Genomic DNA, 57,671 nt, shown 5'->3' with positions numbered 1-57,671 from the left:
GTCCCGGCACGCCTGGTCCGACGCGGGCTGGGGCGGCCGGGACGTGCGCGGCGCCGTGGTCTACGAGCTGCACGTCGGCACCTACACGCCCGAGGGCACGCTCGACGCGGCGGCCGCGCGCCTGGACCACCTGGCCGCGCTGGGCGTCGAGGTCGTCGAGCTGCTGCCCGTCGCCCCGTTCAACGGCGTGCACGGCTGGGGCTACGACGGCGTCGGGCTCTACGGGGTGCACGAGCCGTACGGCGGCCCCGCGGCCCTGCAGCGGTTCGTCGACGCGGCGCACGCGGCCGGGCTCGCGGTGTGCCTCGACGTCGTCCACAACCACCTGGGGCCGTCCGGCAACTACCTGGGCGAGTTCGGCCCCTACTTCACCGAGGCGCACCACACCCCGTGGGGCGCGGCGATCAACCTCGACGGCGACGGCGCCGAGCAGGTGCGCCGGTGGATCGTCGACTCGGCGCTGCGCTGGCTGCGCGACTTCCACGTGGACGCGCTGCGGCTCGACGCCGTGCACGCCCTGGTGGACGACTCGCCCCGGCACGTGCTGGCGCAGCTCGCCGACGAGGTGGCCGCGCTGTCCGCCGAGGTCGGCCGCCCCCTGTCCCTCATCGCCGAGGTGGACCTCAACGACCCCGTGAGCGTCACCCCGACCGCCGAGGGCGGCTGGGGCATGACCGCGCAGTGGGCGGACGACGTGCACCACGCGCTGCACGCCCTGCTCACCGGCGAGCGGCACGGGTACTACGTCGACTTCGGCGCGCCGGAGACCCTGCGCAAGGCGCTGCGCGACGTGTTCGTGCACGACGGCGGGTACTCGACGTTCCGCGGACGCGACTGGGGCCGGCCCGTGCCGCCGGAGGTCGACGGGCACCGGTTCGTCGTGTTCGGCTCGGACCACGACCAGGTGGGCAACCGCGCGCTCGGCGACCGGCCGACGGCGGCTCTGGACGACGGCGCGCTCGCCGCGTCGGCCGCGCTGGTGCTGCTGTCCCCGTACACGCCGATGCTGTTCATGGGCGAGGAGTGGGGCGCCCGCACCCCGTGGATGTACGTCACCGACCACCCCGAGCCGGAGCTCGCGCAGGCCGTGCGGGAGGGCCGGGCCCGGGAGTTCGGCGGGCACGGCTGGGCGGCGATGTACGGCGAGGACGAGGCGACGTTCCGGGTGCCGGACCCGCAGGACCCCGCGACCCACGCGGCCAGCCGGCTGGACTGGGACGAGCCCGGCCTGCCCGGCCACGTCCGGATGCTCGACTGGTACCGGCGGCTGGTCGCGCTGCGCCGGGAGGTCCCGGACCTGGCGTCCGGGGACCGGGCCGGCACCGACCTCACGTGGGCGCCGGACGCGGAGCCGGTGGACGGTGCGTGGGCGGACTGGCTGGTGCTGCACCGCGGCGAGGCCCGGGTGGTGGTGAACCTCGCCGACGCGGAGCGGGTCATCCCCCTGGCGACGACCCGCACGGACCTCACGGTCCGCGCGGCGTGGACGACGGCCCGCGTCCTGCCCGCCGGCCCGGACGGCGCCCCGCCCTCGGCGGTCCTCGGCGCCCGCTCGGTGGCGGTCCTGGCCTGAGCCGGGGGCCGGCTACGCGCGGGCCGCGGCCTCCTCGCGGCCGCGCTCCGCGAGGGCGCCCAGGCGGGACAGGGCGCGGAAGTACTTCTTGCGGTAGCCGCCGGCGAGCATCTGCTCCGTGAACAGCGCGGACTCCCCCGCGCCGCCGAGCAGCACCGGCACGTCCCGGTCGTACAGCCGGTCCACGAGCACCACGAGCCGCAGCGCGACGTCCTGGTCCGGCACCGGCCCGACCCCGGTGAGGCCCACGAGGTCCACGCCGTCCAGCAGCGCCCCGTACCGGGAGGGGTGCACGCTCGCCAGGTGCCGCAGCAGCCCCGCGAAGTCGTCGAGCGTCGCGCCCGGCACCCCGGAGACGGCGGCGCGCACCGCGTCGTCGTCCAGGCCGGGGGCGTCGGTCACGGTGGCCCGCTGCCGGTAGTCCTGGCCGTCGATGCGCAGCACCTCGAACCGGCCCGCGAGGTCCTGGATCTCGCGCAGGAAGTCGTCGGCGGCGAACCGCCCCTCGCCCAGCGACTCGGGCAGGGTGTTCGACGTCGCCGCCAGGGCCACGCCGCGGTCGGTGAGCTCGCGCAGCAGCCGGGACATCAGCACGGTGTCGCCGGGGTCGTCGAGCTCGAACTCGTCGATGCAGACCAGGCGCCGCCCGGCGAGAGCGTCCACGGTCGGCCGGAACCCGAGCGCCCCCACGAGGTTCGTGTACTCCACGAACGTCCCGTACGCGGACGCCTCGGGTCCGACCGCGCGGGCGAGCGACGCGAGCAGGTGGGTCTTGCCCACGCCGAACCCGCCGTCCAGGTACACGGCCGGCACCGTCGGGGCCTTGCGCCGGAACCAGCGCCGCCCGCCGCCGCCGGAGGTCAGCTCGCCGGCGACCGCGCGCAGCCGGTCCAGCGCCGCCTGCTGGCTCGGGTACCGGGGGTCGGGCCGGTAGGTGTCGAACGACTCCCCGGCGAAGTGCCGCGGCGGGACGCGCTCGGCCAGCAGCCGGTCGGGGGCCACCTCGGGGCGGCGCTCGGCCAGGCTCGCGGTGGTGGGGGTGGCGGTGCTCACGGCGGGACAGCCTAGGCCGGGCGGCGCGCGGCGGCGAGGCCGGGCCCGCGCGCCGCGCGGCTACCCTGGCGGCCATGCCCCGCGACCTGCCGCCCCTGGACGTGCTCCTGCCTCTCGACCAGGCCGGGGCCACGCTGCTCCCCGCGGACTGCGAGCCCGCGCTGCACGACCTGTACGCGCACCCGGCGGCCCGCCCGGGCCGCAGCAGCGCGGTCCGGGCGAACATGATCGCCACCCTCGACGGCGCCGCGCAGGGCCCGGACGGCCGGTCGCGCAGCATCAACGGCCCCGCCGACTGGCGGGTGTTCCGCGTCATGCGGGCCGTCGCGGACGTCGTGCTGGTCGGCGCGGGCACCGCGCGGGCGGAGGGGTACACCCCGTTGACGGTGCCCGCCGACCTGCGCGCGGCCCGCGCGGCCCGGGGCCAGGACCCCGCGCTCGCGCTGGCCCTGGTGTCCGCGTCGGGCGACCTGCCCCCGGGCCTGCGCGGCACCGACCGGCCGCCCTACGTCGTCACGACGGAGGCCTGCCCGCGGCTCGCGGAGCTGCGCGCCGAGCTCGGTGCCGACCGGGTGCTGGTCACGGGTGCGGACACCGTCGACCTGGGCGCCGCCCTCGTGGCCCTCGCGGAGCGCGGCCTGGCCCGGGTGCTGGCCGAGGGCGGACCGCGCCTGCTCACCGACCTGGTCCGCGCGGACCTCGTGGACGAGCTCTGCCTCACCACCAGCCCGCTGCTGGTCGCGGGGCCCGCGCTGCGCGCCGTGCAGGGTCCCGAGTGGCTGGACCCGCTGCCCGTCCGCCCGGCGCACCTGCTGCACCACGACGGCATGCTGCTCGGGCGCTGGACCCTCGGTCGCGGCTAGTCTCGACCGCGTGACAGACACCATCCTCGTCCTCACGGAGGACACCCTGGCCTCGGCGGACGTCGCCCACATCCTCTCGCTGCACGACGGCGAGACGCTGGCGTACCGCGTCCTCATCCCGGCCGACACGGAGCGCAACGTCCTCGTCTCCCTGGTCGACCAGCTCAGCCTCGGCGAGCTGCGCGACGCCCTCGACACCGTGCTCGGCCGCGAGCCGAAGCCGACCGAGGCCGTCGCCGACGCCGCCGAGCAGCTCGCCGACTCCCTCGCGGCGTTCGAGGCCGCGGGCGTCAGCGCCACCGGGGTCGTCGTGGACGACGACCCGCTGCCGGCGCTGCGCAAGGCCGTCGCGTCCGAGGGCGCGCGGGAGGTCGTCGTCGTGACCTACCCGCACGCCCTCGAGGACACGTTCCACCGCGACTGGGCGTCCCGGGCGCGCGAGGACCTGCAGGTGCCGGTGCTGCACCTCTACTCGGGGACGTCCGAGCTGGGCTGAGCCCGGCGCGGACCGCCGGGGTCAGAACCCCGTGCTCGTCGGCTCCGGGTAGTACCGCCGGAACTTGCGGACCTGGTTCAGCGCCGCCGCGAACGCGTACCAGCGGCGGCGCGGACCGGCGTCGCGGGCGTACCGCAGCGGGTGCGCCACGCGCCCGGCGCGGATCAGCGCCCGCACCCGCCCGGCCAGCGCGGGGTCGAGCACGTACTTCAGCAGCAGCCGGTGCGGCAGGATCGAGTAGAGCACCTCGGTGTCGACCACCACGGGGGTCACCCGGTGACCGAGCACCCGGTCCTCGACGAGGAACCGCGCGACGTTCGCCCCGGCCGCCGTGACGTAGTAGTTGTTCCGGCCGATGCGCGGGTTCACCTCGAAGAACCGGAAGGACCCGTCGCGCGGGTCCACCTTGACGTCGAAGTTCGCGAACCCGACGTAGCCGACGCCGCGCAGGAACGCCGCCGCCTGGTCGAGCATCTCCTGCTCCCGGGTCACGACCATCGCGGCCGGGTTACCCAGGCCGGACGGCGTGTGCTCCTCGAGCAGCACGTGCGCCGAGCAGAGCAGCGTGATCTCCCCGTGGGAGTCCACGTACGCCGTGATCGACCGCATCTGGGTGTCGTCGCCCGGGATCAGCTCCTGGACGACGAACCGGCCGCGGAAGCCCGCCGCGCGCAGCGACTCCCAGAGCGCCGCGAGCTCGGCCGGGGTGCCGATCTCGAAGACCTTCTTCTTCCCCGCGAACTCCACCTCCTGGTAGTCCGCGCTGCTGGCCGCCTTGGCGATCAGCGGGTACGCCACGTCCACGCCAGCGGGCGCCCACGCGGGGTCGCCGGCGAGGGCGAAGTCCTGCACGATCGTCCGCGGCACGGCGAGGCCGAGGTCCGTGGCGATCTCCGCGAACGTCGCCTTGTCCGACAGCCGGTCCAGCAGGTCCTCGGACAGGAACGGCACCACGTAGTGCGGCTCGAGCTCCGCGCGGTGCTGCACGACGACGCGCACCAGCCAGTCGGAGTTCGCCAGCAGCACCAGGCGGCGGCCGGGGTGCTCGCGGGCCACCCGGAGCAGGGCGTCCACGAGCTGCCGCGGGTCGTGCCCGTCGGGGACGAGCACGTTGTCCAGGATCGCCGAGTCGGCGACCGGCCCGAGGGCGGCGCCGCTCACGACGACCGAGCGGACGCCGTACTCCTCGTGGAAGGCCCGGGCGAGCGCGTACACGCCGATGTCGGCGCCGAGGACGACCGGCTGCAGGCCCTCGGGCGCCGTGGCCGCCGCGGTCACGCGGGCTGCTCGGTGCGGTCGCCGGACCAGTCGGTGTGGAACGTGCCGTCCTTGTCCGTGCGGCGGTAGGTGTGCGCGCCGAAGAAGTCGCGCTGGGCCTGGATCAGCGCGGCGGGCAGCCGCTCGGCGCGGACCCCGTCGTAGTAGGCCAGCGAGGACGAGAACGCCGGGACCGGCACGCCGGCCAGCGCCGCCTGCGCGACGACCCGGCGCCACGCCGCGACCCCGTTCGCGACCGCGCCGGTGAAGTACTCGTCGGCCAGCAGCAGCGGCAGGTCGGCGTCGCGCTCGTACGCCTCGGTGATGCGGTTGAGGAACCGGGCGCGGATGATGCAGCCGCCGCGCCAGATGCGGGCCATGGCGCCGCGGTCGATGTCCCAGTCGTTCTCGGCCGAGGCCGCCGCGATCTGGTCGAAGCCCTGCGAGTACGCGACGACCTTGGACGCGTACAGCGCGAGCCGCACGTCCTCGACGAACGCGTCGCGGTCCGCGACCTCGAACGCCCCGGCGTGCGCGGGCAGCGTGCCGACGGCCGCGGCGCGCTGCGGCACCGAGCCGGACAGCGCGCGGGCGAACGTGGCCTCCGCGATGCCGGTGATCGGCACGCCGAGGTCCAGGCCGTTCTGCACGGTCCAGCGGCCGGTGCCCTTCTGCTCCGCCTGGTCCAGCACGACGTCGACGAACGCCTGGCCGGTCTCGGCGTCGACCTGGGACAGCACCTCGGCCGTGATCTCGATGAGGAAGGACTCGAGGTCGCCCTCGTTCCACGTCCGGAAGATGTCCGCGATCTCCGCCGCCGAGGCGCCCAGGCCCTGCTTGAGCAGGTCGTACGCCTCGGCGATCAGCTGCATGTCGGCGTACTCGATGCCGTTGTGCACCATCTTGACGAAGTGCCCGGCGCCGTCGGGGCCGACGTAGGTGCAGCACGGGGTGCCGTCGACCTTCGCCGAGATGTCCTCGAGGATCGGCCCGAGCACCGCGTACGACTCGCGCGAGCCGCCCGGCATGATCGACGGGCCGTTGAGCGCGCCCTCCTCGCCGCCCGAGACGCCGGTGCCGACGAAGTGCAGCCCCTTCTCGCGCAGCGCGGCCTCGCGCCGGCGGGTGTCCGGGAAGTGCGCGTTGCCCGCGTCGATGACGATGTCGCCCTCGTCCAGCAGCGGCACCAGCTCGTCGATCACCGCGTCGGTCGGGCCGCCGGCCTTCACCATGACGACGACCTTGCGCGGCCGCTCCAGCGACGCGACGAAGTCCTCGACGGACTCGGACGGCACGAACGTGCCCTCGTCGCCGTGGTCCGCGACCAGGGACTCGGTCTTCGCGTACGAGCGGTTGTGCACCGCCACCGTGTAGCCGTGCCGGGCCAGGTTGCGGGCCAGGTTGCGGCCCATGACGGCCAGGCCGGTCACGCCGATCTGTGCGGCAGGTGCAGCGGACATGCGCAGGAGCTCCTTCGAGGGGGTGCCAGGGCCCCCTCACCCTAGTGCGGCTCGTCGCCGACCGGCGTGCCGCGACCACCCTCCGGGCGCCCCGCCGCTACCGTCGGCTGCTGTGAGCACCGGCCCCCGCGACGCGCCACCGGAGTTCCTGCGTGCCCTGCGGTCGCTGCGGGGGGTGACCCTGCGCCCCGAGGTCTCGCTCGAGAAGGCGCCCGGGCCGACGCGGATCGCCCCGTACACGGCCGCCCTGGTCGCGGAGGTGCGCAGCGCGCGCCGCGACCCGGAGGCGGACGCGCTGGCGTCCGGCCGGTTCGTCGTGCTGCACGACCCCGCGGGCCAGGAGGCCTGGGAGGGCGCGTTCCGGCTCGTGACGCTCGTGCGCGCCACGCTGGAGCCCGAGGTCGGGCAGGACCCGCTGCTCGCGGAGGTCGCCTGGTCGTGGTTCGCGGACGCCCTCGCCTCCGCCGGCGTGGACGCGCACGCCGCCGGCGGGACGGTCACCCGGGTGCTGTCCCAGTCGTTCGGCGCCCTGGACGAGCGCCCCGAGCTGAGCGAGCTCGAGCTGCGCGCCTCCTGGACGGCGCGCGACGACGACCTGGCCCCGCACCTGCGCGCGTGGGGCACCCTGCTGTGCACCGTGGCGGGCCTCCCGCCGCTCCCCGACGGCGTCGTCCCGCTGGGCCCGCGGCACTGATCCCGTGCCCCACCCGTGACCTCCGTCACGTGACAACCGCGACGCGGCACGACACGATGTCACCCGTTCCGCTCAAGACAGGGGCGTGACGGGCCGATACAGGGGGCAAGGGAATGGACCGTCAAGGGGGCACCGCCGTGAGCATCGAGCCGATCCGACGTGGACCCGGCCTGGCGCCGGGCGCGCCGACGGGTGCCCGCGCGGCCACCCTGCCGCAGACGCGCCGTCCGGGGGCCCCGGCCGCCGATCCGCGCCGCCGCGGCCTCGGCCAGATGTGCGTCGTCGTGACCGAGCTCGGCGAGGGCGACGGCCAGACGCTGGTGCGGAACCTGCGCCGCCGCGGCTCCGGCCGCGTCATCCTGCTCGCCCGCCGGGCGGGGCGCCGGGACCTGGTCGGCCTGCTGACCGGAGGCCTGCGCGGCGCCGTCGCCACGGAGCCGAACGCCGTCGTCGGGCAGCCGGGCGCCGCCCCGGGCGCGGTCCCGTCGCCGTTCGCGCGCACCCGCCCCGACCTCACCTCCCGCGAGCTGTCCGTGCTGCGCCTCGTGGCCGACGGGTTCAGCAACCGCGCCATCGGCGACGAGCTCGGCCTGTCCGCGCTCACCGTGAAGAGCCACCTCGCCCGGATCTCCCGCAAGCTCGGCACCGGCGACCGCGCCGCGCTCGTGGCCATCTCCATCCGGACCGGCCTGCTCGCCTGACGCGCGCCGCCGCGGCCGCGGGGTCACGACGGCCTACGGTTGTCCCATGCAGTCCGTCCCCCAGCCGGCCGGCAGCCCGGCCGAGCCCGACGTCACGCCCCTGACGGAACCGTCCGAGGGCGTCCCCGCCGTCGTCGACACCCCCGAGGCCTTCGCCCGGGTGGTCGAGGCGTTCGGCGCCGGCACCGGCCCCGTCGCCGTGGACGCGGAGCGCGCGTCCGGCTACCGCTACGGCCAGCACAACTACCTGGTCCAGGTGCGACGCGAGGGCGCCGGCACCGCCCTGATCGACCCGGTCGCGGTCCCCGACCTGTCGCCCCTGTCCGACGCCCTGGTCGGGGTCGAGTGGGTGCTGCACGCCGCGTCCCAGGACCTGCCCGCGCTCGCCGAGCAGGGCATGCGGCCCTCCCGGGTGTTCGACACGGAGCTCGGCGCCCGGCTGCTCGGGCTGGAGCGCGTCGGCCTGGCCGCCGTCGTCGCCGAGCTCCTCGGCCTCGGCCTCGCCAAGGAGCACTCGGCCGTCGACTGGTCCACCCGCCCCCTGCCCGAGCAGTGGCTGCGGTACGCCGCGCTCGACGTCGAGGTGCTGGTCGAGCTGCGCGAGGTGCTGGCCGAGCGGCTGGCCCTGGCCGGCAAGGCGCAGTGGGCCGCCGAGGAGTTCGAGGCCGCGCGGCTCGCCCCGCCCGCCCCGCCGCGCGTCGAGCCGTGGCGCCGGGTGTCCGGCGTGCACGCCATCCGCGACCCCCGCCGGCTCGCCGTGGTGCGGTCGCTGTGGGAGACCCGCGACGAGAACGCCCGGCAGCGGGACATCTCCCCCGGCCGCGTGCTGCCCGACGCCGCGATCGTCGCCGCCGCGCAGGCCCTGCCCCGGTCCGTGCCGCAGCTCGTCGCGCTGCCGCAGTTCTCCGGCAAGGGCACCCGCCGGCGGGCCGCGCTCTGGCAGCGGGCCGTCGACGCCGGGCTCGCGCTCGCCGACGACCAGCTGCCGTCCGTCCGCGGGCCGCGCACCGACGCCCCGCCGCCGCCGCGCGCGTGGGCCGACCGGGACCCGGCCGCCGCCGCCCGGCTCGCCGCCGCCCGCGCGATCGTCGCGGAGCTGTCCGAGGCGCACACCGTGCCTGCCGAGAACCTGCTGCAGCCCGACCTGCTGCGCCGGGTGTGCTGGACGCCGCCGCAGCCGGCGGACGCGGAGCACCTCGCGGAGCGGCTCGCGGCCGGCGGGGCCCGGCCGTGGCAGATCGGGCTGCTGGCCCCGCGCCTCGCGGAGGCCTTCGCGGCCCAGGGCGCGGTGGCCTGACCCGGGGCCGCGACCGCGTCGCGCGACAGCACCCGGGCCGCACGGTTAGGGTCACCGGTGTTCCGCAGGACACCGTCGTCCCCAGGGGGAGCCGCCATGCGCCACGCCACCGTCCCGTCCTCCGACGCGTCGGCCGCGTCCGACGCGCCCGACGTCCCGGCGCTGCTCGCGGGCCTGCCGGGCGAGCCCGACGACCACGCCCTGCGGGTCGTCGCGCGGGACGTGCCGCTGCCGGACGACGGCGGCGTGCTGGCCCTGCTCACCCTGACCGCGGGCGACGAGCGCCGTCCCACGACGATGGGCCCGCGGGGGCTGGTCGCCCTGCAGGAGGCGCTGCTCGCCGTCCGGGACCGCGCCGACGCGGGCGAGGTCGCGGCGGTCGCCGTCACGGGGCGGCCGGGCTGCTTCGTCGCGGGCGCCGACCTCGGGGTCGCCCGGGGCCTGTCCGACCTGGCCGCGACGCGCGCGCTCGGGGTCGCCGGCCACGCCGTGCTGCGGGTCCTCGGCGAGCTGCCGGTGCCGACGTTCGCCTGGCTGACCGGACACGCCCTCGGCGGGGGCCTGGAGCTCGCCCTGCACTGCGACCACCGGGTGGCCGCGGCGGGCGTGCGGTCCATCGGGCTGCCGGAGGCGTCCCTGGGGATCGTGCCGGGCTGGGGTGGCTGCTGGCTGCTCCCCCGCATCGTCGGGCTGCCCGCGGCGGTCGAGCTGGCGGTGCTGCGGCCGCTCGCGAACAACCGGCTGACGACCGCCGAGCAGGCGCTGGACCTCGGCCTGGTCGACGCGGTGCTGCCGGCGGACGCGTTCGAGCAGTCGGCCGTGGCGTGGACGGCCGGCGTCCTGCGCGCCGGCGACGCGCCGTCCCGCCGCCACGCCCAGGTGCCCCCGCTGCCGGACGGCGAGCCGGACCCGGTCGCCCGCGCCGCCGTGGCCCTGGACGCCCGGCTGCACGGCGCCGCGCCCGCCTACGCGCACGCCCTCGACCTGCTGGCCCGCGCCGGGTCCCGGGACCGGGACGCCGGCTTCCGCGCCGAGGACGACGTGCTGGCCGCCCTTCTGCTGTCCGACGAGGCCCGGGCCGCCCTGTACGCCGCCGACCTCACCGGACGGGGCGCCCGGCGCGCCGCCCGCGTCGAGGACGCCGCCGAGCCGCGCGAGGTGCACCGGGTCGGCATCGTCGGCGCCGGGCTGATGGCGGCCCAGCTCGCCGTGCTGCTCGGCACCCGGCTGGACGTCCCGGTCGCGCTGCGCGAGGTCGACGAGGAGCGCGCCGCCGCGGGCCGCGACCGGGTGCGCGACCTCGTGGAGCAGGCGGTCGCCCGCGGCCGCCTGCCCGAGGACGCCGCGCGCCGGCTGCTGGACCGGATCCGGGTCGGCACCGACCTGGGCGCGCTGGCCGACGCGGACCTGGTCGTCGAGGCCGTCACCGAGGTGCTGGACGTCAAGCGCGCGGTGTTCGCCGAGCTCGAGGGGCTGGTCCGTCCGGACTGCGTGCTCGCGACGAACACCTCCGCGCTGTCGGTGACCGCGATGGCCGACGGGCTGGCGCACCCGGAGCGCGTGGTCGGCCTGCACTTCTTCAACCCGGTCGCGCAGATGCCGCTGGTCGAGGTCGTCGCCACGGAGGCCGCCGACCCCGTCGCGGTGGCGACGGGCGTGGACGTGGCGCGCCGGGCCGGCAAGACCGTGGTCCGCACGACGGACCGTCCCGGCTTCGTGGTCAACCGGGTGCTGCTGCGGATGCTCGCGGACGTGCTCGGGGCGGTCGGGGACGGCACGCCCGTCGAGGCCGCGGACGCCGCGCTGCGGCCGCTGGGGCTGCCCATGAGCCCGTTCGCGCTGCTCCAGCTCGTCGGGCTCCCGGTCGCCCGGCACGTGCTCGTGACGCTGCACGAGGAGCTCGGGGCGCGCTACCCGCTGTCCCCCGGCCTCGACCGCCTGGTCGAGGAGGGCCGGACCGTCGCCCGCCCCGGCCCGTCCGGGCTGCCGGAGGTCGACCCCGCGATCCAGGACGCGTTCGGAGCGCCGACCGCGGGCGGGACCCGGGCCGAGCAGGAGGCCGCCGTGCTGGACCGCGTGGCGCGCGGGCTGGCCGACGAGATCGGCGCGCTGCTGGCCGAGGGCGTCGTGCCGGGGCCGGAGCAGGTCGACCTGGCGATGCTCCTGGGCGCCGGCTGGCCCGCGCACCTCGGCGGGATCTGCCCCTGGCTCGACCGGTCCGGCTGGTCGGAGCGGGTGCTCGGGCGGCGGCTGCTGCCACCGGGCGTGGCATCGGTACCGCCGGCCGCCTGACCCACGACGACCGGTGCGGCCGGCGGCACCGAGGATCAGAAGACGGTGAGCCCGCGGTCCCGGAACTGCTGGCGCACCCGGGCGACCAGCTCGGGGCTCGGCGGCTGGGCATCCTCGAGCTCGTAGTCCATGCCGAGGCTCGCCCACTTGTCCCGGCCCATCTGGTGGAACGGCAGCACCTCGACGCGGGACACGGTGGACAGCGTGGCGACGTAGTCGGCGACGGCGTCGACGTTCTCGACGGCGTCCGTCAGGCCGGGCACCAGCACGAACCGGATCCAGATCTCGGTCCCGCTCGCGGCGACCCGGCGGCCGAAGTCCAGCGTCGGCTGGAGCTCGCGGCCGGTGGTCCTCTTGTAGGTCTCGGGGATGCCGGACTTGACGTCCAGCAGCACCAGGTCGATGTCCGCCAGCATCGCGTCGGTGCAGTGCGCGCCGAGGTAGCCGGAGGTGTCGATCGCGGTGTGCACGCCGAGCTCCTTGGCCCCGCGCAGGAGGCGGGCCACGAAGGCCGGCTGCATGAGCGGCTCGCCGCCCGAGATGGTCAGACCGCCGCCGGTCACCGAGAACGCCGGCACGTAGCGGGCGATGCGGCGGAGCAGCTCCTCGGCGAGCACCGGCTCGCCGCGGCGCATCTCCATCGTGTCGGGGTTGTGGCAGTACAGGCAGCGCAGCGGGCAGCCGGCCAGGAACGTCGTGAGGCGGGTGCCGGGGCCGTCCACCGCGGTGACGAGCTCCCAGGAGTGCAGCGAGCCCAGCTCGCCGGCCCGCATCTGCGCGAACCGCTCGGAGCGGTCCGCCTCGCTCACCTCGAGGCCGGCGGTGCCGGCCGACGAGCGCTGGTGCGAGCCCCCGACCAGCGGGAGCCCGAGCTCGATCACCGGGGCGCCCACCTGCTCGACTGTGCCGGTCATCTCGGGCCTCCTCGGGGCGTGCTGCGTGCGTGGCTGGCGGGGCGGGTCGCCCGCCGGGGCCGGGTGGTCCCGGCGGGCGACCGGGCGGGTCAGATGCCGCCGTGGAACGTCCGGGAGAGCACGTCGAGCTGCTGCTCGCGCGTCAGCCGGACGAAGTTCACGGCGTAGCCGGAGACCCGGATGGTGAGCTGCGGGTACTTCTCGGGGTGCTCCATGGCGTCCTCGAGGGTGTCCCGGTTGAGGACGTTGACGTTCAGGTGGTACCCGGAGGACACGTTGTACGCGTCCATGAGGCCCACGAGGTTCGTCACCTGCTCGTCCTTGGTGCGGCCGAGGCCCGAGGGCACGACCGTCGAGGTGAGCGAGATCCCGTCCATCGCCTCGGAGTACGGCAGCTTCGCGACCGACATGGCGGAGGCGAGCATGCCGTGCGAGTCGCGCCCGTTCATCGGGTTGGCGCCCGGGGCGAACGGCTCGCCGGCGCGGCGGCCGTCGGGGGTGTTGCCCGTGGCCTTGCCGTACACGACGTTCGAGGTGATCGTCAGCACCGACTGCGTGTGCAGCGCGTTGCGGTACGTCTTGTGGTGGCGGATCTTCTCCATGAAGGCCTTGGTGATGCCCACCGCGATGTCGTCCGCGCGGTCGTCGTCGTTGCCGTACTTCGGGTAGTCGCCCTCGATGACGTAGTCCGTCACCAGGCCGTCCTCGTCCCGCACCGGCGTGACCTTGGCGTACTTGATGGCCGAGAGCGAGTCCGCGACGACCGACAGGCCGGCGATGCCGCAGGCCATGGTCCGCAGGATCGCCCGGTCGTGCAGGGCCATCTCGAGGCGCTCGTACGCGTACTTGTCGTGCATGTAGTGCACGCAGTTCAGCGCGTCGACGTAGGTCTCGGCCAGCCAGTCGAGCAGCTTGTCGTACTTCGCCGCCACGTCCTCGTAGTCCAGGACGTCGCCCTCGACCGGGGCGCTGACCGGCGCGACCTGCTTGCCGGACACCTCGTCGCGGCCGCCGTTGATCGCGTAGAGCAGGGCCTTGGCGATGTTGACGCGGGCGCCGAAGAACTGCATCTGCTTGCCGACCCGCATCGGGGACACGCAGCAGGCGATCGCCGCGTCGTCGCCCCAGGAGGTGCGGATCAGGTCGTCGGACTCGTACTGGATCGCGGAGGTGTCGATGGAGACCTGCGCGCAGTACCGCTTGAAGCCCTCCGGCAGGCGGTTGCTCCACAGCACGGTCAGGTTCGGCTCGGGGGCCGGGCCGATGTTGTAGAGCGTCTGCAGGAAGCGGAACGACGACTTGGTGACCAGCGGGCGGCCGTCCTCGCCGATGCCGCCGATGGACTCCGTCACCCAGGTCGGGTCGCCGGAGAACAGGGCGTCGTACTCGGGGGTCCGCAGGAACCGGACGATGCGCAGCTTGATGACGAAGTCGTCGATCAGCTCCTGCGCGAACTCCTCGGTGATCGCACCGGAGGCGAGGTCGCGCTGCAGGTACACGTCGAGGAAGGTGGAGACCCGGCCCAGCGACATGGCCGCGCCGTTCTGCTCCTTCACCGCGCCCAGGTAGGCGAAGTACAGCCACTGCACGGCCTCGCGGGCGGTCGTGGCCGGCTTGGAGATGTCGTAGCCGTAGGAGGCCGCCATCTGCTTGAGCTCCTGGAGCGCCCGGATCTGCTCGGCGTTCTCCTCGCGGTCGCGGATGATGTCCTCGACCGACGGCTCCATGTCCATCTCGTGCCGCTCGAGGCGCTTGCCCTCGATCAGCGCGTCCACGCCGTACAGCGCGACGCGGCGGTAGTCGCCGATGATCCGGCCGCGGCCGTAGGCGTCCGGCAGGCCGGTGATGATGTGCGAGGAGCGGGCCGCGCGCACGTTCGGGGGGTACACGTCGAAGACGCCGTCGTTGTGCGTCTTGCGGTACGTCGAGAAGATCTTGGCGACGTCGGGGTCGACCTCGTACCCGTAGGTCTCGAGGGACTTCTCCACCATGCGCCAGCCGCCGTTGGGGATCATGGCGCGCTTCAGCGGGGCGTCGGTCTGCAGGCCGACGATGAGCTCGTTCGGCTGGTCGATGTAGCCGGGCTCGTGCGACACGATCGTCGACGGGGTGTGGTTGTCGATGTCGTACACGCCCTTGGCGCGCTCGGCGGGGAACATCTCGCTGAGCGTCGCCCAGACGCCCGTGGTGCGCTCGGTCGGCCCGGCGAGGAACGCCGAGTCGCCCGTGTACGGGGTGTAGTTGCGCTGGATGAAGTCGCGGACGTCGATCCCGTCACACCAGGGTCCGGTGACGAATCCGTCCCAGGCACCCGCGGTGGCGTCGGTGCCGGACTGAGGTACTGCTGTGGTGGACATCTGTTGCTCCCTCGCTGAGGTCGTCGTACTCGTGACGCTATTCACGAGGTCATGGGATGTCTTGGGACCGAGGTCCCAGTCGGGCCGTGACCAGCGGGAACGGGAGCGTGATGGTGCTCACGTGACGGCGCTCACTGTCCTTCTCGCGCGCGCACCGCCCGCGCGCGCGAGGCCGGGCCACGTCAGGGGGTGGCGCCCAGGGCCGTCAGGACGTCGCGGGCGATGTCCGGCGGGGTCAGGCGCAGCGTCGTCAGCAGCTCGTCGCGGGCCGCGTGGTCGAGGAACCGCCGCGGCACCCCGAACGCCTGCACCGGCGTGGCGATCCCCGCGTCCCGGGCGCGCAGCGCGAGGGCCGAGCCGACGCCGCCCTCCCGCACGCCGTCCTCGAGGGTGACCACGTGGTCGTGCTCCCCCACGAGCTTGACCAGCGCTGCCGGCACGGGCAGCACCCAGCGCGGGTCCACGACGGTCACGCCGAGCCCGTGCGCCGCGAGCAGCTCCCCCAGCGCGACGGCGGTGCGCGCCATCGGCCCGACACCGCACACCAGCACGGTCCGCGCGTCGCCCGCGGCCCCGGCCCCGTGCCGCGCGAGCACGTCCACGCCGTCCACCTCGTCGACCGCCGGCAGCGGGTCGGGCAGCGCGCCCTTCGGGTACCGCACGACGGTGGGCGCGTCGTCCACGTCCACGGCCGCGCGCAGGGCCGCGCGGAGGGTGTCCTCGTCGCGCGGGGCCGCCAGCCGCAGCCCGGGCACGACGCCCAGGACCGCGAGGTCCCACATGCCGTTGTGGCTGGCGCCGTCGTCGCCGGTCAGCCCGGCGCGGTCCAGCACGAACGTCACCCCGGCCCGGTGCAGCGCGACGTCCATGAGCACCTGGTCGAACGCCCGGTTGAGGAAGGTCGCGTAGACGGCGACCACGGGGTGCAGCCCGGCGTACGCCATGCCCGCGGCCGTGGTCACGGCGTGCTGCTCGGCGATGCCGACGTCGAACGTCCGGTCCGGGAACTCCGCCGCGAACGGCGCCAGGCCCACCGGGTTGAGCATCGCCGCGGTGATCGCCACGACGTCGGGCCGGCGGCGGCCGATCCGCACGACCTCGTCCGCGAACACGCCGGTCCAGCCGAACCGCGACGGCGCCACGGGCAGTCCCGTCTCGGGGTGGATCTGCCCGACGGCGTGGAACCGGTCCGCCACGTCCTGCTCGGCCGGGCTGTACCCGCGGCCCTTCTCCGTGATGACGTGCACGATCACCGGCCCGCCGAACGCGCGCGCCCGCTGCAGCGCGAACTCCACGGCGCCCGCGTCGTGCCCGTCGACCGGCCCGACGTACTTCAGCCCGAGGTCCTCGAACATGCCCTGCGGCGCGACGACGTCCTTGATGCCCTTCTTCAGGCCGTGCAGCGCGTCGTAGGCCATCCGCCCGGGCGGTCCGGAGCGCTTGAGGGTCCGCTTGCCCCAGGACAGGACGCTCTCGTAGCCGCGCGTGGTCCGCAGCGCGTCGAGGTGCAGGGCGAGGCCGCCGATCGTCGGGGCGTACGACCGCTGGTTGTCGTTGACCACGACCACCAGGCGCCGGTCGGTGCCGTCGGCGATGTTGTTCAGCGCCTCCCAGGCCATGCCGCCGGTCAGCGCGCCGTCGCCGATCACCGCGACCACGTGCCGGTCGCCGCGCCCGGCCAGCGCGTTCGCCCGGGCGATGCCGTCCGCCCAGGACAGCGCGGTCGACGCGTGCGAGTTCTCCACGACGTCGTGCTCCGACTCCGCCCGGCTCGGGTACCCGGACAGGCCGCCGCGGTGCCGCAGCCGGCTGAAGTCCCGCCGGCCGGTCAGGAGCTTGTGCACGTACGCCTGGTGGCCGGTGTCGAACACCAGGGTGTCCCGCGGCGAGTCGAACACCCGGTGCAGCGCGAGCGTGAGCTCGACGACGCCGAGGTTCGGCCCCAGGTGCCCGCCGGTGCGGGAGACCTGGTCCACGAGGAACGTGCGGATCTCCGCCGCCAGCAGGCGGACCTGCGCCGGTGTCAGCGCTCGCACGTCCTCGGGCGAGCCGATCCGGTCCAGCAGTCCCATGCGTCCACCGTCCGTCCCCCTCGCGCGCCGGCGCGCACGAGGAGTCCACGATACGGCCCGGCGGGATCCGGCGGCGTCAGGAGGTGCGGACGCGCACCGGCGCGTCGGTGCTCGCCTCGACCCGGCCATCCGCGGCCACCCGTACGGACAGCGGCCGGCCGGCCAGCCGGAGCCCTTCGACGCTCACCGCGCCGAGCGGCGCCGGGACGGGCGGGGCGACGTCGAGCGTCCCACCCGGCACGTCCGGGCGCAGACCGAGGGCCGCCCCCAGCACCGAGACCGCCGCCGCGGCCGACCACGCCTGCGGGCGGCACGCCGCGGGGTACGGCACGAGACGCGGCACGGACCCCCGGGCGTCGCCGCCGTAGAGCTCGGGCAGCCGGTCGTCCACGTCCTGCGCGGCAGCCAGCAGCCCCTCGGCCAGCGCGGCGGCGGCCCGGGCGTGCCCGGCACGGGCCAACCCCTGCACGACGATCGCCGTGTCGTGCGGCCACACCGCTCCGCCGTGGTACCGCAGCGGCCAGTAGCCGGCGGACTCGGTGGACATGGTCCGCAGCCCGTACCCGGAGTCCATGTCCGGCGCGGCCAGCCGCTCGGCGACCACGGCCTCCTCGTCGGCGGACAGCAGGCCGGTGCCGAGCAGGTGCCCGATGTTGCTGGTCACCGTGTCCACGACCCGCTTGCCAGCGTCGAGCGCGATGCCGGGGTACGGCCCGCGGGCGTCGGAGGTCCAGAACGCCTCCCGGAACCGCTCGGCCAGGGCCGCGGCCCACGCGCGCCAGCGCTCGGCGCCGGGGCGTCCGAAGGCATCGAGCAACGCCGCGCCCGCGACGGCGGCCTCGTGCGCGTACCCCTGCACCTCGGCCAGCGCGATCGGCCCGGTGGCGAGCCCGCCTGCCCGCCACTGCACCGAGTCGCCGGAGTCCTTCCAGCCCTGGTTCGCCAGGCCGGTGCCCGACTCGTCGGCGTACTCGAGGAACCCGTCGCCGTCGGAGTCGCCGTGGTCGGACATCCACGCGAGGGCGCGCTCCATCGCGGGCAGCAGCGCCTCGACCTCGTCGGCCGGCATCCCCCACCGCCAGGCGTCGTGCAGCAGGCAGACCCACAGCGGGGTCGCGTCGACGGTGCCGTAGTACACGGGAGGAAGCACGGTGCCCTCGCCGGGCATGCTCAGCTCGGCGCGCCGGATCTCGTGCAGGATCTTGCCGGGCTGCTCGGCGGTCGCGGGGTCGGTCCGCTCCCCCTGCAGGGCGGCGAGCGTCCGCAGCGTGCCGGCGGCGAGCTCCGTCCCGAGCGGGAGCAGCATGCGGGCGGCCCAGAGCGAGTCCCGGCCGAACAGGGTGAAGAACCAGGGCGCGCCCGCGGCGAGAAACACGTCGTCGGGCGCGAACCGCGCGCTCATCCGCAGGGTCCCGAGGTCGGCGAGAGCCTGGTCCAGCAGCGCCGGCAGCCGGCGGTCCGCGGCCTCGACCTCCGGCGTCGCCCACTCCGGCCGGGCGCGGCGCGGGGCCGTGACCACGCCGCCCGCGTCGGACACGGCCAGCGTCCACGTGCTGACGTGCGGGGCGCCTGTGGCGGCGGTCGCCTCCCAGGCCAGGCGAACGGTGCCGTCGTCGGCGACCTCGACGCGGGCGCCGGGCGCGGACAGCTCCGCCGTGACCTCGTCGTCGGCCCGCCACCGCGCGCCGCCGGTGACGAGCTCGACCGCCGGCGGGGCTCCCACGGGGGCGCCGGACTTGATCCGGTCCATCGGGGTGCCGTCCGGGGTCACGGTGAGCTCGAGGAGCGCGCGCACCGGCTCGGCCGTCGAGCAGGACAGCGTCAGGGTCTCGGTCACCACGCCGGGCACGACCTCCCGCAGCCGCTCCAGCCGCGCGGTCGGGTCGGCACCGGGGCCGTCGACGCTGCGGGCGAGCAGCACGGCGCGGACCCGGCCGGGGCCGTCCGTGCCGGAGCCGATCGACTCCGGCGCCGCCCCCGAGACCGCGAGCCGCGCGCCCGACAGGACCCGGACGTCGCCGTGGTAGACGCCCTGGGCGCCGCGGCCCTCCGTCAGGCCGATCTGGCCCTCCGGGTCGGACCAGGCCTGGGTGGGCGCCTGCACGGCGGCGAGCAGGTCGTGCAGCAGGGGCTGGAGCTCCATGGGTACCTCGTCGTGGTTCGGGGCGGGCGGGGCGGGCGGGTGATCGCGGGCGCGGCGGCCGGCGCCCCCGCCGAGACCGGATCGTGATCCGGCGACGGACCCCTCGGCTTGACAGTCCCGGGGGCGCTGGCAACTCTAGGGGCATCCGTTTGAGCGTTCCAATCGCGAATTGGAACGATCATATCCCCGGCCCGCAGAGGAGCGACCGATGGACAGCACGACCCGGCCGACGCTGGAGAGCGTCGCGCAGCGTGCAGGCGTCTCCCGCCAGACGGTGTCCAACGTCCTCAACGCCCCCCACCTGGTGCGGCCCGAGACCACCGACCGCGTCCGGTCCGCGATCGACGCGCTCGGCTACCGCCCGTCCGCCGCCGCCCGGCAGCTGCGCACCGGCCGGTCCCGCGTCGTCGGCCTGCGGCTCGAGCCGGTGCAGGACGGCATCAACGGCGCCGTCCTCGACCGGTTCCTGCACGCCCTCACGGAGAGCGCCCAGGCCCGCGGCTACCGGGTGATGCTGTTCACCGCCCCCGACGACGAGCGCGAGATCGCCCAGTACGGCGAGCTGCTGGACACGGCCGACCTCGACGCCTTCGTGCTGACCAGCACGCACCGCGACGACGCCCGAGCCGCCTGGCTCGCCGAGCGGGACGTGCCGTTCGTGACCTTCGGCCGGCCGTGGTCCGCCCCGGGCGCCGCGACCGACGACCACCCCTGGGTCGACGTCGACGGCTCCGCCGGAACCCGCGCGGCCGTGGAGCACCTGCGCCGGCTCGGGCACGAGCGGATCGCCTACCTGGGCTGGCCCGACGGCTCCGACGTCGGCGAGGACCGCGCCGCCGGCTGGGCCGCCGCGATGGTGGACGCCGGGCACGACGCGGGCCTGCTGCGCCGGCTGCACGCCCGCGTCCCCGACGGGGTCGCCGCGGGCGCGCAGGCCATCGAGCGGGTGCTCGCCGACGCCGCGCCCACCGCCGTCGTCTGCGCCTCGGACTCCCTCGCGCTCGGCGCGCTGACGGTCGGGCGCAGCCGCGACACCCCGCTGGCCGTCGTCGGCTTCGACGACACGCCCGTCGCGGCCGCCGTCGGCCTCACGTCCGTCGCCCAGCCGCTCACCGAGGCCGCGCACCGCGCGCTCGACCTGCTGCTCGACCAGCTCGACGGCACCGGCGGCACCCGCAGCAAGCAGGTGCTGCTCGCCCCGCACCTCGTCGAGCGCGCGTCCAGCCGCACACCCTGACCACCCCCCTCCCCCGCACCCCTGAAGGAGAGACCCCCATGCACCGCATCCCCACCCGAGGACGGCGCCTCCTGGCGTCCACCGCCGTCGGCGCCGCCGGCGTCCTCGCGCTCACCGCCTGCGGCGGCGGCTCCGGCTTCGACGAGGGCAGCGGCGACGACGCCGGTGCCTCGGGCGAGGGCGGCTCGCTCAGCATCCTCATCGGGTCCTCCGGCGACGCCGAGACCGACGCGGTCCAGGCCGCCGTCGCCGCGTGGTCCGAGGAGTCCGGCGTCGACGCGACCGTGCAGGTCGCCTCCGACCTGACCCAGGAGCTGAGCCAGGGCTTCGCCTCGGGCGACCCGGCCGACGTGTTCTACGTCAGCGCCGACCAGTTCCAGACCTACGCCGCGAACGGCTCGCTGTACCCGTACGGCGACTCGCTGGACAACGCGGACGACTTCTACCCGAGCCTCGTCGAGCAGTTCACCTACGACGGCGAGCTGGTGTGCGCCCCGAAGGACTTCTCCACGCTGGGCCTCATCATCGACACGGCCGCGTGGGAGGCCGCCGGCCTCACCGACGACGACGTCCCCACCACCTGGGACGAGCTCACCGACGTGTCCGCGCGCCTGACCACCGACGGCCGGGTCGGCCTCGGCTTCTCCGGCGAGTACGCCCGGGTCGGCGCGTTCCTCGCCCAGGCCGGCGGCACGCTGGTGAGCGCGGACGGCACCGAGGCGACCGCCGACTCCCCCGAGAACGTCGAGGGCCTGACCTACGTCCAGCAGCTGCTCGCGTCCGGCAGCGCCGCGTACGCCTCCGACCTCGGCACCGGCTGGGGCGGCGAGGCGTTCGGCACCGGCGCGGCCGCGATGACGATCGAGGGCAACTGGATCACCGGTGCGATGACCAACGACTACCCCGACGCCGCCTACCGCGTGGTCGAGCTCCCCGCGGGCCCGGCCGGCCAGGGCACCCTGCAGTTCACCAACTGCTGGGGGGTCGCAGCCGACTCGGACAACCAGTCCGACGCGGTGGACCTCGTGCAGTACCTGACCGCGACCGAGCAGCAGCTCGCGTTCTCCGAGGCGTTCGGTGTCATGCCGTCCGTGCAGTCCGCGGCCGACGGCTGGAAGGAGCTGTACCCGGAGATGACCGCGTTCATCGACTCCGCCGACTTCGCGCAGAACGTCGTGAACGCTCGGGGCGCCGCCGACGTCATCACCGACTTCAACTCCCAGCTGCTCACCCTGAAGACCGGCGACCCCGCCGCGATCCTCGGCTCCGTGCAGACCAACCTGCAGGCCGTCCTCGACGAGAACGCCTCCTGACGTGTCCGTCGCGGTGACGTCCGACGCCCGGACGCCGGAGCGCCGCCGTCGCCGTCCGAACGGCCCCGGGTCCGCCCGGGGCCGTGAGGCCGCGTCGGGGTGGCTCTTCCTCGCCCCCATGCTGGTCATCCTCGGGCTGTTCCTGGTCGTCCCGGTGCTCATGGCCCTGTGGGTCAGCCTGTCCGACTGGACCGGCCGGGGCAGCCCGCTGTCCTCCGACGTCGACTTCGTCGGCCTCGACAACTACCGCAGCCTGCTGCTCGGCGGCGGGCTCGCCACGCAGGACTTCGGCACGGCGCTGCGGAACAACGCGTACTACGTGCTGCTCGTCGTGCCGCTGCAGACCGCGCTCGCCCTGTTCCTCGCCACGATGGTGAACCGCCGGGCGCTGCGCGGCGTCGGGTTCTTCCGGACGGCGTTCTACTTCCCGTCCGTGACCTCCTCGGTGGCCATCACGGTGCTGTGGCTGTTCCTGTTCTCCGCGTCCGGCACGATCAACGGCATCCTCGCGCGGCTGTCGATCGCCGGGCCGAACTGGTTCAACGACCCGAACGGCGTGCTGCACCTGCTGCTCGCCCGGCTCGGGGTCGACACCGCGCCGGCGTTCCTGGCCCAGCACGGGTTCCTCGGGATCCCGCTCTGGGAGTGGGCCGCCGGGCCGTCGGTCGCGATGACGTGCCTGATCCTGCTGGCGATCTTCACCACGTCCGGCACGTTCATGCTGCTGTTCCTCGCCGCGCTGCAGGCGATCTCCGCCGAGGTCGAGGAGGCCGCGCTGATGGACGGCGCGAGCACCTGGCAGCGGTTCAGCCGGGTCACCCTGCCGATGCTCAAGCCGACGGTGTTCACGGTCCTGACGCTCGGGCTGATCGGCACCTGGCAGGTGTTCGACCAGGTGTACACCGGCACCCAGGGCGGTCCCGCCAAGACCACCGTCACGCCCGCGTACCTGTCCTACAGCGCGGCCTTCCTGAACAACGAGTGGGGCCGCGGCGCCGCGATCGCCTTCGTGCTGTTCGCGATCATCGTGCTGATGACCGTCGTGCAGCGGATCGTGCTGCGCGAGCGGGACACCGTGCCGCGCCGCAAGCGCTTCAACCGCGACGCCGGAGGTGCCCGATGACCGCCGTCACCGCCCCTGCCCCGACCCGGCCGTCCCGGCCGCACGGCACGGCCCCGCGCGGCCGGCGCAGCAACCGCCGGATGATCGCGACGTCGTTCACGTACGCCGTGCTGGTGGTCCTCGCGATCCTGTACGTCTACCCGTTCCTCATCCAGGTCGCCACGTCGTTCAAGACCGACGCCGAGGCCACGCAGAACGCGGTCGCGCTCATCCCGCAGACCTGGTCGACCGCAGCGTACGAGCGGCTGTTCCTGCGCTCGGACTTCCCGCTGTGGTTCCGGAACTCCGTGATCGTCACGCTCGTGGTGACACTCGGGCGGGTGTTCATCAACTCGCTGGCGGGGTACGCCCTGGCGCGGCTGCGGTTCCGCGGACGCGGGCTGGTGTTCGCCGGGCTGGTCGCCGTCATGGCCGTGCCGAACGTCGTGCTGCTGATCCCGAAGTTCCTCGTCATCAAGCAGGTCGGCATCTACAACTCGTTCGCGGGGCTGATCGTCCCGCTGCTCGCGGACGCCGCCGGGATCTTCATCATGAAGAACTTCTTCGAGTCGATCCCCCGGAGCGTCGAGGAGGCCGCCCGCCTCGACGGTGCCGGCACGTTCCGGGTGTTCTGGTCCGTGGTGCTGCCCATGGCCCGGCCCGCGGTCGTCACGCTGGTGATCCTCTCGTTCCAGGGGTCGTGGAACGAGCTCGCGCACTTCATCGTCGCGTCGCAGGACCCGCAGCTCGTCACCCTGACCAAGGGCGTCGCGCAGCTCGCATCCGGGCAGCTCTCCCAGGGCAACCAGTACCCGCTCAAGCTCGCGGCCGCGGCGATCATGACCATCCCGGTCGCCGTGCTGTTCTTCGTCTTCCAGCGGCGGATCATGAACCAGAGCGCTGGTGCCGTGAAGGAGTAGTGCAGGGAACCGGCGGCCCCGGGGCGGCCGGGGGCCGCCGGGTAGACTCGGGCGGAAAGGGGAACACACCTATGCGCTTCCTGCCCGGGCACCAGCCCTCGTCCGACCTGACGTACGGCGACGTCTTCCTCGTCCCGTCGCGTTCCGAGGTCGCGTCCCGCTTCGACGTCGACCTGTCGGCGCCCGACGGCACCGGCACGACCATCCCCGTGGTCGTCGCCAACATGACCGCCGTCGCCGGCCGGCGCATGGCCGAGACCGTCGCCCGCCGCGGCGGTATCGCGGTGCTCCCCCAGGACGTCCCGGCCGACGTCGTCGCGGACGTCGTCGCCTCGGTCAAGGCGAAGCACACCGTGGTGGAGAGCGCCGTCGTCGTCTCCCCGCAGGACACCGTGCACACCGCGCTGACGCTGATCGGCAAGCGGTCGCACGGCGCGGCGGTCGTCGTCGTGGACGACCGGCCCGTCGGCGTCGTCACCCCCGCCGACTGCGAGGGCGTCGACCGGTTCACCCAGGTCGCCGACGTCATGACCTCCCGGCCGACCACGGTGGACCTGTCCGTCGTCGAGTCCGGCGGCCCCGCGGGCCTCGAGGCGGCGTTCGAGCAGCTGCACGCGTCGCGGCGCAAGTTCACGCCGGTCGTCCAGGACGGGCGGCTGGTCGGCGTGCTCACCCAGGTCGGCGCGCTGCGGTCCTCGGTCTACACGCCCGCGCTCGACGCCCGCGGCCGGCTGCGGGTCGCCGCGGCCGTCGGCGTGAACGGCGACGTCAAGGGCAAGGCCGCCGCGCTGCTCGACGCCGAGGTCGACGTGCTCGTGGTCGACACCGCGCACGGGCACCAGCGCAAGATGCTGGACGCGCTCGAGGCCGTCCGGTCGCTCGACCCGCGGGTCCCCGTCGTCGCGGGCAACGTCGTCACCGCCGAGGGCACGCGCGACCTCATCAGCGCGGGCGCGGACATCGTCAAGGTCGGCGTCGGCCCGGGCGCGATGTGCACCACCCGCATGATGACCGCCGTCGGGCGGCCGCAGTTCTCCGCCGTGCTGGAGTGCGCCACCGAGGCGCGCCGGCTCGGCAAGCACGTGTGGGCCGACGGCGGCGTCCGGCACCCCCGCGACGTGGCGCTCGCCCTCGCGGCCGGGGCGTCGCAGGTGATGGTCGGCTCGTGGTTCGCCGGGACGCACGAGTCCCCCGGCGACCTGCACGCCGACGGCGACGGCCGGCTCTACAAGGAGAGCTTCGGCATGGCGTCCGCGCGGGCCGTCGCGGCGCGCACCCGCGGCGGGTCGGCGTTCGACCGGGCGCGCAAGGCCCTGTACGAGGAGGGCATCTCCTCCTCGCGGATGTACCTCGACGCGGACCGCCCGGGCGTGGAGGACCTGCTGGACCGGATCACCTCCGGCGTGCGGTCCTCCTGCACCTACGTCGGCGCGACGAGCCTGGAGGAGTTCGCCGAGCGCGCGACGGTCGGCATCCAGTCCGCCGCCGGCTACGACGAGGGCCGCCCGCTGCCCGACGGCTGGTGACCGACGCACCACCGCCGAGGTAGGGCCGTGCAGGGCCCTGTCCCGGCGGAACGGACCTGTCTCGGCGGGGGGTTTGTGCGGTGGGGGCGGGATCAGCCCCCGGTCAGATCGTGCAGTCGTCGTGCGCGGCGAGCCGCTCGTCCACCGTCGCGAGCGTCGCGTCATCCGCGAGCCACCACAGCAGGACGTGCGTGTCGGCGAGCGCCCTCACCGGCCGTACCAGTCCTCGAGCTCCTCGTCGGTCAGGTCGCGCGCGCCGTCCGGGACCTCGATCTGCCCACGGAGCGCACCCGGGGTGCGGACCGCGCCGCGGGGCTCCAGCGTCCGCCCGCTGGTCTGGTCTGGTCTGGTCAACCAGCGCGTCAGATGACCCCCGCGCGCTCCAGCTCCGTCGCGAGGGCCCGGCCGTCCGCGCCGCGCGCCAGGACCACCGCGGACGCGTCCAGGTCCTCGACCGCCCTCCGGGTCGCGGGGGTCGGCGCGGGCAGGCCGTTGGCGGCCACCTGCTCGGTGACCGAGAGCTCCCGGACGGCGATGGCCGCGACCCGGCCGGGGTGCTCGGCGGCGAACGTCTCGTAGACCTGGGGGTCGTGCTGGCCGTCGTCGCCCACGAGGATCCAGCGCAGGCGCGGCAGCTCGTCCGCCAGCGCGCGCAGGGTCGCGGCCTTGTACGCGCGGCCGGACCGGAACAGCGCGGTGCCGGTGGGGCCGAGGTCGGTGAGCAGCAGCGAACCCTGCGGGAGGCCGACGCGCTCGAGGAACCGGGCCAGGGCGGACGCCGTGTTCCACGCGCCGGTCGACAGGTAGAAGACCGGGGCGTCCGGGTGGGTGGCCGTGAGCCGGCGGTACAGGTCCGGCATGCCGGGCACGGGCCTGCGGCGGGCCTCGGAGCGGACCAGGAAGTTCCAGGCGGCGAGGTGCGGGCGGGGCACCATCGTGACGAGCACCGTGTCGTCGATGTCGCTGACGATCCCGTGCGTGGCGGCCGGGTCCACGACCTGCACGGGCGCGGGGACCGCCGCTCCCCCGCCGTCGACCGCGACCCACAGGGCGCGCCAGCCGGGCTCGAGCGCGATCTCGACGGGGGCGTCCAGGTAGCCGCCGCGGTCGGTGCGGGTGACGAGCAGGTCCGGGCCGTCGGCCTCGGCGCGGACCCGGACGACGGCGCCGTCGACCTCCGCGGACAGCAGGTTCCGCCACCCGCGCCGCTCGACGGACCCGGGCGTCGGGGCGTCGGGCGGGGTGAGCAGCACCCGGGCGCGCACGTGGGCGCGGGTGGTGGTGCCGAACGACGGATAGGTCACGACGCGGGGCTGGTAGCCCCGGCGGCGCAGGAACCGGACGACGGCGGAGTTGATCCGGTCCTCCGTGCGGGCGGCGATCCGGGCGAGCGTCGACATCGCCTCAGTATCCCGAGGTCCGGGCGCTGCCGCGCGGCGAGGACCCGCGGTCGTCACGTTGTCTCACGCCTGTCACGGTCGCGTTGACACCCCCGCGGGACGCCGGGTTAGCGTGACCGGACCGGCGCGGTGGTCGCGCCGGGACGACCGGCAGGGGGACCCGATGCGAGGAGCACGCGTGCAGCGCGCCGGCCTCGCCGCGCCGTCCGCCGCGCCCCGCGCCGCCGCGCCGCTGCGCGGGTGTTGTCGCCGCTGACGCCGTCCTGACCGCCGCCGGGCGGTCGCCGTCAGCGCAGCCGCGCCCCTGATCGCCCCGCCGCGGGCCCGGGCCGCCGCGCACCAGCCTGGAGCACCACCGTGACCACCACGACCGAGCCCGCCGTCCCGTCCGTCGTGCCGGCGCCCACCGCCCCGCCCGCCTCCTGGCGGGCCTGGCGGGCCGAGCGCGACGCCGCCCTCGCCGAGCCGCACGGCTGGCTCAGCCTCACCGCGCTGCACTGGCTGTCCGCCACCCCCGCCGCCCAGGGCGACCTGCCCGGGCTGTGGTGGTCGGACGCCCGCGGCATCCGCGTCGAGCCGGGCGACGACCGCTCGCTCACGCTCGACGGCGCGCCGCTGACCGGACCCACGGTCGTCTGGACCGACGCGGGCCCCGCGGGCGTGCTGCGGCACGGGGACCGCGTCATCGAGCCCCTGTCCCGCGGCCCGCTGCTGCGCGGGCTGCGCGTCCGGGACCCGCACGCCCCGGCGCTGCTGGCGTTCACCGGCGTGCCGGTGTTCGCCTACGACCCGGCGTGGCGCCTGGAGGCGGCGTTCGTCCCCGCCGGCGCGGGCCGCGTCGTCGAGACCGGCTCGGTGGCCGCGGGCGTCCGGCACGTGCAGGAGGTCGCCGGCGTGGTGCGGTTCGCCCGCGACGGCGCCGAGCACGCGCTGCAGGTCACCGGCGGGGACCACCCCGCGATCTGGTTCCGCGACGCCACGAACGGCGTCGAGACGGCGGCGTTCCGGGTCCTCCCGGTGGCGCCGCGCGCGGACGGGACCGTGGTCCTCGACCTCAACCGCGCGGAGAACGCCCCGTGCGCGTTCAGCGAGCACGGCACGTGCCCGCTCCCCCCGGCCGGCAACGCCCTGCCGTTCCCGGTGCGGGCCGGCGAGCGCGCCCCCGCCGCCTGACCGCACCCGCTCCCCCGCACCCCGCCGAGCCCCGCCGAGATCGGTCACCCGGGCCGAGATCGGATCTCCTGGCGACCGATCTCGGTCGCACGGACCGATCTCGGCGTCCGTGCTGCCTTCCGCACCATCCCGCACCCCGAGAGGAACACCCCATGGCCCTGCGCCGATACCGACCGGCCGTCGCCGCGCTCGCGACCGCCGCCGTCCTCGCCCTGTCCGCCTGCTCCGGCACCGCCGGCGAGGGCGGCGGCGCGAGCGACGACTCCGCAGCGGGCGAGCCGACGTACGGGGGCACGCTCCGCGTCGGGTTCTCGGACGACACCGGGAACTACGACCCGCAGCAGCGCCCGCAGCTGCACGCCCGCACGATCTCCCGGCAGATCACCGACACGCTGACCGACCAGGACCCGGAGACCGGCGAGATCCTGCCGTGGCTGGCGACCGGCTGGGAGATCAGCGAGGACACCCGGGAGTTCACGTTCACGCTGCGCGACGGCGTGACGTTCTCGGACGGCACGCCGTTCGACGCGGAGGTCGTCAAGGCGAACCTCGACCGCGTCGTCGCGATCGGCCCGCTGGCGTACATCGGCGCCGGGTACCTGCGGAACTACGTCGGCTCCGAGGTGCTGGACGAGCACACCGTGAAGGTGACCTTCTCCGAGCCGAACGCGCAGTTCCTCCAGGCCACGGCGACGCAGTCGCTCGGCATCCTGTCGCTCGGCACGCTGGCGCTGGACCCGGCGGAGGTCGCGGCGGGGAACGTCGTCGGCACCGGGCCGTACGTGCTCGACGCGTACGTGCCGGACCAGTCGATCACCCTGTCGGTGCGCGAGGACTACGCCTGGCCGTCGCCGCTGTACGAGAACCAGGGCCGCGGCTACTACGACAGCATCGAGGTGTCGTTCGTCCCCGAGGCGACGACGCTCGCCGGCGCCCTGTCCTCCGGGCAGGTCGACGTGGCGTACGTCCTCGACGCCGCGAGCGCCGCGTCGGTCGAGGCCTCGGACGCCGAGCTCGTCGCCACCCCGATGCCGGCGATCTCCATCCCGATCGTCCCCTTCGTCTACCGCGAGGTGTTCTCCGACGAGCGCACCCGGCGGGCCCTGTCCCTGGCGACGGACCGGCAGGCCATCGTGGACACCGTGTTCCAGGGCCGGTACGAGCCGGCCACCGGGGTGCTCACCACGACGAACCCCGGCTACGTCGACCTGTCCGAGGAGCTCCAGCACGACCCCGACGCGGCCGCCGAGCTGCTGGACGAGGCCGGCTGGACGGAGGTCGGCGACGACGGCATCCGCAGCAACGCCGCGGGCGAGCGCCTGGCACCCAGCATCGAGTACATCGGCACGGGCACGTCCACCGAGGCGCTGCTCCAGCTGCTGCAGCAGCAGTGGCGCGAGCTCGGCATCGACCTGGTGCTCAAGCCGGTCGCGGAGGCCTCCGAGGACCCGCTGCACGCGCACACCTACGACCTGAGCACCTGGTCGCAGACCCGGGCCGACCCGGACGTGCTGCGCACCGTGTACTCGTCGTTCTACGAGAACCAGTCGTTCCTGTTCGACAACGCGGACCCGGAGCTCGACGCCCTGCTGGGCACCCTGCAGACGACGACCGACGCCGCGGCGCGGCTCGAGGTCTCCGAGCAGGTGCAGCGCCTGATCCTCGAGCGGGGCTACACCGTGCCGCTGTACGACCTGACGCAGTACACCGCGCACGCGGCCGGCGTCTCGGGGTACCACACGGACATCGAGGGCAAGCCGCTGCTCGTGGACGTCTGGGGCTGAGATGACCGCGTACCTGCTGCGCCGCCTGGCGCAGATGGTCGTCGTGCTGTGGGGCGCCGTCACCCTCGCGTTCGCCGTCGTGCACCTGGTCGGGGGCGACCCCGTCCGGCTCATGCTCGGCGCGGGCGGTGACGGCGCCGCCACGGCGTCGCCGGAGCAGGAGGCCGCGCTGCGCGCCGAGCTCGGCCTGGACCGGCCGGTGCTCGTGCAGTACCTCGACTTCCTGCGCCGGGTGGTGACGCTGGACCTCGGCACGTCGTACACGTCGGGTCAGCCCGTCGCCGCCACGATCGGCTCGGGGCTGGGCAGCACGGTGCAGCTCGGCCTGGCGGCGATCGCCGGGTCGATCGCGCTCGGGCTGCTGTTCGCGCTGGCCGGCGTGCTGCTGCCCGGCCGGGCGCTGCGGTCGGCCGTGCAGTCGGTGACGGTGGTCGGGGTGGCGGTGCCGTCGTTCTGGCTGGCGATCGTGCTGCTGCAGGTGTTCTCGTTCACCCTCGGCTGGTTCCCCGCGTTCGGGGGCGACGGGGTGCGGGCGCTGGTGCTGCCGGCGCTGACGCTCGCGCTCATCACCGCCGGCACGTTCGGGCAGATCCTCACCCGCGGCCTGACCGACGCCCTCGCGGAGCCGTACGCCGACACCGCCCGGGCCAAGGGCCTCGGCCGCACCCGCGTGGTGCTCGGGCACGCGCTGCGGAACGCGTCGATCCCCGTGTTCACGATGGTCGGGATGATGGTCGGCGGCATCCTGTCCGGCGCCGTCATCGTGGAGACCGTCTACGGCCGCGCCGGGATCGGCCGGCTGTTCGTCGAGGCCGTCCGCGGCCAGGACTTCCCGCTGATCCAGGCGCTCATCGTGCTGAGCGGCGGCCTGTTCGTCGTCGTCACGCTCGTGGTCGACCTGGCCTACCGGTGGATCGACCCCCGGATCACCGCCCCCCACGCGAAGGTGGCCGCCTGATGTCCCGCACCGCCCCCCTGCCCGTCGCGTCCGCGGCCGTGCTCGGGCCCGTCGCGCCCGCCGGCCGGGCCCGGCACACCCCGCGCGGAGGGTCGCTCCGGCTGCCCGCCCCGGGCGCCGCGCTGAGCGTCCTCGTGCTGCTGGTCGTCGCCGTCTGGGCGATCGCCCCGGGCGCGGTGGCGCTGTACGACCCGGTCCGGGACCTGGACGCCGCGCACGCGCTGTCCGGGCCGAGCGCCGCGCACTGGTTCGGCACCGACCTGCTCGGGCGCGACGTGTACTCCCGCGTCGTGCACGGCGCGCGGCTGTCGGTGAGCGCCGCGCTCGTGGCCGTCCTCGTGTCGCTGGCGCTGGGCTCGGCGCTCGGCATGCTCGCCGGTTACGCGGGCCGGTGGGTGGACGCGGTCATCATGCGCGCCACCGACGTGCTGGTCGCGATCCCCGGGCTGCTGCTGTCGCTCGCCGTGGTGTCGGTCCTCGGGTTCGGCGTGCTCAACGTGGCGCTGGCGGTGGGGATCGCCGGCATCCCCGGGTTCGTCCGGATCACCCGGGCGGAGACGCTCCGGATCACGCACCGGCCCTACGTGGACGCCGCGCGCTGCTCCGGCACCGGGCACCTCGGCACGCTGGTCCGGCACGTCGCGCCGAACGCCACCGGGGCCGTGCTCGTGCTGGCCGGGCTGGAGCTCGGGGGCGCGATCCTGTCGGTCTCGGCGCTGAGCTTCCTCGGGTTCGGGGCCGTGCCGCCGACGCCCGAGTGGGGGTCGATGGTCAGCGAGGGCCGCGCCCACCTGGCCACCGCGTGGTGGCTGACGACGTTCCCCGGGGCGGTGGTCGCCGCGACCGTCCTGGCCACGAACCGGCTGAGCCGCGGCGCGCGGAGGGCGGGGGCATGACGCTGGAGATCAGGGACCTGACCGTGCGGTACCGCGGGCGGCGCGGCGGGCCGGTGGACGCCGTGCGCGGCGTGCACCTGGGCGTCGGCGCGGGCGAGGTGGTCGCTCTCGTGGGCGAGTCCGGCTCCGGGAAGACCAGCGTCGGCCGGGCGGTGCTCGGCCTGCACCGCCGCGGCACGCAGGTCGGCGGCAGCATCACGCTGGACGGGCGGGAGCTCGTCGGCCTGCCGGAGCGCCGGCGGGCCGGGGTCTACGGCACCGGGATCACCGCCGTGCCGCAGGACCCGCAGGCGTCGCTCAACCCCCTGCACCCGGTCGTGAAGCAGGTCGCCGAGGTGCTGCGGGTGCACGGCCTGGCGCGGGGCGCGGCCGCGCGGGACCTGGCCGTCGACGCCCTCCGGCTCGCGGGGCTGGACGACGCGGAGCGCCTCGCGGACCGGCTGCCGCACGAGCTGTCCGGCGGGCAGCGGCAGCGGGTGCTCATCGCGATGGCCATCGTCGCCGGGCCGCGGCTGATCGTCGCCGACGAGCCGACCTCGGCTCTGGACGTCACGGTGCAGCGCCGGATCCTCGACCACCTGGAGCACCTGGTCCGCCGGTCGGGCACCGGGCTGCTCCTCATCACGCACGACCTCGGCGTCGCCGGGGACCGGGCGGACCGGGTGGTCGTGATGTCCGAGGGGCGCGTGGTCGAGGACGGGCCGACGGCGCGGGTGCTCGCCGCCCCGGAGCGGGCGTACACCCGGGCGCTGGTCGCGGCGGTCCCCCGCCCCGACTCCCCGCCGCTGGTCCCACCCGCCGCGCCGGACGCCGCGCCCCTGCTCGTCGCGGCCGGGCTGCGCAAGGAGTTCCGGGGCCGCGGCGGGCGCGGCACCGTCGCGGTGGACGACGTCGACCTGCACCTGCCCGTCGGCGGGACCCTCGGGCTGGTCGGCGAGTCCGGGTCGGGCAAGACGACCACGGCGCGCCTGCTGCTCGGGCTCGCCCGGCCGGACGCCGGGACGGTCGCGCTGCACGGCCCGGGCGGGGACGTCGCGCCGGACCGCGCGGAGTTCCGGCGCCGCGTGCAGCCCGTGTTCCAGGACCCGTACTCGTCGCTCGACCCCGCGCACCCGGTGGGCGCCTCGGTGCTGGAGCCGCTGCGCGCCCAGCGGGTCGGCGACCGGCGCAGCCGGCGCGCGCGCCTGGCGGAGGTGCTCGACGCGGTCGCCCTGCCCCGGTCGGTCGCGCAGCGGCGGCCGCACGAGCTGTCCGGCGGGCAGCTGCAGCGGGTGGCGATCGCGCGGGCGCTGGCCGTGCGGCCGGACGTGCTGGTGTGCGACGAGCCGGTGTCGTCCCTCGACGTCACCGTCCAGGCGCAGGTGCTCGAGCTGCTCGCGACCCTGCACCGCGAGACCGGGCTGGCCTACCTGTTCGTCTCGCACGACCTCGCGGTGGTCCGCCAGGTGTGCGCCGAGGTGGCCGTCATGCACCGGGGCCAGGTCGTCGAGCGCGGTCGCACGACCGACGTGTTCGACCGGCCGGGGCACCCGTACACCGCGTCGCTGGTCGCCGCCGTGCCCGGGGGGCGGGTCGCGGCGGCCTGATGCGGGCGCGCCGACGGGCCGGGCGGCTGGGGGGCCGCCCGGCCCGTCGGTGCGGGACGTCGTGCGCTCGGGACGCGGGCGGCGCTACGCCGCGAGCCGGCGGTCCAGCCGCCGGGCCGCGCGGTCGCCGGGCACGACGGCCCCGGGCTCGACCCGCGACTCGGGTGCCACCACGGCGCGCGCCTCGAGGCGTGCGTCGGCCCCGACCTCGCAGCGCGTGCCCACGGTGGAGCCGGCGCCGACGCTCGCGCCCCGGCCGACGTGCGCGTGCGAGCCGATGGTCGCGGCCACCTCCACGCGCGCGCCGGGTTCCACCCAGCAGTGCTGCCCGATCCGGGCGCGCGCCTCGACGCGGGCCCCGGGGTCGACCCACGCCGTCTCGGCGACGTAGGCGCTCTCGTCCACGACCGCACCCTTGGCGACGAGCCCGCCGCCGTTGTCGTGCCGCTGGTAGCGCACGACCGTGCCGTCGTCCAGTTCCAGGTCTTCGTATCGTTTCCTCATACCGCCCTGCACAACGCGCAGGGCGGTACGGGTGTTCCCGTCAGCGGAGCAGTCCCCGGTACAGGGCCTCGATCTCGTCCACGGAGGCGGCCTTGGGGTTGCCGCCCGCGCACACGTCGTCGAACGCCGCCTTGGCGAGGGCCGGCAGGTCCTCCTCGCGGGCGCCGATGGCCTCCAGCGTCGTCGGGTTGCCGAGGTCGCGGGTCAGCGCGGCGACCGCCTCGACCGCGGCGGCGCGGGCCTCGTCCAGCGGCATGGTCGCGGCGCCCTCGACGCCGAACGCGGCGGCGACGTCCCGCAGCTTCTCCCCCGTCGCCCCGGCGTTGAACGCCATGACGGGGGCGAGCAGGATGCCGTTGGCCACGCCGTGCGGGGCCGAGTAGAACGCGCCGAGCGGGTGCGCCATCGCGTGCACCAGGCCGAGGCCGACGTTCGAGTAGCCCATGCCGGCCACGTACTGCGCGAGCGCCATGCGCTCCATCGCGTCGGCGTCGCCGTCGGCAGCCGCCTGCAGCGAGGCCGCGATGACCTGGATCGCCTTGAGGTGGAACAGGTCGGACAGCTCCCAGGCGCCGGCGGTGGTGTAGCCCTCGATCGCGTGGGTCAGGGCGTCCAGGCCGGTGGCGACCTTGAGGGCGCGCGGGGCGGTGGCCATCATCTCGGGGTCCACGACCGCCATCACGGGGATGTCGTGCGGGTCGACGCAGACGAACTTGCGCTGCCGCTCGGTGTCGGTGATGACGTAGTTGATCGTCGTCTCGGACGCGGTGCCCGCGGTGGTCGGCACGGCGATGATCGGCACGGACGGCTTCGTCGTCGGCGCCACGCCCTCGAGGGACCGGACGTCCTCGAACTCCGGGTTCGCGACGATGATGCCGATCGCCTTGCACGTGTCCTGCGGCGACCCGCCCCCGACCGCGATCAGCACGTCGGCGCCCGAGGCCCGGAACGCGGCGACGCCGGCCTGGACGTTCTCGATCGGCGGGTTCGGCAGGACGTCGCTGTACACGTCGTACGGGAGGCCGGCGCCGTCCAGCAGGGCGGTGACGCGGCCGGTCACGCCGGACTCGACGAGCACGCCGTCGGAGACGACGAACGCCTTGGTGAAGCCCCGGCGGGCGAGCTCGCCCGGGATGACCTCGATGCTGCCGGCACCGAAGTAGGCGGTCTGGTTCCAGATCATGCGCTGCGCCATCGCGGCAGCCTCCCTCGTACGACGTGTGATGTCTGCTCGGCCATCCCACCCGGCGGAACGGCGTTCCGCGCGGGCCCAAGGTCCTCGCGGGACGCCGCACCGGGGCGACGGCGTCCATGAATCGTTTCATCCGGGGGCGCCCGGGATCCGGGACCTCCGGCCCGGCCCGGCGCCCCGGCCGGCGCTCGACGCGACCGCGCCGCCGGCCTGTGGTGGGGTGTCACCGTGCCCGACCGACCCGATCCCTGGCGCGTGCGCGCCGCGCAGCTCGACCTGGACCACCCGGGCGCGGCCGCCTCCGTGCTGACGCTCGCGAACGGCGCCCTCGGGGTGCGCGGCGTGCCCGACTCCCCCGCACCCGACCGCGGCCCGGGCACGCTGCTGGCCGGCGTGTGGGAGGAGTTCGACCACACCTACGCCGAGCGCGCGTACGGCTACCCGCTCGTGGACGAGCGCCTGGTGCCGGTGGTGGACGCCTGGGCGCTCGGCTGGGCCGCGGACGGGGCGCCCGTGGCGGACACCGGCGCGACGCGGGTGCTGGACCTGCGCCGGCTGCTCGAGCGGGAGATCGAGGTCCGCACGCCGGGCGGTGCCCGGCTGACCCTCACCGCCACGCGGCTCGTCTCGCTCGTCCGGCGCGAGGTGGTCGCGACCCGGTGGCACGTGCGGGCGCACGACGCGGCGCGCGTCACGGCACTGCCGGTGCCGGGCTGCGGCCACGCGGACGCCACCGGCGCGGACGACCTGGACCCGGAGCCCGGGCTCGGCACCACGCACTGCCGGCACGAGCCGGGCGGATCCGTCGTGCACCAGCGCGCGCACCGCTCGGGCCGGGCGCTCGCCGCCCGCACCGGGCACGCGGTGCGCGCCGGTGACGGGACCCGCGTCGCCTGGCACCCCGGGCCGCACGCGGCGACGCTGGACGCCGACCTGCCGGCCGGCGGGTGGCTGGAGGTCGAGGTGCTGGCCGCCTACGCCGCGGGCACGGACGCCGACGCGCTCGACGGCCGGGCCGGGCGCGCGCTCGCCGAGGCCCGCGCGGCCGGCTGGGACCGGCTGCTCCGCGAGCAGGAGGCGGCGCTGGACGCCGTCTGGGAGCGCGGGGACGTGCGCGTCGAGGGCGACGACGTCCTGCAGCAGGCGGTGCGCTACGCGCTGTTCCAGGTGGTGCAGGCCTCCGCCCGGGTCGAGGGCTCGGGCGTCCGCGCCAAGGGGCTGGCCGGGACGGGGTACCACGGGCACACGTTCTGGGACTCGGAGTGCTTCGTCCTGCCGGTGCTGGACCACGTGCTGCCCGAGGCCGCGCAGGCGCACCTGCGGTGGCGGCACGGCACGCTCGCCCTGGCCCGCGAGCGTGCCGCCGAGCTCGGCCTGCCCGGCGCCGCGTTCCCCTGGCGGACGATCAGCGGCCGGGAGTGCTCGGGGTACTGGCCCGCGGGCACGGCCGCGTTCCACGTCGGCGCGGACGTCGCCTTCGCGGCCGCCCGGCACGTCGCCACGACCGGGGACGAGGACTTCGCGCGCGAGGTCGGCGTCGACCTGCTGGTGGCGACCGCCCGGCTGTGGGCGGGCCGCGGGCACCACGCGGCGGACGGGTTCCACCTGGACGGCGTCACCGGGCCCGACGAGTACACCGCGGTCGTGGACGACAACGCGTACACCAACCTCATGGCCCGGAGGAACCTGCGGGGCGCAGCCGACGCGGCGGAGCGGTTCCCCGCGGAGGCCGGGCGGCTCGGCGTGACCGCCGACGAGCGGGCGGCCTGGCGCCGTGCGGCGGACCGGATGGTCGTGCCGTACTCCCCGACCTGGGCGTCACCGAGCAGCACGCCGGGTTCACCCGGCACGCGCCCTGGGACTTCGGCACCCCGGAGACCGCCCGGTACCCGCTGGCCGACCACGCGCCGTTCGTCGAGCTCTACCGCCGCCAGGTCGTCAAGCAGGCCGACCTCGTGCTCGCCCTGCACCTGGCGGGCGAGGCGTTCGACACCGAGCAGAAGCGCCGGGACTTCGCCTACTACGAGCCGATCACCGTCCGCGACTCGTCCCTGTCCGCCCCCGCGCAGGCGGTGGTCGCCGCGGAGGTGGGGCACCCGGACCTGGCGTACGCGTACGCCCGGGAGTGCGCGCTCATCGACCTGTCGGACCTGCGCGCGTCGACCGAGGGGGGCCTGCACGTCGCCTCGCTCGCGGGCGCGTGGACCGCGCTGGTGGCCGGGCTGGGCGGGCTGCGGCACGACCACGGCGCGCTGCACCTCGCGCCGCGGCTGCCGCGGCGGCTCACGCGCCTCGTGTTCCGGGTGCTCCAGGGCGGCGCCCGGGCCGAGGTCGACGTGCGACCCGGCGCGGTGACGTACCGCCTGGTCGCCGGCGACGCGGTGCGGCTGACCCACCACGGGGAGCCGGTGCACCTGACGGCGGACGAGCCCGTCGCCGAGCGGGGCGTGCCGGACCTCGCGGAGCACCCCGCGCCCGCGCAGCCGCCGGGTCGCCCGCCCGGCTTCGACGCGACCTGAGCGGGCCGCCGGACCGGCTCAGCGCAGGTACGCCGCCGCGGCGGCCCGCACGGCCGCGCCCGTCCGGTCGAGGGCCGCGGTCCGCACCGCCTGCTGCTGCCAGTACAGCGTCACGTCCACGTGCCGGCCGGGGTCGAGGTCGACCAGCACCCCGTCCCGCTCCCCCGCCGCCGCGTCCGGGTCGGGCAGCATCCCCCACCCCAGCCCGAGCCGGACGGCGAGCGCGAAGTCCGCGGACGCGGGCACGTGGTGCCGCGGCGGGCGGGCGGGGTCGACGCCGCGGTCGCGCAGGTAGCGGTCCTGCAGGTCGTCGTTGCGGTCGAACACCACGAGCGGCGCGGCCGCCAGCGCCTCCGGCGTGGGCCCGTCCGGCAGATGGGCGCCCGCGACGGCCGGCGCGACCATCGGGCGGTAGCGGAGCACGCCGAGCCGGTGGACGGTGCAGCCCTGGACCGGGCGGGACGCCGTCGTGATCGCCGCGACCACGGTGCCGTCCCGCAGCAGGTCGGCGGAGTGGTCCTGGTCCTCGCGGTGCAGGTCGAACAGGATGTCGCCCGCGAGCGGCGCCAGCGCGGGCAGCACCCAGGTGCCGAGCGAGTCGGAGTTCACGGCGACCGGCAGGACCGGCCGGCCGGCCGCGCCCGGCTCGCCGCCGACCGCCGCGCGGGCGTCGTCCGCGAGGCCGAGCACCTGGCGGGCGAGCCGCAGGTAGACGGCGCCCGCCTCGGTCACGCCCGCGGGACGCGTGCGGCGGACCAGCACCTGCCCGACGGCCGTCTCCAGCGCGCGGATCCGCTGGCTGACCGCGGACTGCGTCAGGTGCAGCGCGACCGCGGCGCCCTCGAACGAGCCCTCGTCCACCACGGCGAGCAGCGCGCGCAGCTGGGGCAGGTCGACGTCGGCCATCGGGCTCCCTGGGGCTCGGCTGCGGGGCTCGTCACGCTACCGCGCGCGCCGCCCGCCGCCGGTCGAGGCGCCACGAGACGACGGCCGACGCCGCGAGCAGCAGCACCCCGGCGACGACGGCCAGCGGGGCCAGGCGGTCGCTCCACCGGGCCAGCCAGAGGTCGAGGTCGGGCATGCCGTCGCCCAGCATGCTCACACCCATGCCGATCGCGCTGGACCCGAGCACCAGCGGGACGAAGGAGACCATCCGCCCGCGGGTGTAGCCGAGCGCGAAGTACACCGGCAGCTGCGTGCCGGCGAGCAGGGAGTACACGCCGAACCCGACTGCGGCGGCGGAGGCCAGGTCGCCCGCGGCGAGGCCGGCCGCCGGCTCCCCGATGCTCGACCCGAGGACGGCGAGCGCCGTGGTGAGCAGCGCGATCACGAGGTACAGCGCGACGGCGTAGAGGTACCGGCCCGCGACCAGGACCCCGCGGGACACCGGGAGCACCGCGCGCAGGGTGTCGAGGTCGTGCTTGTCGCCCACCGCGAACGGGTAGGACGCGGCGACCGAGCCGAAGACCGCCCCCGCGACCACCACGACCACGGGTTCGCTGGACACCACCGCGATGATCCCCGCCGCGCCCACGAGCGGCAGCAGCTGGCGCCAGTACGGGCTCACCGTCCGGGCGTCGAGCCGCACGGCGGCGCTCAGCGGGCTCACGCGGGCACCGCCGTCCGGGTGCGGCCGCCGAGGTGGACCACGATCTGGTCCAGCGTCGGCCGCTCCACGACCACGCCCCGCCCGAGCAGCGGCACGTCGTCGGCCGCGACCAGCGCCTCCACGACGACGTCGGTGCGCCGCGCGCCGAGCAGCGGGACCAGGCCGTCGGCGGGCAGCTCCTCCGGGCCGCCGCGCACGAGGCAGTACGCGTCCATCAGGTCCTCCTTGGTCCCCGTGCGCACGACGCGGCCGGCGTGCAGCAGCGTGAGGTGGTCGGCGATCCGCTCCAGGTCGGCGGTGATGTGCGTGGAGAACAGCACGCTGCGGTCCTCGGTGACGAGGTAGTCGCCGAGGATGCCGACCAGCTCGTCGCGCGCCACGGGATCCAGCCCGCTGGTCGGCTCGTCCAGCAGCAGCAGGCGGGCGCCGTGGGACAGCGCGACGGCGATCTGCAGCTTCATCGTCATGCCGCGGGACAGCGCCTTGACCCGGGAGGCCGGGTCGAGCTCGAAGTCCGCCAGCAGCGCGGCGTACCGGGCGGGGTCCCAGCGGTCGTAGAACGGGCGCAGCGCGCGCTCGACGTCCCGGAGCCGCCACTCCCCGACCAGGCTCGGCCGGTCCAGGACGACGCCGACGTCCTGGCGCAGCGCGTCGGGCGCGGGCAGGGTCCGGCCGAGCACCTCGACCCGCCCCGCGGCGGGCCGCAGCATGCCCAGGAGCGTGCGGATCGTCGTGGTCTTGCCGGCGCCGTTCGGCCCGACGAGCCCCATGACGTAGCCGGTCGGCAGGGCGAGGCTCACGTCCCGGAGCGCGAACGACCCCACGGGGACGGTGACGCCCTCGAGGAGCAGCGCGTGCCCGGTCACCGCCGGGCCCCGTCCGCCTCGGCCAGCACGACGTCGAGCATCTCGACCAGGCCGTCCCGGTCCACCCCGGCGAGCCGGGCGGCGTCGGCGGCGGCTCCCAGCGCGTCCTCGACCCGGCGGAGCAGCTGCTCGCGGACCAGCGCGGTGTCGACCGGCAGCACGTACGCACCCTTGCCGGGGACCGTGGTGATGAAGCCCTCGGCCTCGAGCTCGGCGTAGGCGCGGGTGGTCGTGATGACCGAGATCCGCAGGTCCCGGGCCAGCGCACGGACCGAGGGCAGCGCGTCCCCGTCGGCGAGCTCGCCCGCGAGCACGGCGACCTTGATCTGCTCGGCGACCTGCTCGTACAGCGGGGCGTCGGCGCTGTTGGACACGGCGATGCGCACGAGGCCACCTCCTCTACTGTTCATATGCAGTAAGCACAGTAGACCGTGAGGCGGGACGGCCAGGACGGGACCTTCGCCCCGAGGGGCCAGCATCAGCAGAACTGATCGAGCATCGCCGACAGTCGTTGGACTGATGGGAGCCCCCCGTCCTACCGTCGTCGCCGTGCCCCTCGCCGCCCTCCAGGGCCTCGCCTTCGGCCTGTCCCTCATCGTCGCCATCGGCGCGCAGAACGCGTTCGTCCTGCGCGTCGGCCTGCGCCGCACCCACGTGCTGCCCGTCGTCGCCGTCTGCGCGCTGTCCGACGCGCTGCTCATCGCCGCGGGAGTCGGCGGGCTCGGCACCCTGGTCGACCGCGCACCCGCGGTGCTCGCCGTCGCTCGGATCGGCGGCGCGGCGTTCCTGCTCGGCTACGCGGCCGTCGCCGCGCGGCGGGCCTGGCGGCCGACGGGCGCGCTCACCACCGAGGACGGCGAGGCGCCCGCGCGGCTGTGGCCGGTGCTCGCGACGTGCCTCGCGCTGACCTGGCTGAACCCACACGTGTACCTGGACACCGTCGTGCTGCTCGGCTCGGTCGCCGGCACGCACGGCGACCAGCGCTGGTGGTTCGGCGCCGGCGCGGTGGCCGGCAGCATCCTGTGGTTCGCGGGGCTCGGGTACGGCGCGCGGCTGCTGCGGCCGCTCTTCGCCCGCCCCGGCGCGTGGCGCGTGCTGGACGCGGTGATCGCCCTCGTGATGGCGGCTATCGCCGTGAGCCTGCTGCTGGGGCTCTGAGTCAGGCGGCTCGCGCGGCCCGGCGGCGACGCACCAGGACCGTGACCCCGTAGATCCCGACGACGACCGCCACCAGGGCGGCGGTCGACAGCAGCTGCCCCCGGGCGGAGCCGTCCGCGAGCATGAGCACCACCAGGCCGGCCAGCGCCGCCAGAGTCGCCCACGTCAGCCACGGGTAGCCCCACATCCGCAGCGGCATCGTCTCGCCCCGCTCGCGCGCCTGCGCCTCGAGGCGGGGCCGCAGCCGCAGCTGGGCGACCGCGACCAGCACCCACACCACCAGCAGGGCGGCGCCCACCGCGTTGAGCAGGATCCCGAGCAGCGTGTCCGGCAGCGCCCAGTTCAGGCCGACCGCCACGACGCCGAACGCCACCGACACCAGCACCGCGACCCACGGCACCCCGCGCCCGGACACCCGGCGGAGCACCGGCGGGCCGTCGCCGCGCCCGGCGAGCGAGTACGCCATGCGGGACGTCGCGTACACGTTCGCGTTGAACGCCGACAGCAGGGCGACGACGACGACGGCCTCCATCAGCCGCGCCGCGCCCGGCAGCCCGGCGACGTCCAGGACCGCCACGAACGGGCCCTCCTGCAGCACCGGCGCGTCCCACGGCAGGACCAGCACCATGATCGCGACCGAGCCGACGTAGAACAGCAGGATCCGCCACAGGATCGTCCGGACCGCCCGGCCCACCGCGCGCTGCGGCTCGTCCGCCTCGGCCGCCGCGATCGTCACGATCTCGATGCCCCCGAACGCGAACACCACCACGAGCAGCCCCGCCGCGATCCCGTCGAGCCCCTCCGGCGCGAACCCGCCGTGCCCGAGCAGGTTCGCCGTGCCGACCGGCTCGGTGCCCGGCAGCCAGCCGAGCACCAGCAGCACGCCGATCACGAGGAACACCACGATCGCCGCGACCTTGATCAGCGCGAACCAGAACTCGGCCTCGCCGAACCGCCGCACACCCGCGAGGTTCACCGCCGCGAACAGCGCGACGAACGCCAGCGCCACCGCCCACTGCGGCACGCCCGGCAGCCAGCCCGAGACGATCCGCGCGACGCCGGTGATCTCCGCGCCCAGCACCATGATCAGCGTGAACCAGTAGACCCAGCCGAGCGTGAAGCCCGCCCACCGGCCGAGCGCCGCCTCCGCGTACACCGAGAACGAGCCGCTGGCCGGGACGGCGGCGGCCATCTCCGCGAGCATCCGCATGACCAGCACGACCAGCAGGCCGGCGATCGCGTAGGACACCAGGACGGCGGGACCGGCGGTCGCGATGCCGACGCCGCTGCCGAGGAACAGGCCGGCGCCGATCGCCGAGCCCAGGCCCATCATCGTCAGGTGCCGGGGCCTCAGCCCGTGCCGGAGGTGGTCGTCCGCGGCGGCGGCGTCGAGCGTCGGGGCAGGGGGCGTCGAGGTGCGGGGCATGGTGCTTCCGGGTCGGGGGGTGCGCGTGCGGCCGGCGCCCACCGTAGCGGCTGGGGCGGGCGGCGGCTCAGTCGGTCCGGCGCCGCCGGACGCCGGGCCGCGGCGGCTGCGGCGGCCGCGACCCGCCCGGCTCCCGGCCGAGGCGCTCGTCGACGTGCCGGGCCACCGAGGCCTGGACCTGCGCCTCGACGCGCGCCCCCACGTGCGCGGCGAGCTGCGCGCGCACCTGGCGCTTCTCGGCGCGCAGGAACGCCGTGTGCTCCGCGTGCAGGGCCCGCGACGTCGACACGACCATGCCGATCATCACCACGCTGAACGGCAGCGCGATGAGGATGGCCGCCGTCTGCAGCGCCGTGAGCCCGCCGGCCAGCAGCAGCGCGATCGCCAGGACCCCGCCGAGCGCCGCCCACAGCACCCGCAGCGGGGTGCGCGGCTCGGGGTCGCCGCCCGCCGACAGCATCGACACGACGAGCGCCCCGGAGTCGGCCGACGTGATGAAGAACAGCGCCACCAGCACGATCGCCCCGACCGACAGCACCGCCCCGCCCGGCAGGCCGGCGAGCAGGTCGAACAGGGCGTTCTCCGGCACCACCTCGCCGCCGGGCCCGACCAGGCCGCCGCCGCCGAACAGCTCGGTGTGCAGCGCCGACCCGCCCAGCACCGAGAACCACAGGAAGCACACCAGGGTCGGCACCAGCAGCACCCCGCCGACGAACTCCCGCACGGTCCGCCCCCGCGAGATCCGGGCGATGAACACCCCGACGAACGGGGACCAGGAGATCCACCAGCCCCAGTAGAACGTGGTCCAGGACGCCTGCCACGCCTCCCCCTCGGCGCCGGCGTAGGCCGAGACGTTGAACATCATCGGCACGACGCTCGCCAGGTACACCCCGAGGGACTGCACGAACTCGCGCAGCAGGAACAGCGTCGGCCCGAGCGCCAGCACGGCGAGCAGGAGGACGCCGGCGAACACCACGTTGATGTTCGACAGCCACTTCAGCCCGCGGTCCAGCCCCGACACCACGGAGAACGTCGCCAACCCGGTCACGCCGACGATGACGACGACCTGCAGCACGGTCGAGGACCGGGCGATCCCCACGTGCTCCAGGCCGGCGGTGATCTGCAGCACCCCGAGGCCGAGCGACGTCGCGATGCCGAACACCGTCCCGACGACCGCGGTGATGTCGATCCCGTCCCCGAGCCGCCCGCGCACGCGCGCGCCGAGCAGCGGCTCGAGCGCCCAGCGGATCGACACCGGCCGGCCCTTGCGGTGCACGGTGTAGGCGAGGGCCAGGCCGACGACGACGTAGATGGCCCACGCGCTGACGCCCCAGTGCAGGTAGGTCTGCGACATCGCCGCCTGCGCGAGCTCCTCGGGCGTCCCGGTCACCGCGGGCTTCGGGTCCGCGTAGTGGCTGAGCGGCTCCGCGACGCCCCAGAACACCATGCCGATGCCCATGCCGGTCGCGAACAGCATCGCGAACCAGGTGGTCAGCCGGTACTGCGGCACGTCGTCGTCCTGCCCGAGCGTGATGTCGCCCCACCGCCCGAGCCCGACCCACAGGGCGAAGGCCACGAAGCCCGCCACCAGGAGCACGTAGTACCAGCCGAACGCGCTCACGACGTCGGTCTGGATCCGGCCGATCACCTCGCCCGCCGTCTCCGGGAACGCGATCGTCAGGCCGGCCACGAGGACGACCACCGCCACGGATCCCCAGAACACCGGGCGGGACGTGCCCCAGGGCCCGCGTCCGCCCACGGCGGGCCGGTCGGTCTCGGTCGTGGTCACGGGCACCTCGCAGGCTGTCGGTCGCTGGGCAGCCCGACCAGTATCCCGGCGCCGCCCGCGACCGCCAGCCCACCCCGTCCCGGGGTCCGCGGCGGACCGGCGTCACCGCCGTCGCGCCGCGAACCGGCCGGGTGTCGAGCGTCGCGCGCGTCAGGGCGCGGCGCGCAGCGCCGGGACGTACCCGTAGGGCAGCTCGTCGACCAGCCGCGACGTCGCCCCCTCGAGCTCGAGCTCGAGCGTGGGTGCCAGCGTGCCGCCGTAGCGGACCCCGCCGTCGGCGGTCGGGACCGTGTCGATGAAGCTCTCGACGAGCAGGTTCGGCATCACGTAGTCCGAGTAGTTCTGCAGCGGCGCCTCCTCGGGGTTGCCGAGCACCAGCGCGCTGCCGTTGAGCGGCCGGTAGTCGCTGCGCAGGCCGTCACCGACGAACCCGTAGAGCCCGTCCGGCCCGGTGAGCCCCGGCGCGAACGTGAAGGTGTGGCTGATCGTCCACAGGTAGTACCTCCCCTCGTGCACGACCAGGTGCGGCCGCTCGGTCTGCTGGTTGGTGCACTCCGCCGACAGCAGCGGCGGCAGCAGAGTCCAGTCGGTGTAGGTGGAGTCGCCCGGCGTGAGCTCCATCAAGCCGATGTTCCCGGTGTAGAACCGCGCGTCCTCCGGCACCACGTGCCCGGGTGGCACGCGCCCGATCTCCTTGCGGTCGCACCGGTGGGTGCCGGCGACACCGGCGTTGTTGCCCTCGAACAGCGCGTAGGTCCTGCCGTCCGTCGGGTCGCGGAACAGGAAGGGGTCACGGAAGGCGTAGATGATCGGCCCGGACTCGGACTGCTCCTGGGTCTGGTACAGGGAACCGTCGGCCTCGGCGACGATCTGGTGGTCCTCGAACCCGGTGAACCACACGCCCTGGTCGTCCGCGTGGATCTGGCCGGTCGTGTGCGCGAGCCGCTGCAGCGGGTCGTCCGGGTCGATCCCGCCGTCGTCGTGCCCGGACGCGGTGTAGAGCATCTGCAGCGTGCCGGTCGCGTCGTCGGTCAGCACGGTGGACCCCGCCCACTCGCGGGAGCCGAGGGACGCCCCGTCGGGGAACAGGTCGCCGCCGTACGTCCAGGTGCGGGCGTCGCGGGAGTAGAAGTACCCGATGCGGGCCTGCCAGTGCCGGTCGCCGAAGAAGATCGACCGCGGCGCGGTCAGCGAGAAGATGATGTTCCAGCCCTGGTACGCGACCGGCTGCATGTCCAGGTCGGTCAGCGGCCAGGTGTCCCAGATCCAGACGTCCTCCGTCATCAGCGGGAAGTCCTCGGGGATCAGGGGCTTCGTGTTCGTCTCGTCGGGCGCGATCTGCAGCGCCTGGGCGCGGGTCCAGTTCGCGGTGACCGGGGCTTCCGGGTCGAAGACCGCGTCGGCGTGCGCGCCGCCACCTCCCCCGGGCGGGTCGGGTGGGGTCTCGAGAGCGTGGGACGGCAGCGTGAGTGCGGCCGTGGTGACGAGTGCGGCGCCGCCGCCGAGGACGGCGCGGATCATGCGGTTCATGGGTGCCCCCTCAGGCAGGCGGGCCCACGGCGGGCGCGCCTGCAGGACGGACCGCGGAGGTCCGCCAGGCGAAGGACGAGTGGCCGGTCGTCACCGGCGGTGCGGCGCTGCGGCCGCGTGGGTGAGCCGTTTCCCGGCCCGGCACCGCGGTGTGCGCCCGGCCAGCGTCACCCCGTGCGGACGCCCCTGGCAAGAAGCGCGCGGCGATCTCCACAGACGCCTGAGGTTCAGCCCTGCTGCCCCAGGTTCGTCACCAGGTCGACCGCGACGGCGATGACCACCGTGTCCGCCGTGTCCGCGTGCGCCCCGCCGGCACGTCGCTGCGAAGCGTGGACACCTGGTACCCGGCGTCCACGTCGTCAGGAGACGTCCCTCCACCGCGCGCGCGTCCACCGGGTACCCGGTGTCCGCGTCGCCGGGAGACGCCTCAGTCCCGCACGCGCGTCGCCCAGAACGCCACGGCCGCCGCGGCCGCCACGTTCAGCGAGTCCACCCCGCCCGCCATGGGGATCCGCACCGTCACGTCGGCCGCCGCGATCGTCGCCGGCTTCAGCCCGTCCCCCTCGGCCCCGAGCACCAGCGCCAGCCGCTCCGGCGGGTCGGCCTCCAGGGCGTCCAGGGAGACCGAGTCGTCCGACAGCGCCAGCGCCGCGGTGACGAACCCGGCGTCCCGGAGCAGGGCGATGCCGTCCGGCCACGGGTCGATCCGCGTCCACGGCACCTGGAACACCGTGCCCATCGACACCCGCACGGACCGCCGGTACAGCGGGTCGGCGCACCGCGGGGTCACCAGGACGGCGTCCACGCCGATCGCCGCCGCGGACCGGAACGCCGCGCCGACCTTCTTCGTTCAAAGTATGCTACTTCCATGCTCCCGGAGAGCCCGCGTCGGGCCGTGATCTACACGCGGATCAGTCGGGACCACACCGGCGAGGGAGCCGGCGTGAAGCGCCAGGAGCAGATGTGTCGGCAGCTCGCTCGAAGCCGGGGCTGGACGGTCGTCGCCGTGGAGTCAGACAACTCCATCTCGGCCTTCTCGGGCAAGGAGCGCCCCGCCTTCGAGCGCGTCCTCGCGATGGCCACTGGCGGCGAGATCGACGTCATCCTGGCCTACGCGGTCGACCGCATCACGCGCTCGCTGGACGACTGGGTGCGAATCGACTCCCTCAGCCGCGAGCACGGCGTGGCGCTCGTGACAGCGATCGGCGACGCCGACTTGTCGAACCCGAATGGGCGCACTCTTGCCGGGATGATGGCGCTGATGGCTCGGCAGGAGTCCGAGCGGAAGTCGGACCGCCAGCGCGCCGCCAACGCGCAGCGCGCCAGCGAGGGTCGGCCTTGGCCGTCGGGCGTCAGGGCGTTCGGCTACACGCTCGACCGGTCAGCCATCGTCCCGGAAGAGGCCGCGGCGATCCAGGACGGGGCGCGCAAGGTCCTCGCTGGAGTTCCGCTCGTCCAGATCGCTCGCGAGTGGGTGGACGCCGGGCTGTCGAGCGCGCGCCGTGGCAAGCGCGGCTGGACGTCGAACGGCGTCCGGTCCGTCATGCTCAACCCCCTGTACATCCGAACCCGGGTCTACGACGGGCAGACGTTCACCAACGGGGACTGGCCGGCGATCCTGGACGAGGCCACCCACCTCGCACTGGTCAGCCTCCTGACCGATCCCCTGCGCACGAAGGGCAACATCAAGGGCGGTCGCACCGCCCAGAACCTCCTGTCGGGGGTCGCGACGTGCGCCGTTTGCGGCATGCCCGTGCGCGCAAGCAGTGACACCAGGACCGGGGAGCTGCGCTACCGGTGTTCGAGTCCGAGCGTGCACATCTGGGTGCCCAGGGCCTCCGTCGATGCGTGGGTCGAAGGCTGGATGATCGCCTTTCTCGCGCGCCCGACGAACATCGTCCAGATCACCGAGGGCGACGACCGCGAGAAGGTCACCGCGGTGGAGGACGAGGCGCACGCGACGCGCATCCGTCTCGGTGTCGTCGATCAGCGGTTCGCCGATGGCGAGATCGACTGGACGACCTACCGTCGCCTCGCCACCAAGCTCGAGGCGCGGATGGACGCCCTTGAGCAGAAGCTGGCGTCCTCCGCGAAGAACGCAGTAGCCCGCCTGTTCGTCTCGGCCCGCACCGTCGCCGCGGTGCGAGAACGCTGGGAGGGACTGCCGATCGCGAGTCGCCGACTGCTGATCGCGCAGTTCGCGGAAGTCGTCATCGACCGCGCGAATCGCGGGCCAGGCGAGTACGACCCGAGCAAGCGGGTCACCATCACGCGGCGCTAGGAGCGCTCAGCTTGCCCGGCGCGGCGTGCGCGCGGGGGCAGACGACTGGCCCATCAACGTCACTGCGAGATGAGCATCGGCAGGATCCATCGGCCGCGGCTCCGCGGCATCGAACTCCTTCTGCCAGAACGCGGCGGACTCACCGACCGGGTCGGTCCGGTCCTGAGGCTCTGCTGCCGGGGTCGGGTGCTGGTCTTCCACGGCCTGTAGATGTGCGGCACCCACAGCAGGACTGGCCCACTGGTCGCCTCTCAGCCACCGAGCCGGGTCTCGCGCCCGGGTTCACCAGGCTCAGCACAGGACGTGGCGGCCGGCGGCGGCGAGGATGGGGTCGAGCTCGTTCCCGCAGACCCGGCATCGCGCGCCGGGCGCGCTGGGCGGCGCGGGGACCACAGAACGTACCTGCCGAGCCACCGCGCGCCGGCCACTGGCACGCGCTGCCCGCGCCGCCGACGTGATGGCCACCCGGTCTGCGGCTGCGGCGTCCTGCACACGACGGGCCTCCACCTCGATCGCCGACATGGTGGGCGTCACCAGCCCGCGGCTGACGTCGAGGGCGCACGCACGCAGCTCGCTGAGCGCGAGGTCGAAGCTGGCGTCCCGGTTCGGTGAGACGGCGCGCGGATCGCCCACCCTGCGACCTCGCGAGATGAACCAGCGCCGGTCCTCTGCCCGCACCGTCTCGAGATCCTCGCCGCGGTCCCACAGCGTCCCGACCAGGCCGAGCACCGGGTTGATGAACAGCACCGGCCCGCGCTCGGCAGCACAGGCCGTGATCGCCGTCAGGCGGAACGCCGGCGGCTCCCCCTCGCCTCGCGCGCGCCCGGCGCGCCGCTCGGGCTTGAGGTAGCGCTCAGGGGTGTGGCCGAACAGCCACACTGGGACGATGCCGGCAGCCCTGTAGGCATCGTCCTTCGCTCGCCACGCGGCGACCGGGAAGGACTTGTACTCGACCTCGAAGGCGACGCGACTGCCGTCCGGCCACGTCGCCAGGACGTCAGGTCGCCTGCGGACGTCCGAGGACCACTCCTCCTCGTTGACCGCTACCTCCACCCCACCGGCGGCCGCGGCTGCGCGCGCCCACTGTGCGACCAGATGCTTGGCCTGGAAGTGGTGCAACGACTCGGGCCCGCCCGGGTGCGCGTGCGGGCGCCGGTGCCAGAAGTGGTCGCGCTTCGAGCCGCCGCGGGTCGACAGCGGCACCGGCGAGTCGCAGCCCGGGATAGGGCACTCGTAGTGCTCGACGGCCACGGCGCGCACGGAGTCGGCCTGCCCACGCGGGAGGAACACGAGGGCCGCGTCCCGGCGGTCGCGCGCCACGACTTGAGCCGACTCCCCCGCGGCGAATGCGGCGATCTGCGCCGGCGAGTGCCGGGCAGTCACGCGCCGCACCGCTCGGGCGGCACCTCGGTGTCGTCGACCGGGGCGCGCTGGCGGAAGTGCATCTCGATCGGCTCCACGCGCTCCTCCGCCGGTCACCTTGGTGCTGCCGACCCTAGGGGCCGTGACGACCCCGGAGGCGCCGATCTGGCGGTACGTCCATCGGATGGCTCATCAGGTGCGGGATCGTCACCACAGCGGTGGCGCCGGCGGGCGTGTCCCCGGGGCCGGCCCGCCGGTGTCTCGGTGCCCAGCCGACGGCCCGGGCCGGGTCGCGCCCGGCTGCGAGGCGGAAGGAGCCGAGCCCCAGGGCGCCGTATCGTCGCTCGGGTCCTCAGCGACCTCGTCCCACCCGGGAACGACCACCGGGGTCGCAGGCGGAACGCGGACCGGAGGCGACGCCATGGCAGGCACGCCGGGTCCGCGGCGTGGTGTCGCGGCGGTCGCGGCACCGACGCGACCCTCGTCGCGTCGCGTGGTGGCCAGGTCGTACATCTCCCCCACCCGGACATCGACGCCCTTCGGGAAGTAGCGCCGCCTACGCCGCTCCAGGGAGCGGATCTTCGAGCGCGCGAGCACCTTCGCCCCCTTCGAGGTGTTGTGGTGCGCGCAGGCTGCGACCCCGTTGCGCAGCGAGGTCGCGCCGCCCTTGGCGTGCGGGTGCAGGTGATCGGCGTGCTCGGATGCCGACCGGCAGCGCTGCCAGCCCCACCCGGTGTACTCGCATTGGCCGCCGGCGCGCTCGTGGATCACGCGTCGCTGCTCGGGTGAGTACATGCGCTGCGGGTCGACCGCGCCCGACCACCTGCCCACTGCGGCGCCACGGAGCCGCTGGGTCAGCGCGCCGAGCACGATCAGGATCGCCACCGCGACCATCCACTGCCGCAGCTCTGCGATCCCGGCGACCGGGCCCTGCAGGCCGCCTCCAGCCGCGACCACCCCGACCAGCGCCAGGGCGAGCCCGACGAACACACTCACGTAGCGCATGCCACCTCCTCCCCACCAGAACATGCGCCGAGAACGGAGCAGGCCCCCACCCGCGACGGGGTGGGGGCCTGCTCCGTGAGGTGAGCCGGAGGCTCAGAACTCCTCGGTCGGCGCCTGCGCGGGGGCGGCGGCCTGCGCGGGAGCGGCGGCCTGCGCGGGGGCGGCGGCCTGCGCGGGGGCGGCCTGCGCCGGCACCGCGCCGTCCTGCGCGGGCGCCGCAGGGGCCTGACCGTTGCCGCCGTTGCCGTTGCTGGCCTTGCGGGTCACCTTCGCCGACGCGTACCGCAGCGAGGGGCCGACCTCGTCGACCTCGAGCTCGTACACGGTCCGCTTCTCGCCCTCGCGGGTCTCGTACGTCCGCTGGATCAGGCGACCCTGGACGATCACGCGGGTGCCCTTGGTGAGCGACTCGGCAGCGTTCTCGGCCGCCTCCCGCCAGATCGAGCAGCGCAGGAACAGCGTGTCGCCGTCCTTCCACTCGTTGCTCTGGCGGTCGTACGTGCGCGGCGTGGACGCCACGGTGAAGTTCGCGACCGCCGCCCCTGCGGGCGTGAACCGCAGCTCCGGGTCCGCGGTCAGGTTCCCGATCACCGTGATGACGGTGTCACCAGCCATGTACTTCCTCCTGCTGTACGTCCGGTTCGTATCCGGCTCTACCTGTGCGACCTGATCGGCGGTCAACCGGCGGGACTTGTCCCGCACGTCTCGTATGTGCGGCAGGGCACCGCTCAGGCGAGCCCGAAGACGGTCAGGTACCAGTGCGCGACCGGGTCGCCCACGAGCAGACCGACGAAGGCGCCGGCGACCATGTACGGGCCGAACGGCACCTCTGTGCCGCGGTGCAACCGGCCACGCAACGCCAGCACGAGTGCACCCAGCCCGCCCAGCAGGAAGGCGCAGAACGCGCCGACGGCGAGCACAGGCCAGCTCGCGAACGCCATCACCGCTCCCAGCGGGGCCGCGAGCTTCACGTCGCCGAACCCCATGCCAGCGGGGTAGATCACGGCGACCAGGAAGTAGAGCGCGAACAGCGCACAGCCCCCGAGCCCGGCGCGCGCGAGCGACCCCAGGTCCCCCGCGACGATCGCCCCGGCCACCATCGTGACCACCAGCACCGCGGACCACGGCAGCAGGACGCGGTCCGGAAGGGTCCTGGTGTCGATGTCGATCAGCGAGAGTGCGAGCCCGCCGACCGTCAGCACCATGGCCGTGCACGCCACCGGCCAGCCGAACGACGGCGGGGCGACGACACCGATCAGGACGAACGCCGCGGCGCCAACGAGCTCGACGATCAGGTGCCGAACACCGATCCGCGCCCCGCAGTCGCGGCACCGGCCGCGCAGTGCCAGCCACGACACCACCGGCACGTTGTGCTGCGGGCGGAGGCGGTGTCCGCACGAGTCGCATGCCGACGAGCCGGTCACGCTCGAGCGGCCCTGCGGGACGCGAACCGCGACCAGGCCCGCGTAGGACGCCATGATCGCTCCCGCACCGGCCAGGTACGTCAGCAGCAACCAGGTGGGAGTCGAGGTCACCGCATCTCCGGAACGGGGAACACGACGCCGTCGAGGACCGCCGAGACGGCCGCCCGCGAGGCGTAGATCTCGGCCATCGCGCCGCTCACAGAGGGGTTGTCCGGGTCGAGCCAGATGTCGTCGGCGACGAGCAGCCGCTGCGTCGGCAGGCCGACCGTCACGGCCAGCAGACCGGTCAGGACGGTCATCTGGGGGACGTCGTGGTCGAAGGCCACCAGGGCGACACGCTCGGCGCCCGCTTCGGCGACGGCCCTACGCAGGTGCGCGACGGTCTCGGCGGCCGGTCGGTCCGGCACCGACGTCGACAGGTCGACGACGGCGAGCGGGTGGTCGTCGGCGACGTCCTCCGCGCCGGTGAAGCTGACGGCGACCATGGACCCGTCCGGTCGGCCGCCGCAGCGAAGGATGATGTGCGCGATGAGGTCTCGCGCACCCTCGCGGGCGGCGGTGATCTCGGTGCTACCGGTCATGTGGTGCTCCAGCAGGGTCGTTTCGGCAGGCTGCGCGAGTCGCGCGCTCTGAGGGGTCTATGTGCGGCGTCGTGACGCCGGCGTGAGCACCCCGGCTGCGTCGGTCCTCGAGTGCTCACGCCGCCTGCACCCAGCCGTCCGTGCTGTTGGCGCGAGCGAGGTCGCGCGCGTTCTCCAGGGCGTGGACCGTGACCTTGCCGACGGTCACGATGACGGCATCCGGGCCGCGCCCGAACAGCCACACCCCGCCGGCCACGTCCGTGCCGGTCCACGGGCAGTCGTACAGCGCCCGCCCGAGGGTCGCCACAACCGCCTCGGGCAGCCGTGGCGCGTACACCTCCAGGGGCCCGGCCGACGGTAGCGACAGCACCGCGACGGGAGCCTCCTCGATCCGCTCCGGGGCGATCGCGAGCTCGTCGGTCTCCAGGGCGAAGCGGTTGACGACCGGGTCCTCGACCGGGACAAGCCACATGTCGCGGAAGGTCAGCTCGCGCCGCGAGACGATCTCGACCTCGCCCGCCTCGTCCTCAACCTCGATCTCGCGGACGCGGACCGTGCCGGAGATGGCCACCACCTGACCGACTGCGGGCTCGAAAGCCACCCGCTGACGGTCGTCGTCCCACATCACCCCGTCGATGGCGCCGCGGGTGCCCTCGAGGGTGATCTTGGCCATGCGGCCCTTGGAGTAGGCCTTCTCGGAGTACCCGGCGAGAACGCCGAGCAGGAGCACCTGCTCGCGCTCGGCGGCGGCGTGGACCGTCGAGACCGGGCGTGCGTACCTCCCGTTCGGGGTGGTGTACGAGCGCAGCTGCGCTCCGAGCTGGGACAGCGGATGCTGCCCGGTGATGACGCCGATCGCGATGCGCTGACGTCCCGATCGCTCCAGGAGCCCCCAGTCCACGTCCGGCACTGCGAGGTCGGGGTGCTCGCGGATCGCCCGGGAGATCATCATCTGGCCGCGGCGCGGCCCGAACGAGTCCAGCGCGCCGGCTGCGACGAGCGACTCCACGACGTTGACCGGCAGGATCGCACCGACCTCCGCGGTCGCCTGGTCCACCTCGGCCTCGTCCTCCTGCTCCTGCTCCTGGTCCGCCTCGGTGTCTGCGGCGGCCTTCGGGGCAGCGTGCACCCGCAGGAGCAGGTCGGCCAGGCCGGTGAAGGGGCCGTTCGCCTCCCGCTCAGCGACGATCACGGCCGCGTTGGCGCCCACGCCCCGGACCTCCGAGAGCCCCAACCGGACCGCAGAGGCGCCCTCGGGCTGGGTGGCAGCGCCGGAGACGTTGATGTCCGGAGCCAGCAGCTCGATGCCCTCCTGCTGGATGGACAGGATCGCCTTCGCGCGCTTGTCGGCGCTCTCGGTGGCGGCCAGGATCGCGGCGGCGAACTCGGCAGGCCAGTTCGCCTTGAGCCAGGCGGTCCAGTACGCCAGCAGACCGTAGGCGGTGGTGTGGCTGTTGTGCGAGACGATGCCGTTGGCGATGAAGTTGTGGCCCTCGTCGTCCATCTCGAGGTCGTAGGTGTCGGTGACGCCGTCGGCCTCGATGCTCACGATCGCCGAGGTGCCGGTCGCGTAGCCCTTCTCCCACTTCCGGCGGCGGCCGTTGACCTCGTAGTCGTGCTCCTTGTGGTGGCTGACGCACAGCCACGCGAGGTTCCCCGGCGCGTTGTGGGTCCGATCGCCGTCGAGGTGCGCGCGCTCGAGGCGGACGCCGCTCACGCCGCATGCAGCGCACGCGGAGCCCTGCCGGGTGGCCTCGGTCCACTCGGCCAGGGCGACGTGGCCGCCGTCGACGTAGCCGACGTTCTCCGATCCGGGTGCGTACAGGCGACCGGGGGCCCCCTGACGTTCGCCGGTGGTCAGCCGGTAGGAGCCGTCCCACTGCTGGGCCTCGTAGCCCTCGCTGGTCATCAGCTCGTCGCCGAGTGACAGGTGTTCGACGCGCACCCAGCCGCCCTGCACGAGGAAGCGGTGGTTGCCGGTCGCCCGGATGGTCCGGCCGTCAGCGAGGGTGATCCGGTAGACCTCGCGGCGACCGTTGAAGTGGACGTCCTTGACCCGCTTGGGGCGGATCCGCCCGTCGGCGAAGTCGTAGGACAGGACGTGGAACCCGCGACCGTTGAACATCGCTCGCCACTGCCTGCACGGGTCGCACAGGACCGTCTTGATCCGGGACGGACGCTGCAGACACGCGGGGCAGATCCCGTCAGCGCGCCGATCCGAGGCGTGCAGGCGCCGGTACAGCGCCGCCACCTCGTGATCGGTGTGCCGACCGGTCGTGACGACGGTCTCGCCCGCCAAGCACTTGTTGAACTGGTACTCGCCGGCGGACTTGATCGCGTCCCACAGGTTCTGGGCGCTGGAGGGCCGGAAGGCGACCTTGGGCTCCCCGGTCTCGTTCGAGACGCCCTTGGAGGCGTTCTCCATCCACAGCTCGCCGACGGCGGCGATCTCGTCCTTCTTCTTCTTGGAGATGGCCTTGCGCAGCCGGTTCCTGGTGTTCGGGCCGAAGCCGGCCACCACGTCGCCCAGACGCATCGACTGCTCCTGGAACACGGGCACGCCCAGCGACTCGTCGAGCACCGCCGCGATGGCGGCCTGCTCGTCCCGGTCGTCGGTGAAGATCCCGTAGTCCAGGGGCTCGGTCCCCCGCTTGCGAGCAGCCCAGTGCTTGTCCATGCCTTGGCCGAGGGGCCCGGGCCGGTAGAGGGCGACGATGGTCGACAGGTCGTCCAGGCACGTCGGTCCGGAGTCCATGGCGAGCTTGGTCATGCCCTCGGACTCCATCTGGAACACCCCCGCGGTGCGCCCGGCGCGCAGCAGTGCCCACGCGGCCTGAGCGCGCTCGTCGCCGCAGTCGGGGTCGATGTCGGCCGGTTCGACGTCCTCACCGGTGGTGGCCTTGATGGAGTCGACGGTGAACTGGACGACGTCGAGGTTGCGCAGCCCGAGCACGTCCAGCTTGAGCAGCCCGTAGTCGTCGCAGTCGACCCCGTCCCACTCGGTGATCATCGGGGCGTTGAGCGCGGCCCCCTTGCCGCGCGCGCTGCGCCGCAGCGGGACCAGGTCGAACATCGGCTCGTCGGCGATGAGGACCCCGGAGGCGTGGATGCCCGGGGTCTTGATGACGTCCTCGAAGGCGGATGCGAGCTCGAGGATCGCGGTGGCGTCCTCGCCCGACTTGGCGACCAGCGCGCGGAAGTCGCGCCCCGGCAGGAACGCATCGTCGGTCAGCGAGGCGATCGAGGCCGGCTTGCCGCCCTCGATGGGGACCAGCTTGGAGAGCTTGTCGCCCAGCGCCTGCTTCTCCAGCACGCGGGCGGCGTCGTTGATCGCGGCCTTGGTGCGCGCCATCCCGAAGGTGCCGATCTGGGCGACGCGGTCCGAGCCCCACATCGCCACGAGGTAGGCGATGACCTCGGGGCGTCGCCCCTGCTCGAAGTCGACGTCGACGTCGGGCATGCCGACGCGCAGCAGGTCCAGGAACCGCTCGAACAGCAGCCCGTTCTTGATCGGGTGCGGCAGCACGATGCCCAGCGCGTAGGAGCAGTACGAGCCGGCGGCGGACCCGCGGCCCGGGCCGACGCGGATGGGCTTCTTCTGGCCCTCGCGGCCCTTCGGGTAGGCCTTGGTGGGCAGCCCGCGGGTGGAGCGGCACCACTCGATGACGTCGCGGACGATGAGGAAGTAGTCCGCCAGGCCCATCGTGACGATGACGTTGTACTCCCAGGCGATCCGCTTGTTCACCTCCGCCGAGAGCCGTTCGTCCGGGGCGAGACCCTCCCGCTCGCGGGCGCCCTTGGAGACCAGGAACCGGAAGTAGGCGTTGGACATCGCGCGCGTGTCGTCGTGGTCGACGTTCTGCGGACGGAACTCGGGGTTGAGCTGGGCCACCGGGTACACGGGCAGGCGCAGGCGCGTCTCCCCGAAGATGTCGGGGTGCACCCGGTCGGCGATCTCGACGGTGGCGTCGCAGGCCGCCTGCCACCACGCTTCGCCGCCGAACAGGGCGCGCATCTCGGCCTCGGTGCGCAGGTGGTGCCCGTGCCCGTGGAACTTGAAGCGCTTCTCGCTGGACAGGACCTTCTTGGTGCCCACGGCGAGCCACGCCTCGTGTGCCTTGCTGTGGCGCTCGTGGGTGTAGTGGGAGTCGTTGGTCGCGACCATGCGCAGCCCGAACTCGCCGGCGATCGCCCGGAGGTCCTCGGTGATCAGGTGCTGGTCCGGGATGCCGTGGTCCATCACCTCGACGAAGACGTTCTCGTCGCCGAAGATGCGGACCAGGTTCGTCAGGTACGAGCGGGCAGCGGCACGGTGCTCGCCGGCGTGGGTGGGGTCCTTGTGCGCGCGCACGAGGGCTCCGGCCACGCCTCCGCCGAGGCAGCCGGTCAGGACGATGATGCCCTCGCGGTACTTCTCGAGGAGGTCGAAGTCCATGAGCGGCTGCGGCTTGGCGAGCCCGCCGCCGCCGGGCGAGTACGTCGCCTGGGCGCTGTTGTGCAGGCGCACCAGGTTCCGCCACCCCTCGGGGGTGTAGGCCAACAGCGTGAGGTGCTCGTAGATCTTCTTCTTCTTGCGGGTCTCCCCGAGCGCGCCCTTGGTGCCCTTCTCGTCGTCGATCGCGTCCCCGGACTCGTCGTCGGCGTCGACGAGGATCGTCTCGGGCTTGAACCGGGAGCCGATCGCCATGTAGACCTCGCACCCCGGGATCGCCTTGATCCCGGCGGCCTTGCAGAACTTGCGGAGCTTCCACGCGCCGGCCAGCGTCCCGTGGTCGGTGTCCGCGAACGCCGGGTTGCCGTCCGCGGCCGCAGCCTTGACGAGATCGGACATGCGGCCCATGCCGTCCAGAGGGCTGTACTCGGTGTGCGTGTGCAGGTGCACGAACCCGCGCGTGGTGCTCTCGGCCATGTCAGGGGTATGTGCGGCAGGGCCGGGGCGTCAGGCCGCGGGCGGGTCGAACAGCGGCGCCGGCGGGGTGAGCCCCGCAGGCCAGACGGTGTGGCGGTCCCAGTCGATCCAGTCCAGAACCGTGGTCTCATCGATCCGAGCACCCATGAGGTTCGCGCCCCGCAGGGTGGCCGCGGTGAGGTCGGCGCCCCGCAGGTCCATGAGTGCCATCTCCGCACCGGTGAGGTCGGCCGCGGTGAGGCGCGAGCCGCTGGCGGAGGCACCGAACAGGTCGGCTCTCGTGAGCTCGGCACCCGAGAGGTTGAGTCCGGACAGGTCGGCGTACTGCAGCCGGACGCAGGCGAGCGACTGCCGGCGATGCGCTCGCAACCGTACCCAGGCGCGGACCTGCTCGTTGGTCGTGGCGACCGGGTAGTTCGTGGCGTCGACGGCGCCGCGGCGGTCCTGTG

Annotated in this window: 46 protein-coding genes and 2 pseudogenes (2 of these 48 only partly in view); 21 read left to right on the top strand and 27 right to left on the bottom strand. The window is 74.6% G+C overall.

Features of this window, described 5'->3' with window-relative positions:
* Positions 1–1,573: the 3' portion of a malto-oligosyltrehalose trehalohydrolase gene (gene treZ / locus HNR08_RS18240; protein ID WP_146831725.1), read on the top strand. Its footprint begins 263 nt before the window's first position; only the last 1,573 of its 1,836 coding nucleotides appear in the window; the start codon falls outside the window, past its left edge; it ends in the stop codon at positions 1,571–1,573.
* 12 nt (positions 1,574–1,585) lie between these two features.
* Here the strand turns inward: treZ and zapE are convergent, their stop codons facing one another.
* Positions 1,586–2,626, bottom strand: coding sequence for a cell division protein ZapE (gene zapE / locus HNR08_RS18235; protein ID WP_146831722.1), 1,041 nt, complete (start codon positions 2,624–2,626; stop codon positions 1,586–1,588).
* 74 nt (positions 2,627–2,700) lie between these two features.
* Here zapE and HNR08_RS18230 point away from each other — a divergent pair, with 74 nt between their 5' ends.
* Together HNR08_RS18230 and HNR08_RS18225 are read left to right on the top strand one after the other, a co-directional pair.
* Positions 2,701–3,489, top strand: a complete 789-nt coding sequence (locus HNR08_RS18230; protein WP_146831719.1) for a dihydrofolate reductase family protein — start codon at positions 2,701–2,703, stop codon at positions 3,487–3,489.
* A 10-nt stretch (positions 3,490–3,499) separates the two neighbouring features.
* A complete protein-coding gene (locus HNR08_RS18225; RefSeq protein ID WP_146831716.1) occupies positions 3,500–3,985 on the top strand; it encodes a hypothetical protein in 486 nt (161 codons plus the stop codon).
* A 21-nt stretch (positions 3,986–4,006) separates the two neighbouring features.
* Here the strand turns inward: HNR08_RS18225 and HNR08_RS18220 are convergent, their stop codons facing one another.
* On the bottom strand, positions 4,007–5,263 hold the full coding sequence (locus tag HNR08_RS18220) for a carboxylate--amine ligase (protein ID WP_146831713.1): 1,257 nt from the start codon (positions 5,261–5,263) through the stop codon (positions 4,007–4,009).
* The gene (gene gndA / locus HNR08_RS18215) at positions 5,260–6,702 is read right to left on the bottom strand and encodes an NADP-dependent phosphogluconate dehydrogenase (protein WP_146831710.1); all 1,443 of its coding nucleotides are present in this window, start codon (positions 6,700–6,702) and stop codon (positions 5,260–5,262) included. The genes HNR08_RS18220 and gndA overlap by 4 nt, the downstream gene beginning before the upstream one ends.
* Before the next feature lie 112 nt (positions 6,703–6,814).
* On the opposite strand from gndA, the gene HNR08_RS18210 reads away from it, so the two are divergent.
* The 4 genes from HNR08_RS18210 (at position 6,815) to HNR08_RS18195 (ending at position 11,686) form a co-directional block, all read left to right on the top strand.
* The gene (locus tag HNR08_RS18210) at positions 6,815–7,396 is read left to right on the top strand and encodes a DUF3000 domain-containing protein (RefSeq protein WP_246802850.1); all 582 of its coding nucleotides are present in this window, start codon (positions 6,815–6,817) and stop codon (positions 7,394–7,396) included.
* A 137-nt stretch (positions 7,397–7,533) separates the two neighbouring features.
* Positions 7,534–8,097 carry a response regulator transcription factor gene (locus HNR08_RS18205; protein ID WP_246802849.1) on the top strand — a complete coding sequence of 188 codons (564 nt, stop codon included), beginning with the start codon at positions 7,534–7,536 and terminating at the stop codon, positions 8,095–8,097.
* 46 nt (positions 8,098–8,143) lie between these two features.
* Entirely contained in the window at positions 8,144–9,394 is a 1,251-nt protein-coding gene (locus HNR08_RS18200) for an HRDC domain-containing protein (RefSeq protein ID WP_146831704.1), read from the top strand.
* A 96-nt stretch (positions 9,395–9,490) separates the two neighbouring features.
* Complete coding sequence (locus HNR08_RS18195) at positions 9,491–11,686, top strand: 3-hydroxyacyl-CoA dehydrogenase NAD-binding domain-containing protein (RefSeq protein WP_146831701.1); 2,196 nt, start codon at positions 9,491–9,493, stop codon at positions 11,684–11,686.
* Positions 11,687–11,721: 35 nt separating this feature from the next.
* Here HNR08_RS18195 and pflA read toward each other — a convergent pair whose 3' ends face one another.
* From pflA to HNR08_RS18175, 4 genes are all read right to left on the bottom strand, one after another.
* Entirely contained in the window at positions 11,722–12,600 is an 879-nt protein-coding gene (gene pflA / locus HNR08_RS18190; RefSeq protein ID WP_146831698.1) for a pyruvate formate-lyase-activating protein, read from the bottom strand.
* 89 nt (positions 12,601–12,689) lie between these two features.
* Positions 12,690–14,957, bottom strand: coding sequence for a formate C-acetyltransferase (gene pflB / locus HNR08_RS18185; RefSeq protein WP_146831695.1), 2,268 nt, complete (start codon positions 14,955–14,957; stop codon positions 12,690–12,692).
* A gap of 182 nt (positions 14,958–15,139) precedes the next feature.
* Positions 15,140–17,029: a 1-deoxy-D-xylulose-5-phosphate synthase gene (dxs, locus tag HNR08_RS18180; protein WP_146831693.1), complete on the bottom strand. Its 1,890-nt coding sequence runs from the start codon at positions 17,027–17,029 to the stop codon at positions 15,140–15,142.
* Between the two features lie 76 nt (positions 17,030–17,105).
* On the bottom strand, positions 17,106–19,172 hold the full coding sequence (locus HNR08_RS18175) for a glycogen debranching N-terminal domain-containing protein (RefSeq protein WP_146831690.1): 2,067 nt from the start codon (positions 19,170–19,172) through the stop codon (positions 17,106–17,108).
* A gap of 208 nt (positions 19,173–19,380) precedes the next feature.
* Between HNR08_RS18175 and HNR08_RS18170 the strand changes: the two genes are divergently transcribed.
* The 5 genes from HNR08_RS18170 to HNR08_RS18150 all read left to right on the top strand — a co-directional run bounded on the left by HNR08_RS18170 (position 19,381) and on the right by HNR08_RS18150 (position 25,270).
* Complete coding sequence (locus tag HNR08_RS18170) at positions 19,381–20,409, top strand: LacI family DNA-binding transcriptional regulator (protein WP_146831688.1); 1,029 nt, start codon at positions 19,381–19,383, stop codon at positions 20,407–20,409.
* A gap of 38 nt (positions 20,410–20,447) precedes the next feature.
* A complete protein-coding gene (locus tag HNR08_RS18165; protein WP_146831685.1) occupies positions 20,448–21,722 on the top strand; it encodes a sugar ABC transporter substrate-binding protein in 1,275 nt (424 codons plus the stop codon).
* A 118-nt stretch (positions 21,723–21,840) separates the two neighbouring features.
* Positions 21,841–22,845 carry a carbohydrate ABC transporter permease gene (locus HNR08_RS18160; RefSeq protein WP_146831682.1) on the top strand — a complete coding sequence of 335 codons (1,005 nt, stop codon included), beginning with the start codon at positions 21,841–21,843 and terminating at the stop codon, positions 22,843–22,845.
* Entirely contained in the window at positions 22,842–23,744 is a 903-nt protein-coding gene (locus HNR08_RS18155) for a carbohydrate ABC transporter permease (RefSeq protein WP_146831679.1), read from the top strand. The genes HNR08_RS18160 and HNR08_RS18155 overlap by 4 nt, the downstream gene beginning before the upstream one ends.
* A 71-nt stretch (positions 23,745–23,815) precedes the next feature.
* On the top strand, positions 23,816–25,270 hold the full coding sequence (locus HNR08_RS18150) for a GuaB1 family IMP dehydrogenase-related protein (RefSeq protein WP_146831676.1): 1,455 nt from the start codon (positions 23,816–23,818) through the stop codon (positions 25,268–25,270).
* A 103-nt stretch (positions 25,271–25,373) separates the two neighbouring features.
* On the opposite strand, the gene HNR08_RS22455 is transcribed toward HNR08_RS18150, so the two are convergent.
* Genes HNR08_RS22455 through HNR08_RS18140 form a run of 3 tightly spaced genes read right to left on the bottom strand, consistent with a single transcriptional unit; the run spans position 25,374 to position 26,670 of the window.
* Entirely contained in the window at positions 25,374–25,481 is a 108-nt protein-coding gene (locus HNR08_RS22455) for a type II toxin-antitoxin system VapC family toxin (RefSeq protein ID WP_146831673.1), read from the bottom strand.
* The gene (locus HNR08_RS18145) at positions 25,478–25,624 is read right to left on the bottom strand and encodes a hypothetical protein (RefSeq protein ID WP_183835201.1); all 147 of its coding nucleotides are present in this window, start codon (positions 25,622–25,624) and stop codon (positions 25,478–25,480) included. Before HNR08_RS18145 ends, HNR08_RS22455 begins: the two co-directional genes overlap by 4 nt.
* Before the next feature lie 8 nt (positions 25,625–25,632).
* The gene (locus HNR08_RS18140) at positions 25,633–26,670 is read right to left on the bottom strand and encodes an App1 family protein (RefSeq protein ID WP_146831670.1); all 1,038 of its coding nucleotides are present in this window, start codon (positions 26,668–26,670) and stop codon (positions 25,633–25,635) included.
* Positions 26,671–27,027: 357 nt separating this feature from the next.
* Between HNR08_RS18140 and HNR08_RS22815 the strand changes: the two genes are divergently transcribed.
* From HNR08_RS22815 to nikE, 5 genes are all read left to right on the top strand, one after another.
* Entirely contained in the window at positions 27,028–27,843 is an 816-nt protein-coding gene (locus HNR08_RS22815; protein ID WP_146831667.1) for a DUF1684 domain-containing protein, read from the top strand.
* 152 nt (positions 27,844–27,995) lie between these two features.
* Positions 27,996–29,627 (top strand): ABC transporter substrate-binding protein, encoded by a 1,632-nt coding sequence (locus tag HNR08_RS18130; protein ID WP_146831661.1) that lies wholly within the window; start codon positions 27,996–27,998, stop codon positions 29,625–29,627.
* A gap of 1 nt (position 29,628) precedes the next feature.
* A complete protein-coding gene (locus HNR08_RS18125; RefSeq protein ID WP_146831657.1) occupies positions 29,629–30,585 on the top strand; it encodes an ABC transporter permease in 957 nt (318 codons plus the stop codon).
* Positions 30,585–31,481: an ABC transporter permease gene (locus tag HNR08_RS18120; RefSeq protein ID WP_146831654.1), complete on the top strand. Its 897-nt coding sequence runs from the start codon at positions 30,585–30,587 to the stop codon at positions 31,479–31,481. The genes HNR08_RS18125 and HNR08_RS18120 overlap by 1 nt, the downstream gene beginning before the upstream one ends.
* On the top strand, positions 31,478–33,067 hold the full coding sequence (gene nikE, locus HNR08_RS18115) for a nickel ABC transporter ATP-binding protein NikE (RefSeq protein WP_146831651.1): 1,590 nt from the start codon (positions 31,478–31,480) through the stop codon (positions 33,065–33,067). Before HNR08_RS18120 ends, nikE begins: the two co-directional genes overlap by 4 nt.
* 84 nt (positions 33,068–33,151) lie before the next feature.
* On the opposite strand, the gene HNR08_RS18110 is transcribed toward nikE, so the two are convergent.
* Both HNR08_RS18110 and fucO read right to left on the bottom strand, forming a co-directional pair.
* Positions 33,152–33,571, bottom strand: a complete 420-nt coding sequence (locus HNR08_RS18110; protein WP_146831648.1) for a transferase — start codon at positions 33,569–33,571, stop codon at positions 33,152–33,154.
* A 40-nt stretch (positions 33,572–33,611) separates the two neighbouring features.
* The gene (gene fucO / locus HNR08_RS18105) at positions 33,612–34,766 is read right to left on the bottom strand and encodes a lactaldehyde reductase (protein ID WP_146831645.1); all 1,155 of its coding nucleotides are present in this window, start codon (positions 34,764–34,766) and stop codon (positions 33,612–33,614) included.
* A gap of 225 nt (positions 34,767–34,991) precedes the next feature.
* Between fucO and HNR08_RS18100 the strand changes: the two are divergent.
* Positions 34,992–36,557: pseudogene (locus HNR08_RS18100) on the top strand (glycoside hydrolase family 65 protein); the annotation flags it as partial.
* On the top strand, positions 36,530–37,282 hold the full coding sequence (locus HNR08_RS22930) for a glycosyl hydrolase family 65 domain-containing protein (protein ID WP_371862345.1): 753 nt from the start codon (positions 36,530–36,532) through the stop codon (positions 37,280–37,282). The pseudogene HNR08_RS18100 and the gene HNR08_RS22930, both read left to right, overlap by 28 nt.
* An 18-nt stretch (positions 37,283–37,300) precedes the next feature.
* Here the strand turns inward: HNR08_RS22930 and HNR08_RS18095 are convergent, their stop codons facing one another.
* Genes HNR08_RS18095 through HNR08_RS18080 form a run of 4 tightly spaced genes read right to left on the bottom strand, consistent with a single transcriptional unit; the run spans position 37,301 to position 40,143 of the window.
* On the bottom strand, positions 37,301–38,188 hold the full coding sequence (locus HNR08_RS18095) for a LysR family transcriptional regulator ArgP (protein ID WP_146831641.1): 888 nt from the start codon (positions 38,186–38,188) through the stop codon (positions 37,301–37,303).
* A gap of 31 nt (positions 38,189–38,219) precedes the next feature.
* Positions 38,220–38,891, bottom strand: a complete 672-nt coding sequence (locus HNR08_RS18090; protein WP_146831638.1) for an ABC-2 transporter permease — start codon at positions 38,889–38,891, stop codon at positions 38,220–38,222.
* On the bottom strand, positions 38,888–39,757 hold the full coding sequence (locus HNR08_RS18085; RefSeq protein WP_210736795.1) for an ABC transporter ATP-binding protein: 870 nt from the start codon (positions 39,755–39,757) through the stop codon (positions 38,888–38,890). The genes HNR08_RS18090 and HNR08_RS18085 overlap by 4 nt, the downstream gene beginning before the upstream one ends.
* Positions 39,754–40,143 carry a GntR family transcriptional regulator gene (locus HNR08_RS18080; protein ID WP_146831635.1) on the bottom strand — a complete coding sequence of 130 codons (390 nt, stop codon included), beginning with the start codon at positions 40,141–40,143 and terminating at the stop codon, positions 39,754–39,756. Before HNR08_RS18080 ends, HNR08_RS18085 begins: the two co-directional genes overlap by 4 nt.
* Positions 40,144–40,276: 133 nt before the next feature.
* Between HNR08_RS18080 and HNR08_RS18075 the strand changes: the two genes are divergently transcribed.
* Complete coding sequence (locus HNR08_RS18075) at positions 40,277–40,915, top strand: LysE/ArgO family amino acid transporter (protein WP_146831632.1); 639 nt, start codon at positions 40,277–40,279, stop codon at positions 40,913–40,915.
* A gap of 1 nt (position 40,916) precedes the next feature.
* On the opposite strand, the gene HNR08_RS18070 is transcribed toward HNR08_RS18075, so the two are convergent.
* The 4 genes and pseudogenes from HNR08_RS18070 to HNR08_RS18055 all read right to left on the bottom strand — a co-directional run.
* Entirely contained in the window at positions 40,917–42,341 is a 1,425-nt protein-coding gene (locus tag HNR08_RS18070; RefSeq protein ID WP_146831628.1) for an amino acid permease, read from the bottom strand.
* Between the two features lie 67 nt (positions 42,342–42,408).
* Positions 42,409–44,130 (bottom strand): BCCT family transporter, encoded by a 1,722-nt coding sequence (locus HNR08_RS18065; RefSeq protein ID WP_246802847.1) that lies wholly within the window; start codon positions 44,128–44,130, stop codon positions 42,409–42,411.
* 150 nt (positions 44,131–44,280) lie between these two features.
* Complete coding sequence (locus HNR08_RS18060) at positions 44,281–45,660, bottom strand: glycoside hydrolase family 68 protein (protein ID WP_146831624.1); 1,380 nt, start codon at positions 45,658–45,660, stop codon at positions 44,281–44,283.
* A 427-nt stretch (positions 45,661–46,087) separates the two neighbouring features.
* Positions 46,088–46,501 (bottom strand): annotated as a pseudogene (locus tag HNR08_RS18055) (TrmH family RNA methyltransferase); the annotation flags it as partial.
* Positions 46,502–46,528: 27 nt separating this feature from the next.
* Here HNR08_RS18055 and HNR08_RS18050 point away from each other — a divergent pair.
* Complete coding sequence (locus HNR08_RS18050) at positions 46,529–47,941, top strand: recombinase family protein (RefSeq protein WP_146831621.1); 1,413 nt, start codon at positions 46,529–46,531, stop codon at positions 47,939–47,941.
* A 291-nt stretch (positions 47,942–48,232) separates the two neighbouring features.
* On the opposite strand, the gene HNR08_RS18045 is transcribed toward HNR08_RS18050, so the two are convergent.
* The 7 genes from HNR08_RS18045 to HNR08_RS18015 form a co-directional block, all read right to left on the bottom strand.
* Entirely contained in the window at positions 48,233–49,324 is a 1,092-nt protein-coding gene (locus tag HNR08_RS18045; protein WP_221286382.1) for a competence protein CoiA family protein, read from the bottom strand.
* 186 nt (positions 49,325–49,510) lie between these two features.
* A complete protein-coding gene (locus HNR08_RS18040) occupies positions 49,511–50,308 on the bottom strand; it encodes an HNH endonuclease (protein ID WP_146831613.1) in 798 nt (265 codons plus the stop codon).
* Positions 50,309–50,401: 93 nt separating this feature from the next.
* Positions 50,402–50,923, bottom strand: a complete 522-nt coding sequence (locus HNR08_RS18035; protein ID WP_146831612.1) for a single-stranded DNA-binding protein — start codon at positions 50,921–50,923, stop codon at positions 50,402–50,404.
* Positions 50,924–51,036: 113 nt separating this feature from the next.
* Positions 51,037–51,843: a prepilin peptidase gene (locus HNR08_RS18030; protein WP_246802845.1), complete on the bottom strand. Its 807-nt coding sequence runs from the start codon at positions 51,841–51,843 to the stop codon at positions 51,037–51,039.
* Positions 51,840–52,313, bottom strand: a complete 474-nt coding sequence (locus HNR08_RS18025) for a hypothetical protein (RefSeq protein WP_146831610.1) — start codon at positions 52,311–52,313, stop codon at positions 51,840–51,842. The genes HNR08_RS18030 and HNR08_RS18025 overlap by 4 nt, the downstream gene beginning before the upstream one ends.
* Positions 52,314–52,428: 115 nt before the next feature.
* Positions 52,429–57,222, bottom strand: a complete 4,794-nt coding sequence (gene dnaE, locus HNR08_RS18020; protein WP_146831608.1) for a DNA polymerase III subunit alpha — start codon at positions 57,220–57,222, stop codon at positions 52,429–52,431.
* A 30-nt stretch (positions 57,223–57,252) separates the two neighbouring features.
* A protein-coding gene (locus tag HNR08_RS18015; RefSeq protein ID WP_183835197.1) for a pentapeptide repeat-containing protein crosses the window boundary here: on the bottom strand, positions 57,253–57,671 show its 3' portion. Its footprint extends 70 nt past the window's final position; 419 of the gene's 489 nt are visible here — the last part of the coding sequence; its start codon lies off the right edge, out of view; it ends in the stop codon at positions 57,253–57,255.

This window comes from Cellulomonas hominis (assembly GCF_014201095.1).
GTDB classification, from domain to species: Bacteria; Actinomycetota; Actinomycetes; order Actinomycetales; family Cellulomonadaceae; genus Cellulomonas; species Cellulomonas hominis.
The sequence above is the reverse complement of the archived record's forward strand: the minus strand, read 5'-3'. Positions and strand labels throughout refer to the sequence as shown.

What these genes read in the sequence shown, in the direction of transcription:
- HNR08_RS18165 (WP_146831685.1), top strand. Translation starts at nt 20,448, where the DNA reads ATGCACCGCATCCCCACCCGAGGACGGCGCCTCCTGGCGTCCACCGCC.
- HNR08_RS18160 (WP_146831682.1), top strand. Translation starts at nt 21,841, where the DNA reads ATGCTGGTCATCCTCGGGCTGTTCCTGGTCGTCCCGGTGCTCATGGCC.
- HNR08_RS18075 (WP_146831632.1), top strand. Translation starts at nt 40,277, where the DNA reads ATGGGAGCCCCCCGTCCTACCGTCGTCGCCGTGCCCCTCGCCGCCCTC.
- HNR08_RS18230 (WP_146831719.1), top strand. Translation starts at nt 2,701, where the DNA reads ATGCCCCGCGACCTGCCGCCCCTGGACGTGCTCCTGCCTCTCGACCAG.
- HNR08_RS18125 (WP_146831657.1), top strand. Translation starts at nt 29,629, where the DNA reads ATGACCGCGTACCTGCTGCGCCGCCTGGCGCAGATGGTCGTCGTGCTG.
- HNR08_RS18195 (WP_146831701.1), top strand. Translation starts at nt 9,491, where the DNA reads ATGCGCCACGCCACCGTCCCGTCCTCCGACGCGTCGGCCGCGTCCGAC.
- dxs (WP_146831693.1), bottom strand. Translation starts at nt 17,029, where the DNA reads ATGGGACTGCTGGACCGGATCGGCTCGCCCGAGGACGTGCGAGCGCTG.
- HNR08_RS18175 (WP_146831690.1), bottom strand. Translation starts at nt 19,172, where the DNA reads ATGGAGCTCCAGCCCCTGCTGCACGACCTGCTCGCCGCCGTGCAGGCG.
- HNR08_RS18070 (WP_146831628.1), bottom strand. Translation starts at nt 42,341, where the DNA reads ATGCCCCGCACCTCGACGCCCCCTGCCCCGACGCTCGACGCCGCCGCC.
- HNR08_RS18060 (WP_146831624.1), bottom strand. Translation starts at nt 45,660, where the DNA reads ATGAACCGCATGATCCGCGCCGTCCTCGGCGGCGGCGCCGCACTCGTC.
- HNR08_RS18040 (WP_146831613.1), bottom strand. Translation starts at nt 50,308, where the DNA reads ATGCGCTACGTGAGTGTGTTCGTCGGGCTCGCCCTGGCGCTGGTCGGG.
- HNR08_RS18095 (WP_146831641.1), bottom strand. Translation starts at nt 38,188, where the DNA reads ATGGCCGACGTCGACCTGCCCCAGCTGCGCGCGCTGCTCGCCGTGGTG.
- gndA (WP_146831710.1), bottom strand. Translation starts at nt 6,702, where the DNA reads ATGTCCGCTGCACCTGCCGCACAGATCGGCGTGACCGGCCTGGCCGTC.
- HNR08_RS18155 (WP_146831679.1), top strand. Translation starts at nt 22,842, where the DNA reads ATGACCGCCGTCACCGCCCCTGCCCCGACCCGGCCGTCCCGGCCGCAC.
- HNR08_RS18050 (WP_146831621.1), top strand. Translation starts at nt 46,529, where the DNA reads ATGCTCCCGGAGAGCCCGCGTCGGGCCGTGATCTACACGCGGATCAGT.
- pflA (WP_146831698.1), bottom strand. Translation starts at nt 12,600, where the DNA reads ATGACCGGCACAGTCGAGCAGGTGGGCGCCCCGGTGATCGAGCTCGGG.
- fucO (WP_146831645.1), bottom strand. Translation starts at nt 34,766, where the DNA reads ATGGCGCAGCGCATGATCTGGAACCAGACCGCCTACTTCGGTGCCGGC.
- dnaE (WP_146831608.1), bottom strand. Translation starts at nt 57,222, where the DNA reads ATGGCCGAGAGCACCACGCGCGGGTTCGTGCACCTGCACACGCACACC.
- HNR08_RS18110 (WP_146831648.1), bottom strand. Translation starts at nt 33,571, where the DNA reads ATGAGGAAACGATACGAAGACCTGGAACTGGACGACGGCACGGTCGTG.
- HNR08_RS18150 (WP_146831676.1), top strand. Translation starts at nt 23,816, where the DNA reads ATGCGCTTCCTGCCCGGGCACCAGCCCTCGTCCGACCTGACGTACGGC.
- HNR08_RS18120 (WP_146831654.1), top strand. Translation starts at nt 30,585, where the DNA reads ATGTCCCGCACCGCCCCCCTGCCCGTCGCGTCCGCGGCCGTGCTCGGG.
- HNR08_RS18140 (WP_146831670.1), bottom strand. Translation starts at nt 26,670, where the DNA reads ATGTCGACGCTCGCCCGGATCGCCGCCCGCACGGAGGACCGGATCAAC.
- HNR08_RS18035 (WP_146831612.1), bottom strand. Translation starts at nt 50,923, where the DNA reads ATGGCTGGTGACACCGTCATCACGGTGATCGGGAACCTGACCGCGGAC.
- nikE (WP_146831651.1), top strand. Translation starts at nt 31,478, where the DNA reads ATGACGCTGGAGATCAGGGACCTGACCGTGCGGTACCGCGGGCGGCGC.
- HNR08_RS18025 (WP_146831610.1), bottom strand. Translation starts at nt 52,313, where the DNA reads ATGACCGGTAGCACCGAGATCACCGCCGCCCGCGAGGGTGCGCGAGAC.
- HNR08_RS18130 (WP_146831661.1), top strand. Translation starts at nt 27,996, where the DNA reads ATGGCCCTGCGCCGATACCGACCGGCCGTCGCCGCGCTCGCGACCGCC.
- pflB (WP_146831695.1), bottom strand. Translation starts at nt 14,957, where the DNA reads ATGTCCACCACAGCAGTACCTCAGTCCGGCACCGACGCCACCGCGGGT.
- HNR08_RS18200 (WP_146831704.1), top strand. Translation starts at nt 8,144, where the DNA reads ATGCAGTCCGTCCCCCAGCCGGCCGGCAGCCCGGCCGAGCCCGACGTC.
- HNR08_RS18170 (WP_146831688.1), top strand. Translation starts at nt 19,381, where the DNA reads ATGGACAGCACGACCCGGCCGACGCTGGAGAGCGTCGCGCAGCGTGCA.